We start from the raw sequence: 57,671 nt of genomic DNA, 5'->3' as shown, positions 1-57,671 counted from the left end.
TTTGACCGCTCCAATAATCACACCGGATGAAGCGATAACCTTCAGCATTGGCGGTGTAAGCACCAAAGGGACCAGCAACATAAGCACAGGCGGGTCCGTTATAGTCTTTGATCAATGGATTGATCTGAAAGCACTCAATATTTGTTAGTTCTGCTCCGGCGTGATATGCCATTGAGTAGCCATCGCCTGCATTTGTGGGATTTTCATAGGTGCCGTAGAGGTAGCCAGACAAAGGCAGCCCCAAACGTCCACAGGCTCCAGTACAGAGAATTACTGCCTTTGCTTGAATGACGACAAAATCCCCTGATCGCACGTCAAACCCAACTGCCCCGATCGCACGCCCATTCTGCACAAGCACGCGAGTTGCCATGACGCGATTAGTGACTCTGACTTTATGTCGTTTTACCTGACGGGTCAAAATTGTTTTGAGATCCTTGCCTTCTGGCATCGGTAATACATATTTTCCTACCCGATGCACTTGTTTTAAGTCGTAATTTCCTTGAGTATCTTTTTGAAATTTAACTCCCCAACTTTCCAGTTCTTGGATAACTTCAAAGCCAAGCTTGCCTGTTTGATAGACTGCTTTTTGGTTGACGATGCCATCATTAGCAATTGTCACTTCGCGAACATACTGCTCTGGGGTGGAATTGCCGGGGATAACGGCTGTGTTGACTCCATCCATACCCATCGCGATCGCACCACTGCGACGAATGTTTGCCTTTTCTAAAATCAGTACATCACCATCAGGATGAGCTTGCTTCGCCTTGATCGCTGCCATTGTTCCAGCCGTACCCCCCCCAATGACTAGAACATCTGTTTGTATTCGTTGTGTGTTAATTTGAATATCCACTTCCAAGCTCCTCAGTATTTGTAATAATTTCTGAGAAAATACTCTTTATATTGGTTATTAATCTAACTCCATGCTTTTGAGTGTTTCTTCGCGAATTAATTCAAAAATTTGCCGATTCAGTTTGGCAAATTCAGAGGATAATAAACAATCTATATGACGAGGTCGCTCTAAGCCTATATCTATCTTTGCTTTGATATTACCTGGATAAAAACCCATGACAAAAATTTTGTCACTCAGAAAAATGGCTTCTTCAATATCGTGAGTAACAAAAATTACTGTTAGCTTGAGGTTACTCCAAATAGTTAATAAAAGCTCCCGCATCATTTGACGTGTTTGGGCATCTAAAGCTGCGAAAGGTTCATCCATCAGTAGTACTGAAGGAGAGTTTACCAATGCTCTAACAATACTTGCCCGTTGCTGCATTCCTCCTGAAAGTTGATGAGGGTAAGAATGACGGTGCTTATAGAGACCTACTCTATTTAAGTAATCATTCACCAACTCCTGCCGTTGTAATTTCGGTAATCCCTGAATCTTAAGTCCAAACTCGACATTCTCAAATGTGGTTTTCCAAGGTAACAAAGAATACTGCTGAAAAACAAACCCTCGGTCTGCACCAGGAGTAGTGACTTGTTGCTTGTCAACAAAGACAGAGCCGTTAGTTGGTTTAATGAACCCTGCGATCACATTTAGGATCGTTGATTTACCACAGCCTGAGGGTCCCAACAAACAAGCAAATTCACCAGGATAGATTTGCAGATTGATAGAATCTAAAACCTGCACTGTATGACCCTTTCGCCTAAAAGATACAGATAAATTCTCAATTTCAACAGATCCTTTAAGCGATCGCACCGAACTTATATCTGCCAGCGTAGCCATTTGTGATATATCTCCTGGAGGTACAGCAAAGATTGTTGGTTGATAGTTGATTGTTAACTGATAACTGTTAACTGAATTTATCGACTCTGCTTTTTCGTTACTCGCCAGGGCATGAACAACCGAGTCAGTCGATCAACCGCATAGGTACTGGAAGCACCCATTAAACCAATTAGTAACATCCCCATCACGATCGGGGGATAGTTTGATGTTACATAGGACTCCCAAGTCAGATAGCCTATACCATAACGACCTGCGAGAATTTCAGCCGTTACCAAGCAGAACCAGGCGTTACCCATGCCAATCACAAGACCACTGGCAATACTTGGCATTGCTCCTGGCACTACAATATCTTTGAACAAATGCCATTGCTTTGCCCCCAAGCATTGACCCACTCGCAGCAGTAATAAATCTGTATTCTCGACACCTCGGATTGTACTGATGAGAATTGGGAAGAACGCACCAACGAATGTGATATAAATCATTCCAGATTCAGAAGAGGGAAACATCAGGATCGCTAGCGGAATCCAAGCAACGGCGGGAATTGGTCTTAATAACTCCAAGGGTAGAAATATCAAATCTTCAATCTGTTGGAACCAGCCTATTAAAATGCCCAGGCTGATACCAACCGAAGCAGCGATCGCAAAGCCAGACAGAACCCGAGCTGCACTTGCCCATATGTGCAACATCGGGTTGTTGGAGAAGAACTCGATGGTTGATCCCAGAACTTCTAGGGGTGACGGTATTAACGCGAAATTAATAAAGAAGTTGAATTTGATGGTACATAGAAATTGCCAAACACCAAAAAATAACACTAGAGAAAGAACCCTTCGCAATCCTTTGGGACTAAATAGGAACTCCAAGGGTAATCGCTCACGGCGGTGTAACACATTCAATGAGTGGGCGATTGTGGCGCTGAAGCCTCCAAACACTTTGGTCTTGAGTGAAGAACGCTCAGAAAACGGGCCAGACATTGAATACCTCTAGATATTTAGGTGTCCCCAACTTAGCTTCTCATAAATCTCGCAGCTGTTTTGTAACAATGTTCAAAGCTATTTTTAATTTTTATAACTTTGATGGTTACTGAGTTTGAGCATAAAATTGCTGTAGTCCCTTAAAGTCAACAACTTTGACACCTGATTTTTGAGCAAAGTCTTGAGCATCTTTCTGAGTTAAGAATGCAGAAATTTCATTGCCATTTTGAACATAGAAGGAATTTTCGGCAAGCAGTTTCCAGCCATTGTTGCGATCGTGAACGAAAATTACCCCTTTATCTTGTTTATTTTCAGTCTTCAGCTTTTGTAACATTATCATCATATTTTTGATTGAGGCAAAATTGATCACCTTATCGTTACCTTTGAGCCAAAGTTGGGCTGCCATTTTCGGATCTTTAATCGGTTCTTTAGTTTGGGCATCTTCACCGGAAATCACAAAATCTTTTGCATTTGCAACCTCATCATAATTTAGACCAACTTCTTTCATAGCTTGCCGCAAATATTTATCATCCCCCCACTTTGTCACATCTTCGGGATTGACACTAGCATCTAATCGACCTAATTGCTTTAAGGTGACAACGCTATTTTTTAAAGCATCAAAGTTAACTTGACGAATTGTTGGATTAATCTGTTGTAAGCCGGAAGGACCAAGAAACATATAGACTACTTCACGCTCAACCCCACACCATTTCTCAATTTTAGTGGCCATTGCCTCTGGCTGTTCTCGGAACATCTTATTTGCTTCTAACAATGCTTTAAGATAAGCAACAACAATTTCCGGATTTTCTTGAGCAAAATCTGAGCGGACTAATACTCCATGAAAGGTTGGAACTCCTGTCTGTGCTCCGTCAAAAATTTTACGAGCAAAACCCCGAAAAGGAAATAGTTCGCCGAAAGGAACAAAGTTAGCATGAGCATCAATTTGACCTGTCTTCAAACTGCTTCCTCCGACTTCTGGACTTTGGCTAATCAGAGTTACATCTTTATTCGGATTGATCCCTACATCCCTTAAAGCTTTTAATAACATTCCATGAGCTGCTGAACCAAAAGGTACAGAAACTTGCTTGCCTTTCAACTCAGTTAAAGAATTAATAGGGCTATTTTTGGGAACTACCACAGCATTCCCTGCTCCATTTGGACTATAGGCAAGGCTGCCAATGTAAATAGTTCTTACACCATTTCCCTTCTGCTGGAAAGTTGTCACATTAATGGTCAATGGAAAGTCACCCATCATACCAATATCAATTTGATTGGCCAGCATCTTATTGTTTATCGGAGGTCCTGATGTATAGCTTGTCCATTCGATTTTGTATTCTACATTTTCATACTTTCCAGTTTTGGGTAAGTACTTTTCTAAAAGTTTCTCTTCCCGAATGACTGCACCCCCCGTTACTGTGTTAATCGTTTGATCTTGGGTTCCGATCGCAATGCGAATTACTTTTTTGCTGCCAGCGTTGCTGGTATTGTTGGTCGAATTCTGATTAGAACTCTGATTAGAACAGGCACTTGTCAAAACTAGAGAAACTACTATTAAGCAAGATAGTAAGTTCCTACGAGCCATTGGATGTACACACATAACAGAACAAATCCTTATTTCACCGAATTAATTTAGAGGACGAAATCAACTAGGTTTTGTCAGGTTAACGGACAGTAACAGGGAGAGAGAATTTGGCATAATTTTCCCATGAATAAAACCCAAAATGTGATTTTTTCCGACTTTTGGTGATCTTGGTGGTTCTTCAGTACCTAGTATGCCAAAAATAGGCGTTGCATAATAGCGGTATGAATTGAGGTCAATTAATCATGGAATGTCCACGCTGTGGATCTTGTCATAACCGTAAGAATGGAAAGAAAAGAGGTAAACAGAATCACATTTGCTGTGATTGTGGTCGTCAATTCATTGATGTCTATAAACCACCCAGGGGCTACTCGGATGAAATCAAACAAGAATGCCTAAAAATGTACGTCAATGGTATGGGATTTCGTGGAATTGAAAGGGTGAAAAACGTTCATCATACTACCATTATTCATTGGGTTAAACGAGTGGGTACACAATTGGCGGATACACCAAATTCAAAGGAAATTCCGCAGGTGGGAGAACTAGATGAATTAGAAACATTTATTGGTTCAAAAAAAATAAAATCTGGTTGTGGACGGCGGTAAATCACTTTACTCAAGGTATTCTTGCTTGGGTTTTAGGTGATCGTAGTTCGACTACTTTCCAACAGTTATGGAACATTGTCCAGTGTTGGCAGAGTTATTTTTACGTCACAGATGGATACCCTGTTTACCCTTGTTTTGTTCCTGATGGTGACCAAATTGTGAGTAAGACCTACATGACACGAGTCGAAAATGAAAACACAAGGCTTAGACATTATTTGGCTCGTCTTCATCGTAAAACTTTATGTTATTCCAAAACCGAGGAAATGCTGAGATACTCTGTTCGATTGTTATTGCACTACCTCAAATATCGTTCTGTTCCCTTACCTGCCTAAAACATACCTTTATTCAGCAACGCCCAAAAATAAGGTATTCACTTGCGATGGGATTTCTGCAGGAATGTCAATTCTTGTTGAGTAAATGAACGATTTAGTGTTGTTTTTAGTTATTGTAACCATCAGCTTTACTCTCAAGATGTTGTTACTTAAATAAATAAACTTTTAAAGAAACTCAGTTTTTCACTGAACTTTGCCGTCAATAGGGTGGGTTGTTTGTTGTAATTCTCGTACTTCTCGTTGTGAAAAGAAGTTGAGGAAGGTACGAATTTCAGTAATCGCTGCCAGTTTTGCCACTGCATCCCAAGAGGGAGAAATAGCTGTGCTGACGATATCAGCAGCTAATAAAAATTCCGGTGTTGCTGAATGAAAATATAAATCAGGCGATCGCTGCAATCAGATGGGTGCGATACATCAAAGAGTGGAACTGAGCCATACTTAAAATAATGTATGACTACTCGTATGGATAGTTTCAGCATTTGTAGTGACTTAGAGTAACAAAAAGATTTACGATGTAGTCGAGCCAAATAATGTTTAAAACGACTGTTTTCTGCTAGCCTTCGGCAAGCCGCTTTGTGTCTACGACTCTGGTCATATAAGTTTTACTAACAATATGGTCTTCATTGCTAATAAAACAAGGATAAACCGGGTAACCATCTGTAACATAAAAGAAAGAATGCCAACAACTAATTACCTGCCACAACTGCCTAAATGTCTCTGCACTCCGGTCTCCTAAAACTCAGGCTATAACTCCCGGAGTGTTCTTATTGACTGCTGTCCACAACCAAATTTCGTTTTTTTAGCGATAAAAGTTTCCAATTCATCAACTTGGGTTATTTCCAATAGTGACAGAAGAACTGGTAGATACTCTTACCTCTCCTGCAAGCATCCGTGAGAGGTTAAATTATATCAAGTTCGGTTAATCACTTAGAATAAAAAACCTCACCACCATCCCCTCTCCTTGCTAAGAACAGGGGTGCCGAAGGCGGGGTGAGGTAAAAGGGAATTGTAAGTAATCATGCGAACTTTATATTAGAGTGCATTTTGTCAATCAGCTAAAATACCCAAAATAATTAAATGATAATGATAATAGTGTAGGTAGAGAGGGGGGAAGGATGGGAGCTTCTCTTCTAATCCTTCCTCCTCTATTTAATTATCATTATCAAACAAGTTTTTAATAGCTATTTTGTCTAAAGAAAAAGTATTGTAACGAGAAAATAATACCAATTTGAAAAAAGAATACAACACATGGATATATAAGACCCCACCCCAACCCTCCCCTTGGAAAGGAGAGGGTGCCGTTAGGCGGGTGGGGTTATCTGTCGCAAACATTATTTTAATTGGTATTATTTTCTGGATTGATTTCATCCAGTTTAAGAAACATTCCTGAAATTGCTGTGGATTCAAATGTGCAAATACTCTCGCAAATGTATCGTGTGAGGGTCTCCCATTTGGTAACTCTAAAAATGTTTATAACCACTCATACTTCGTGCAGCCATACAGTTCAATCGCCATCCAACTATCTGCTCCACATATCACTGCACAGATTGCAATTGTCAAAATATCTATCAACTTGTGTCGCTTCGTGCGCTCTATTCTTGCATCTGTCATCTGTGCAAACTGGTCAGCAATGGTGATTTTGGGCTTGAGCTTCACACCTCTGCATTCAGAATGTTTAAATTGGATGGGGGCCGTTATGCTGAGGTCATTTTACAAGAGCAACGCTTCTGGATTGCAGAATTAGAATTAGGTCTAGGTGTGTGGCAAGGACAATATCAAAATATTGATCAACTGTGGTTACGCTGGTATGATACGACAGGTAGCTGGGTGTTAACACCTACAGAACAGGAACAGCAACAAACGCAGAGGTTGATAGTACAGTTGCCATCGCTCGGCGTAGAACCAGATTTAGACTAGTTATTTACAACTCGGCAAAATAGAAATTATCTAATTTCTGAGTAACTCTCATACCTATTAGCGTTGGCATAAGGTTCTGGGTTGGGATCTACATAGGGTTCCACATTGGGATCAGCATAAGGTTCTGGGTTGGGATCTACATAGGGTTCCACATTGGGATCAGCATAAGGTTCTGGATTAGAGTTTGTATAGGGATCTATATTGGGATCTTCGTAAGGTTCTATATTGTAATTACGACCTGAGATATTCATATGCCTTAAATCTGAATCTACGCCGTCTTTGAGTATTAAACCATAAGTCTGCTGACACTAAAACTCAAGAAATTAGGTAAGGGTTCTACTCATACACAATTATTAGATAGTGAGGGTTAATTGGCATCTATCAATAGGCTGTTTTTTTACTGTTTGCAGAAGGCAGATAGCACAAGGAGTACTGCTGTGTGCTTTTTTTGATTAAAATATTATGATATTTAGGCGTTTAGCGATCGCCACAACAAATTTGCATTCTACTTTGCTGAGGCGATCGCTTGATATGCAAGCAAGTATGAGATCCAGCAGTTGGTTATTCTGCTACATCAACCCAGATACTCCCTTCTTCCACACGCACAGGATAAACTGGCAGTGTTTTTTCTCGTGATACTACACTCATTGCCTTACCGATAACAGGCGGCCATGCAATCCAGTCTTTGACTTCACCAGTGCAAAGATCAAAAGCACTACGATGCCAAGGACAAACAATTGCCCCATCTACAATTTTGCCCTTTTTCAAAGACAATTTCAGATGAGGACAAGCATTATCCACTGCATAAAATTGACCTTCATGATTAACCAATAAGATTTTTCGGCTACCAACTGTTACTACTTGTCTCGCACCAGGGGAAAGTGCATCAGATGCTAGAACTTTCGTCCAACTCATAGATTCTCCTCTGTTGAGCATTCTGCTTTTATAGTTTCCCGCAATTGTGACCAAAATTAGTTGGTTGATAGTTGATAGTTGTTGTTTGTTGTTTGTTAGTAGTTAGTGGTTAGTAGTTAATGACTTACTACTCCACCCTTACCTTAAGCCGCTTGCGCGTCTACACACTCCCCACACTCCACCCTACCTTAAGCCGAAGAAGGTGCGTCTACACACTCCCCATTGCCCCTAATCCCCACTCCCTTCCACTCCCCACAAACCCTCAAACAAACATAATATAAAATTTTGTTGGTATCACTTAGACCTTAACAAATGGCACAGGGAAAAATATTACTGCAAGCTCATACATTCTGGACAAGAATCAAACAGCAGACTGAACATGCTCTTGCTACCAATGCTATGGTTTCAATACCGACAGAATCGGAATTTATCGAGCAAAACGGTGTTTGCTTTTTGGTGCGGATTGTGTCTAACCTAGCTCGTAAGGACGAACTCAAGCAGAAACAAGAAAAACAAAACAATTCCTCCCCCAAAGATTTTAATCCTTTTCTTCCCTACGAACAGGATTTATTTGTTGCAGATATTTCTGATACCCATGTGTGTATTTTAAATAAATACAACGTTGCTAAATATCACTTGCTATTGATTACCCGTGCCTTTGAAGAACAAGAAAGTTTACTGACTTTAGCAGATTTTGCTGCTATGTGGGCGTGTATGGCTCAATTTGATGGGTTAGCATTCTACAATGCCGGCAAGATCGCTGGTGCTAGTCAAAGACACAAACACTTGCAACTTGTGCCATTACCACTGACACCTACAGCAGGATTGCAGCTACCAATTGAACCTCTACTTAAATCTGCACAAATTCATAACTCGATCGCAACTCTACCAGGATTTGAATTTGTGGCGTTGCTGAATAAAGGTATGTTTTAGGCAGGTAAGGGAACAGAACGATATTTGAGGTAGTGCAATAACAATCGAACAGAGTATCTCAGCATTTCCTCAGTTTTGGAATAACATAAAGTTTTACGATGAAGACGAGCCAAATAATGTCTAAGCCTTGTGTTTTCATTTTCGACTCGTGTCATGTAGGTCTTACTCACAATTTGGTCACCATCAGGAACAAAACAAGGGTAAACAGGGTATCCATCTGTGACGTAAAAATAACTCTGCCAACACTGGACAATGTTCCATAACTGTTGGAAAGTAGTCGAACTACGATCACCTAAAACCCAAGCAAGAATACCTTGAGTAAAGTGATTTACCGCCGTCCACAACCAGATTTTATTTTTTTTGAACCAATAAATGTTTCTAATTCATCTAGTTCTCCCACCTGCGGAATTTCCTTTGAATTTGGTGTATCCGCCAATTGTGTACCCACTCGTTTAACCCAATGAATAATGGTAGTATGATGAACGTTTTTCACCCTTTCAATTCCACGAAATCCCATACCATTGACGTACATTTTTAGGCATTCTTGTTTGATTTCATCCGAGTAGCCCCTGGGTGGTTTATAGACATCAATGAATTGACGACCACAATCACAGCAAATGTGATTCTGTTTACCTCTTTTCTTTCCATTCTTACGGTTATGACAAGATCCACAGCGTGGACATTCCATGATTAATTGACCTCAATTCATACCGCTATTATGCAACGCCGAATTTGTACATGCTTTCGCACCGCTAGATTCTCTCTGGGAGCAGTCGCCATTTACCGCTGCTCAAGTAACGTTAGAGTATTATCATTCTCTACTACAGGCAGTCGGTTTAAAAGAAAAACAATCTAAAGCTTACAATCTTTTGGTGACACGAGAATGGATGCTGCTCGTACCGCGATCGCAAGAATGTTTTGCATCTATACCAGTCAACTCACTAGGATTTGCTGGGACTTTGTTTGTGCGAAACGAGCAACAAATGCAGACTCTCAAACAACACGGACCAATGAATGTGCTGAAAAATGTCGCTGTACCAATCAACTAGCGATCGCCTATGATGAGAAAGTTCCCCAATTCAGCTTTCCTCCAGTAATTTGAGTTAATTGTTCGTTAACATCAAATTGCTTGGTGCTGATATTTTCAATCCCAAAAGATTTTAAACGTGTTATGTGTTCTGTGAGGAATGTGTCTAGTGAAGATGCATCCTCAAACAAATAAATCCCTCCCGTTTCTCCATCATGAGAATTTTCTATCCATATTTTCCACAACAAACCTGGTGTTTCGGAAAGTTTGTGCGCCAGTTCTGAATATGCTTGCGCCATCTCATTTCCCCACGGCCCATTAAAAGGAAAATTAATCTGCAAAAGCTTTAAACCCATTGTAATCTACCTCTTTTGCTTCATCGGTGTCTATCTGTGTGCATCGGCGGAAAGTTTGTAGATACGGAGTGGCTTCCCCCTAGGGTGCGGAGGTTTCCTCCGATCAAAGCTTTCCAAGACAGTGTTCGTTTTCTCAAATATTTAAGTGCTTATATAAATAATCCATCACAATCGACTCCAACGCTTATTAAGTAGGAAGTTAGGATGAAATTCATTTTGCCAGCTACTTAAATCCAATTGCAAACCACTATAATTTTGCTAAGCAAGAAACTGTAGTCCATACTTAGTGACAGCAACTTCAATCGCCTTTTCAACGTCAGCAGGATTTGGAGGACACAAAAGATTGCGCTTTTCTTCCTCACTCATTGGTTCCACAATTTGCTGTCCTATTTCTGAGAAAAACTGCTCGGCTCCTGATGGTGTAATTACCATTAAAATTTTGGCAGAATTTGAACCAATATTCTTAAAACCGTGAGATTGATTTTTAGGAAAATTAAGAAATGTTCCAGAATTAGCAATCATAGTGCGATCTGCAAGTTGGTACTCAATTTCTCCTTCTAAAATATAGTGTGCTTCATCAGCTTGATCATGACGATGAGGTGGTATTACACTTTGCGGTTGCATCAAAACTTCAGTTATTGAATAGACTCCACCTGTATCTTCCCCCGTAGCCAAAAAAGTGTATAAATCACCCAACACTAAATATGTAGAACCCTTACCCGGCGGAACTAATGTAGTTTTATGATTGAATGTCATGGTAATTCTCCTTTGAGTGCGATCGCATTTTCTAGTTAATTAACTATTGATAAACAGACTTTTACGCAAATCGCTTAGAACAGTAGATGACATCATACTTACTCAAGTTTGACATGATCAGAACTTCCATAGAAAAAATCTATAAAGCAAACGCACTAACCTTCTCTGTTTCTCATACCTTTGTGTTCTCTGCGTTCTCTGCGGTTTATTGTTTGGAATAACTTATTTGTTGAAAATCCCGTGTATTCATAGCTTAACTCTTCTTTACTTAACTCAGTAAACTTTTCTTACACCAACTTGCTAGAGAAGTCAGGGATTTATTTTGAAAATATGCGTAAAGTGGCAAGCAGGTCTTGATTAAGACTATAGAAACAAAAAATTAAACAACCTTAGATAAATACAAATAGTACTAAAAAATAAAAACTATTGATAAAGTTATTGTTGGATTGAGAACAATAACAAAATCTTTATACATTTATCTATAGCAGAAAACTTAATTTTAATAATAATCAAAACAAGGAGAAATAAAAATGAAAACCTATGTAGAAAATGCTAATAAACAATTTTCCCTAGCATCATTATCATTCAAAAATGATTCTGTTAATCAGAATATTATTCATGAAAAACCAAAACTTTCTATGATTTGGGTGAAAGAATACAAAGGAGAACGTGAAATTTTAGTTGCCAAGTGGATTGCTGAGTAACACACAGTCGAATTCCATTGACAAATACAAGCAATAAATCTTGGGAAAAATTAAGTGCGATCGTTCCACTCCCAACCGAGGGACACAAAGCTTTGTGTCCCTTGATTAGTCATTTGGTAGTACATAGATATACAGATAGGAACATGACAAGAAAAATCCTATAAGTCAAAATAATAATAAGCTGTAATCAGGAGGCAGTGCCATGTCTGGTTTAATGCAAATCATGAGAAACTTCTTTATTCGCCTAGAAGGTCTTTTATATCAATTCTTTGGTTTGATCAGAAACATCTTCTCTCAAGTATTTGGTTTTTTGGCTAGAATATTCGGGTTCTCCAATACTGGCTATTTTTTGGAAAGCGATGATGCCAACACTATCAAATCTTCTCAAAACAAGCAAGTTACTGAACCTGAGTCAAAGATGACTCCAGAACCTGCAATCACTGCTCGTCGTCGTCCCGACCCCAAAATGGATTATTTTCGTAAGATGGCCCAAGAGGTGAATAAAGCCCCTTAAGATGGATGTAAGGGTTTAGTTAGGGGTGTAGAGGTATAGAAGAAAAGCAAATTCACGCTTACACCCCTATCCCCTCACACCCCTAGTAATCAAGTAGCCTCCATGAACTGTATACACTAGGGTGAAAAATTTTTGACTCCTCCTACACCCCTACACCCTTATACCCTTATACCCCTTTTTCAAATAACTAATGGATAGTGCAGATATAGTTGTTATTGGTAGCGGTATTGGTGGTCTGAGTTGTGCAGCATTGCTAGCACGATATGGCTTTGATGTAGTCGTTTACGAGAGCCATTCTATCGCTGGTGGTGCTGCTCATGCTTTTGAGCGTCATGGATTTAAATTTGACTCTGGACCATCGCTTTATTCTGGACTATCTTACAAACCTTCTGCCAACCCCCTGCGTCAAGTACTAGATGCGATCGCAGAAGATTTAACATGGGTGACATACGATACATGGGGTTGTTGCCTACCAGAAGGCGATTTTGATACTACCGTCGGTGCTGATCAATTTTGTGAAGTTCTTTCCCAATTGTGTGGTCAGGATGCTGTAGCCGAATGGCGTCATCTTCAACGTGTAATGGCACCCCTAGCTAGGGCAGCTGTAGCAATTCCTCCGGCGGCAGTGCGCTATGATTTGGGTGCAACAATCACAGTGGCTCAATTTGCATTATCTATGGCGCGCTATGCGCCCAATATTACCAAATTGACCGGGGCTTTTAGCCAAATCATAGATGGTGTTGTTCGTGATCCTTTTATTCGTAACTGGCTAGATTTGCTTTGTTTTCTGCTTTCTGGGCTGCCAGCTAATGCAACCAGCGCCGCAGAGATGGCATTTATGTTTGCAGATTGGTATCGACCTGGTGTTGTGCTAGATTATCCCGTTGGTGGTAGTGGTGCGATCGTAGATGCACTGGTACGAGGACTGCAACGACATGGGGGTCAGTTGATACTCAATGCTCATGTGGAACAAGTGCTTGTAGAAAATAACCGCGCCACAGGTGTATGTTTGCGTAATGGCAAGGTGATCCGGGCACGTCGGGCTGTTATATCTAATGCATCGGTATGGGATACGCTGAAATTATTGCCTAAAACAGCTTTGGCAAAATCGTTTCAACGGCGAGCCAACACACCAGAGTGTGATAGCTTTATGCATCTACATCTAGGTATTGATGCCCAAAGACTGTGCCCTGATTTGGCCTGTCATCATATCATAGTCAACGACTGGGAAAGAGGTGTTAGCGCCGAACAAAACGTTGTTTTGGTATCGATTCCATCTATTTTAGACCCATCGCTTGCACCCCCAGGAAAGCATGTGATTCACGTCTATACTCCTGGTAATGAGCCGTATGCATTGTGGCAGGGAATACATAGAAACAGCTACGAGTATCAGCAACAAAAGCAAACACGGTCAGAGGTGATGTGGCAAGCCTTAGAACGAATTATTCCCGATGTGCGATCGCGTTGTGATGTTACTCTTGTGGGTACACCCCTCACTCACGAACGATTTTTACGTCGTCACCGAGGTTCCTATGGCCCAGCAATCCCAGCCGGAAAAGCTTTCTTTCCTGGTTCCACTACACCCCTCAAAGGACTGCTATGCTGTGGAGATTCGACATTTCCTGGTATTGGCCTACCAGCAGTTGCAGCTAGCGGTATGATTACTGCCAATACACTTGCACCTGTTAATAAGCATTTACAAATGCTCAAGGATATAGGTTGTTAGTCTTTTTATTATTTTCAAATAATACCAAATTGGCACGTGGAAGTCTTGTTTCAAAATTCTGGAATGCCTATGAATCAGTAGTTTTAATCCAAAATCTAAAATCCAAAATTGGTATAAAATGCCGTAGGGGCGTACGGCTGTACACCCCTACAAGACATTGTGATCCAAAGTGATGAAATTAGTTGCAGTTATTAACTATTTTGCTACTAGCAAAACAGACCTCTAACTACTTAGCTGCTTTCTGTTGGATTCTTTGCTTAGCAGCTTTGAATTGAGTAGCTAATTGCTCACTTTCATCACTACTCAAGTTGTTACGAATTGCAGCAAACATTGTGCTTTCTTCTTGACGAATGTGGTCGCCGACAGCATCCATTAGCTGTTTAATCTTATCTTTGAATTGAGAAGAAGAGGGATTAATTGCCTTAATTTCCTCTAACATCCGCTTCATTTCAGCTTGTTCGTCATACAATTCTTGAGTATCGCTTTGACCGTAGAAAGGACGTACTCTTGGGTAGACTACTTCTTCCTCAGCTACAGCATGAGCGGTCAAGTCTTTGTAAATTTGACCAAAGTACTCTTGAATTTTTTGAGGGTCATTGCTTGCCAACAATTCAGTAAATAAGGTGTTTACTTTGTTGTGATCCAAGCGAATAACATCTTGGACGTTCATATCGCTTTTATCACTACTTTGGGTAACAGCACTACCTACAACACCGCTTAATGCTGCCATCGCATCTTGTACACGTGCCCAAATACCCTGATCTGCGTCTTGTCCGGTGAGTTCACGAACACCTAAGATTTCCAAGATACCTTTGAGTTGTTCTTGGTGAGCGCGGTTCTCAAAGTTAACAGTATTCAAAGGCCCAATCGCCATCATCACATCCGCACCAACTTTTTGTGCTGCTTTGTGAATTGTCAAGCCGGACATTACTTGTTGATGCTTTAATAATTCATGCTGAAATACTTTTTCATACAAGCTTAATTCAGAGCCTTGCATCAATTGCCGAACCTTATTAATCATTTCTGTAACTGTGTTTTCTGGCTCTGCTTGAATGCCATATTGCACATTAACTGTTTCCAGAACGCCCTTGTTTTTGCGATCATCTTCGAGCATTTTGCGGACGCGATCGGCAATTTCGCTATCGTTAATTTCCTTTAAAAACTGTTCTTCGTTTTGAATGATCAATTCTTGAATTGCTTTCATGTCTGCCAATTTCATGGCAATAGCAGAACGCTTAGCATCATCTAAAGCGACAACCATCTTGTATTCTCCTCTAAAAAATTTGTCTCTTCACTTTTCTCAGGTTACATAACAGTTTCGGAGAGTACCATCTTTCTTTTGAACGATAACCTCAAAACCAAGGAAATAAAAATTTCATTTTTAGGATAATTTTAAAAATAAAAATATATCTATACATTGAGATAGATAACTACGAAAATTATACCTCCATCGCCAGATAGATAAAATTCCTTTTCCACTTTTCTAGATTGACTCAAGGATAGTTGAACTGGAGATTGATTCGTAATGTCTGAAAATCCTGGGCTAGGAGAACAGGCGGTAAATAAAGCCGTAGAAATGGGTTTATCTAATCAGTTAGATGAAGTTGAATATTTAGATATCAATATCAAAGCTGAACCACTCAATCTAGTCCAAGGAGAAGTGGAAGCAGTCTCTATTGACGGCGAAGGTTTGGTAATGCAGCAAGAACTCCGTATGGAGAAAATAGAGATGGAAATTAGTAGCGTTGCTATTAATCCTCTTAGCGCTGCTTTCGGCAAAATTGAATTAACAAAACCAACAGCAGGTCGCGCATTAGTAGTATTAACCGAAGAGGATATTAACCGTGCCTTTAATTCTGAATATATCCGTTCTCAGCTGCAAAGCCAAAAAATTCGAGTTGATGGGCAATTAATGACTGTTGTGCCGCAAAATGTTGAGTTTCGATTGCCTGGAGATGGTAAAGTAGCTTTGAGTGCAACTTTAGTTTTAAAAGAAAGCAACGAAACTCGTAAAATAAGCTTTTCAGCAATTCCACGTGTGAGTGAGAACGGAGAAACAGTGACACTTGAGAATGTCGAGTATGGTGATAGTCAAGAAGTATCACTGGAACTGACAAAAGCTTTAGTAGATGCAACTAGCCAAATTTTGAATTTGAACAACTTTGATTTAGAGGGAATAAACCTAAGAATCAAAAGATTAAAGATGGAAATAGGCAAACTCATCCTTCAAGCAGAAGCAGAAGTTGAGCAAATCCCTTCAGCATAAAGTTACTTCAATTCTTAAAGGTGAGACTATGGAAACTCAAGAAAGAAGCTCTACACCCTATCCTAATATTCCAGCCTTTTTGGAAAGTGACGACAGAGAGTTTCGTGACCCTGGTGTACCTAGTACTGTAGCAGTTGCAGGTCATCCCATCCATCCTATTCTTGTACAATTCCCAATTGCTTTTCTTGTAGGGGCCTTATTAACTGATGCAGTCTTCTGGTTCACAGATGATAGTTTTTGGGCAAGGGGTTCTTTTTGGTTAATAGCTGGTGGATTGGTGGGTGGTGTAGCAGCAGCCTTAACAGGGCTTATGGACTTTTTAAGAATCGGACGAGTCCGTAAGCGTACTGCTGGTTGGGCGCACTTAATCCTGAATGTGAGTGCTTTGGTGCTGACAATTATCAACCTAGTATTACGTTGGAATAACCCTATATCTGCTGTACTACCTTGGGGACTCGTAATCTCGGTACTTGTAGCTACGCTTCTTGGCATTTCCGGTTGGTACGGCGGTGAATTAGTATACCGACATAAAATTTCTGTGATTGGCAACGGGAATCCAAACCAACCTTAGTACGACTTTGCCTAAGACCATAGCGTTTTTAAACGCACCAGGGACGCAGAGTCTACGCAAAGGAACACAGAGTATTTCAATAAACTGATGTTCATCCTCAGGTTTTGATGTAGGGGCATTAGGCATAAGTAGATTAACACTCAATGTTTCTTTGCCTATACCCCTACACCTCTACCCATTTTCATCGAGGGACTAAAGAAAAATTAAAAATTGTAAACTATATATTTTTAATTTTCAATTTTTAATTTTTAATTGACTTGTCCTGTATACTGAAAAAAATGTGTCAAAAAAAACACTAAGCCTTTATATAATAGTTTCTTTGCTCATCGTTACAGGGATGGGCTTTTTATTTAAATACTATACTGGTTTTGCTCATAAATGGTTCAATGATTATGGGGCTGCTGTTTTCTACGAAATATTTTGGTGCTTGTTTGCATTTTTATTTCTCCGGAGTCCAAAATTTATTATAAAAATTCCTTTATGGGTCTTTATTATTACCTGTATATTAGAATTTCTACAACTCTGGCATCCTCCCTTTTTAGAGCAAATTCGCGCTACTTTGGTAGGTAAACTACTACTTGGTACAACCTTTGTTTGGTGGGATTTTCCTCATTACGTATTAGGCTGTTTTTTAGGTTGGTGGTGGCTGCGACAATTACAAATAAAGGGTTATGCAAATAAAGATCAAAGTTAAACCAAACTCAAAGATGCAAAAAATAGAAGAAACTGCCGATGGCAGTTTGATCGTACATTTAAAATCGCTGCCTGTTGATGGTAAAGCAAATGAAGAATTAATAAAAGTTTTATCTGAAAATTTTGACGTCCCACAATCTAAGATTAGAATTAGGTATGGGTTATCATCAAGACAAAAGCTGATTGAAATAGACACTGATTTATAAAGCCGCATAACAGTTAAACAAAGTTAACCAAGAATCAGAATCGGTGAAAAATTTCAATGATATAATGGGAGTAAACCAAAAATTGCTTTATAAACTCGACAATCCCCACTCTGATTAATATTCGCCAGATATGATGTTCATCTAAAAACCGCTATAAACTATTAAAAATACTCTGAAATACAACAAACTCGTTTTCCAGGATCAGCTGAGAAAACGAGTTGGTAGATGCAAATTATATGAACCAATCAATGCTGTAATTCTTCTTTAATTGAGATATATCTTGGCTGTGTTTTTACTCTTTCAATCCATGCTTGGATAGCAGGAAATTGTTTCAAATCATATCCACCTTCATCGGCTACATGAGTGTAAGCAAACAATGCAATATCTGCAATAGTATAACGTTCGCCAACAAAAAAGTTATGACTCTGTAAATGATCTTCCATCAGTTTTAAGGCTGCATAACCAGATTCACGATTTTGCTCTATGGCTTCCTTGTGTTCTTCCGCTTTACCTAGTACAGAAATCCAAAATCTCAATGGCGCAATGTAAGGCTTAAGGCTGCACTGTTCAAAAAACAACCATTGCATTACTTGCGCTCGTAAAAAGCGGTCATAAGGTAAAAATTCTGTGCCTTCACTCAAATAAACTAATATGGCATTTGATTCTGCCAAATATTTATCTGGTTTCACCTCCAATAATGGAATTTTACCATTAGGATTTTTACTTAAAAACTCTGGTGTTCGAGTTTCGCCTTTTAAGATATTCACCTCTACCCTCTCAAATGGCATACCAATTTGTGATAATAAAAGACGTATCTTGTAGCCATTTCCTGAAGGTAAAAAATCGTACAATCTTAGCGTTTCCATGCCAATATATTGTGAGATGAAGGTTTTGATTAATTATGATGCAGCAAAATACAATGGTTTTTCAAAAAAACTAATAAATAGAAGAAAATTTTTATAAATGCCGCAATTCTAGACAAAATAAATTCTCTGAAAAACAAATTTTATTTAAGTATTATTTTTATCATTGAGATGTTTAATTTGAGTCAAATCTAAGGATCAAAAAATGTGTGGAAGATTTACTTTAAGCGTATTTCCAGAAGTTTTAACCCAAATATTTGAGGTCGAAAAAATTCCTGATTTCGAGCCGCAATATAACATCGCACCTACGCAAATGGTTTTGGTGGTTTTGTATAATTCTGAAGGTCACAAGCGCGAAATTGAGCGACTACGTTGGGGTTTAATACCTTCATGGGCGAAAGATCAGAGCATGGGAGCAAGGCTGATCAATGCTAGGGCAGAAACCGTAGCCGAAAAACCAGCGTTTCGTCGTGCTTTCAAGCGCCAACGTTGTTTAGTGGTAGCAGATGGCTTTTACGAATGGCAACAGCAAGACGGTAAAAAACAGCCATATTATTTTCGTCTTTTGGATGGAAAACCTTTTGGTTTTGCAGGGTTATGGGAAGAATGGCAATCTCCACAACAAGAACAGATAAAATCTTGTACAATTTTGACAACCCAAGCTAACGAATTACTGCAAATGGTTCATGATCGTATGCCAGTAATTCTCCAACAGGAAAATTATGATTTATGGTTAGATCCCCAAGTTCATAACGTGGAATTGTTACAACCACTACTGCACCCCTACCCATCAGAGGCGATGACTAGCTATCCTGTAACAACCTTGGTGAACAGCCCCAAAAATAATAGCGCTGAGTGCATTACCCCAATCAACTAAAGGCTAAAGTATGAAGTATGAAATATGAAATTACCTCACCCATAAAGGGATGGGACATGAATCAGGAAAAACTTAATTTTTTTCGCCCACGAAGGGTGAGGCGTGTAGCAATTCTTACTTAATCCTTCATCCTTTGTTCTGCCAACACTTGAATAGTCATACAACCGACAACTGATAACTGATAACTGTTAAATTAGCTAATAGTTAAAAAAAGCCCTGCCAGTAGCCCAACCTCAATAGAGGCGTTATATGCCAAGAACTCAGAAAAACGATAATTTTATCGATAAATCTTTTACAGTCATGGCAGATCTGATCCTGAAGATTCTGCCGACGAACAAAAGAGCCAAAGAAGCCTTTGTTTACTACAGAGATGGGATGTCGGCGCAGTCAGAAGGTGAATACGCCGAAGCTTTAGATAACTATAAACAAGCCTTAGAACTAGAAGATGATTCCCTTGATCGCGGTTACATTCTCTACAACATGGGACTAATCTATGCTAGTAACGGCGAACATGAGAAGGCTTTAGAGTTATATCACCAAGCACTGGAGTACAATCCCCGCTTACCCCAAGCCTTAAACAACATTGCGGTAATTTATCACTATTTGGGTGATAAAGCCAAAGAAGCAGGAGACGAAGACGGTGGCGAAGCACTGTTTGATAAAGCTGCTGACTATTGGATTAGAGCTATTCGCCTTGCTCCTAACAACTACATTGAAGCCCAAAACTGGCTAAAAACCACAGGCAGAATGCAAATTGATGTATTCTTTTAGTCCAGGGTCAATTGTCAATTGTCCAGAGTTTTTACAAATGACCATTGACCAATGACCATTGACCATTGACCAATAACTTTTTATGCTCGATCGCGAACAAGTCCATAAAGTAGCCCATCTCGCTCGTTTAGAATTGACACCAGAAGAGGAAGAGCAATTCACTACTCAATTGGCAAGCATTCTAGACTACTTTGAGCAACTCAGTGAATTAGACGTTAGTGATGTACCACCCACAACACGGGCTATTGATGTCAGCAACGTGACACGCAGCGACGATCTACAACCTTACAGCGATCGCGAAGCTATTCTTCAGAGTGCGCCAGAACAAGAAGGCGAATTTTTCAAAGTGCCGAAAATTCTCAATGAAGAATAGTTAGTAGTTAGTAGGTAGAGACGCGAGGAACATCGCGTCTGTACATTAGTAGTTAGTAGTTAGTAAGTAATTGGTAATGCGTAATTGGTAATTGTTATTAGCCACTAACCACTAACATCCATCAAAGGAGGATAACTATGGGTTTGGGAATTCTCAAGGATGGTAAATGGTTATCTGAACGGGAACAGGAAGACGCAGAAGGTAAATTTATCCGTCCTTCAACCACTTTCCGTAATCAGATTACCACCGATGGTACAAGTGGATTTAAAGCTGAAGCAGGTCGTTATCATCTGTATATTTCCTGGGCTTGTCCTTGGGCGTGCCGCACTGCGATTATGCGCCAACTAAAAGGACTGCAAGATATTATTGGTATGTCTGTGGTTGCTCCCGAAATTCACGACAACGGCTGGGAATTTGCAGATGAACCAGGCTGCATTCCTGATACTGTCAACGGCGCTGATTACCTTTGGCAAATTTATTTGAAAGCTGATCCCAACTATAGCGGGCGTGTCACAGTTCCAGTTTTATGGGATACACAAACCAACACAATTGTCAATAACGAATCCCGCGAAATCATACGGATGTTTGATACTGAGTTTCATCATCTTGCTCAGAATAATATAAATTTTTATCCAGAAAATTTACAAAAGATGATTGAAGAGACGATAGATGCTATTTACCAACCGATTAATAATGGTGTATATCGGGCGGGTTTTGCAACCAAGCAAGCAGCTTATGATCAAGCAGTAACAGAACTATTTAATGCTCTTGATCATTGGGAAAAAGTCTTAGGAGAGCAACGTTATCTGTGTGGGGATCAAATTACTGAAGCAGACTGGTGTATGTTCACAACTTTGTATCGCTTTGACCCAGTCTATTATGTGCATTTCAAATGCAACTTACGCCGGATTGTAGATTATCCTAACTTGTGGAATTATCTCAAAGACTTGTACCAACAGCCTGGTGTCAAACAGACTTGTAACTTAGACCACATTAAGCGACACTATTACCGCAGTCATCCTAAAGTTAACCCGACTCGGATTGTTCCGAAAGGGCCACTGGTTGATTTTGATGCTCCCCATAATCGCGATCGCGTATTTGCAAAATAAATCAAAATTTTCGCTAATTCAGCTAAATTTGCCATATTGCACCAAAAACACTACCGACAACCTCTGAGTTATGGAGTAGACTAATCTCATGGTGTGAGGAGTGGGAATATGGCTAATCCACAACCAGGGGTAAGGTTACTTTCTTTGGCTTTTATCAGTGTATGTTTTTTTGTAGGCATTAGTATAGGATTGGGTATCCGCTCGAAGCGATCGCAAGCCACAGATACAAATAACCTACCCAGTGACATTGTCCCTGATCCGAACTCACCTCCACTGATCAAAGAGCCTAGCTATATAGACACAATTACGATTCAAGCAGTTGGGGATGTGATTCCTGGTACGAATTTTCCTAACTACAGATTGCCACGCGATCGCAACCAATTAATCCCAAAGTCGGTAAGGATGCATCTAAAAAAAGCTGATATCTTGTTTGGTAACTTTGAAACCAGCTTAACAAAGCATCCCTACACTACCAAAGACATCAGTCGTGGACAGGTGTTTGCATTTCGTTCTCCACCTTCCTATGCTCAGTTGTTTGCTGATGTCGGCTTTGATGTATTCAATATAGCTAACAATCATGCTATGGATTTTGGTTTAGTGGGATTTGCAGATACAGTTAAGAATCTCTCTGCTGTTGGTATCAAAACACTAGGCCATAAAAATCAAATACTTTTGCTGCAAGCTAAAAATATTCCAGTTGCAATGATAGGGTTTGCACCCTATGAACGTTACAACTCCATTCACGATTTCCAAACAGCCAAAGCCCTTGTACAACAAGCCAAAAAACGTGCGGATGTAGTAATTGTATCGATGCACGCAGGAGCAGAAGGAACAAAAGCACTACAAGTGAAAAATCGGACAGAGACTTTCTACGGTGAAAATCGAGGTAACGCGGTAAAGTTTGCCAGGACAATGATTGATGCAGGAGCAGATTTAGTGCTTGGCCATGGCCCACATGTTCCTAGAGCCATAGAAGTTTATAAAGGAAAACTGATTGCTTACTCTTTAGGAAATTTTTTAGGATATCGAACTTTATCTACAAGAGCCGAGACTGGTTACTCAATGATTTTAGAAGTTAAGTTAAATTCCCGAGGGGATTTAGTAGCAGGTAAAATTATTCCTATACATATGAATCGGCAGGGAATTCCCCACATTGATCAGCAATTACGGACTGTAAAACTTGTACGCAATTTAGTTGCAAAAGATTTTCCGAATGCGCCAGTTAAGATTAATAAAAAGGGAGAAATTACAGTCACAAATTAAATTCACCCTTCACCCTTTATCCTTCACCCTACTCTACCTTGAAGTCTATGAGCGCGTCTACACCCTTCATCCTTCATACTTTCCCTGAATTTCAGATACCTGAGATTCTGACTCTTCCATTACTAAGCCAGTAGCTTTTTGCCATTCCTCAACAGTGAAGTTATACCCCTGTTGTTGCGCCATTTGTACAAAAGTTTCTAGGTCTGATGCCGAATTTAGTGTTTCTCTTAAATTAGCATTAGTTTGAGCGGCTCTAAATAGTCTAATCACTTCTTGTTTGGACATAGATCTTCTAAGATTTATAAATTTAGTCATTAGTAAATAGGATTTGTAAGTAAAGCGCGAAATTTTGAATAAATATAAATTGGGATAGGTAGTATTGTTTTACATGCTTACTTCAAACTCTAAAATCCAAAATTAGTATAAGTTTTTCATTTGCTCATAGAATTCCTAATTATTTTGTTCTTACACCCAATCAAGGTGTTTATTGGTTTTTTGTATTTTTATCAATAAACATGCTCCTTCGGTACAGCAGCCATGCTTCTGCCATCGTAAAAGCAGCATTTAGAATAATATTGCTACCTGCTTGTAGAGTCAAAGTAGCTTTACGATGAGTTTGGGTTGTTAATTGTGTGCTGTCCACATTCACTTCTACGGTAGATTGTGGAATTATTTGTAGGTTCAGTATCACCTTAAGGACAGATATTATGATTACTCAGTTAACCGTCATTTTACTGAAGATAATCCATAATATATGTCAGAAATATTACTGATAATTATGTGATTTTTTATTGAATATCTCCACTTTACGCCACAATGACTTGATTGTCTATAGTAGCTCTCCATAATAATACTGAGAATAAAGATAGATTTAGGATAAAAATATAACTATTTATTGAGTGCAAGAGTGTAGTTATAGAAATGGCAAGGACAGAGTTTATTCTTTATGTATTAACAAGTCCAAAGGCAAACTCACCCGCCAGTTGCCACGGCCCACCTTTGTAACGCCAAAGTAGCAGCCCTTCCCCGTACCCGTCAAAAGATTCCCAAGTGCCTATGAGTTGGTTGTACAATTGGCGAGCTGCGTCTGGGGTGACTTTGTTCTGAATTGTGACATGGGGACGGTATACTTGCCGATCCTGTGGACTTAGCCATAAATTCCAAGTCTCGGCGAGCAATTTTTGCAGCCGAACTAACTCGGGACAGTCTACCTCCACAGCTACGCCTCTACCCAGAAAACGCAAGTTTGGGAAGCAAACAGATAAAAGTGGAGTATGTAGGCAGATGTCTTGCAGAGTCTGCTGGATGGATGATTCTTGCTCACCAGGTAGCATATGGAAAAGAGTGACGTGTGCAGGAAGGAAGTTCCTCTCTGAGGGAAAATATTGCTGACGCAGCCTGTTAAGGAAGTCGAAAGCAATAGGATCGAGCTTGAGTGTCACAATCAGAGGCGGAGATGGTAACGGCATATCAAGTAATTTAGGGGATGGTTGCGATCGCAATCGCATGACGTTCGTTTATTCAATCTGTTGAAAGAGGGAATTTATTTCACAACTTATAGCGCGAGAACCTCTGTCTAGAGAATGTTTTAGCTGATGAGCTAGATGGAGTAAAAATAGGATGCTAAACCTCATGAATATTGTATTCTATGAAACTAAATTATTTAATGAAACGGCTTTCAACTGTAGGACGTTGGATAGCTATAACTGTGTTTTGTGTATCAGCGATCGCTTTTATTTGGCAAGGTGCATTTTTCTCGAACACCACAGCAATGGCTGATCCTGCTGTCAACTTGATCGCATCATCAGATCTGGGTGATCAGGTTCAAGAGAAAACCAGTAAAGATGCTGGACGAGCCAAGAGTTTCATCCGTGATACAGCAGATAAGGTTGAACAAACAGCCAAGACAAATGCTAAGCGAGTTGAGCAAGCAACAGATGACAACGGTAGTTTTGTTGAGCGCAAAGCAAAAAGAGATGCGGCTCGCATTGAGAAAAGAGCAGAGGAAGATGCAGCTCGGACTCAAACAGCAGTAGATAATACCAAAAATGCTGTTGAACGCGCTGTTGATAACATCAAGGATGCTTTTAGCAACTAGAGAACAGATCCTTGTTTGAAAGATCAATGTATATTGTTTTGTTCATCGCATCTACTTGAATCTTATAGCAGTCCTAACTCATTTGTGAACAACAAGATCCCCGACAACTTTCACGAAGTCGGGGGTCTGCTTGTCTTGATTCTCACAAATTAAATAGGATAGGATTAATCCTGATTTTGGCGGCTTATAGAATAGCGATCGCATTTGTTTAACAGACTAATTTCAACTTACTGGTACTAGGTACTTTATTGTTTGACGCTAAAGCACTTTTGGATTCTAATGCTTTAAAGCAGCATATTGGCTTGGCTATTCTAAACTAAAATGAGTGTAATCAACTTGGTAAAGAGAGTATCATATCTCATTTTCGTGTCAGCGAGGCTCAACATCAGCTATAACTTGAGCTACCTGTTTATGTATCTTCGCCAAAACACTAAATAAAAAATAAAAAATATAGCTACTATGGGTAAAAATTTAATATTCTTCAAGGAATATAGTAAAAGCACACAAAATCCAATGCCACCAAGATAAAATAACCAATCTAAAAATGGTGGTATTCGCAACCTTTGCCGTACAAACTTACGTTTTGCTATTACTAATTGGTCATCAGGTTTAATTGCTAGTGCAGCGTCAAAAGAAGCGATCGCCTCTTTGTACTTTCTTAATTGAGCTAGCGCCAAGCCGCGACTATACCAAATATCAGGATCATCTTCTTTGATTTGAATTGCTTCGTCAAAGGATGCCAGTGCCTCAGAATACTTTCCTAATTTATTTAGCAGTACATTGCCGCGAGTATACCAAGCATCAAAAGTAACACACTTCATTTTGAATGCTTGCTCAAAAGATGTGCGTGCATCAGAGTACTTTCGCCATGCTTCTAGTACGTAACCACGATCAATCCAAGCGTAAAAGTTATCTGGTTTTATTTGAATTGCTTGGTCACAAGACGCAAGCGCCTTCTTGTGTTTTCCTAAACAAGATAGAACCAAACCATGATTTATCCAAGCATAATAGTCATCTGGTTTTATTTGAATTGCTTGCTCAAAACATGCAAGCGCCTTTTTGTATCTTCTTAAAGAATATTGCACTAAACCATGATATATCCAAGCATTAGAGTCATCCGGTTTAATTACAATTGCTTTGTCACAAGATGCAAGCGCCTCATCGTATCTTTTTAAATTACTAAGTGCCCACCCACGAACCATCCAAGCTAGATGATCATCTTGTTTTAATTTAATTGCTTGCTCACAACACGCAAGTGCATCATCATATCTTTTTAACTGATTGAGTGTTTGACCGCGACTAGCCCAAGCTAGAGATTCATTCGGTTTAATTTTAATTGCTTCGTCAAATGATGCCAATGCATCATTATAAATCTCTAACTTATATAGTGTCCAGCCGCGACCAATCCAAGCTAGATGATCATGTTGTTTGAATTTAAGTGCTTGGTCAAAACAATCGAGAGCCTCAGACTCATTTTCCAAGCCGTACAAAGCCCAACCGCGGCCAGTCCAAGCCAGATAGTCATCTGGTTTTATTTCAATTGCTTGCTCACAACACTCAAGTGCCTCGTTATATCTTTTTAACTTACTAAGCGCCCAACCGCGACCAGTCAAAGCTAGATAATCGTTTTGTTGCAATTGCAGTGCTTGGTCAAAACAACCAACAGCCTCAGAGTCTCTTTCCCAGTTGTGTAAAACCCAACCACGACCTATCCAAACTAAGTAGTCATCCGGTTTTATTTCAATTGCTTGCTCACAACAAGCAAGAGCCTCGTCATATCTTTTTAACCTACTAAGCGCCCAACCGCGACCTGCCAAAGCTAGATGGTCATCATGTTTGAATTTAAGTGCTTGGTCAAAACAACCAACAGCCTCGGAGTCATTTCCCAAGTTGTATAAAAAAGCCCAACCACGACCAGTCCAAGCGAGATGGTAATCCGGTTTGATTTTAATTACTTGGTCAAAGGCTGCAATTGCTTCCTTGTAACGTTGCAATTGCAATAACTCCTTCCCTCGGTTGTACCAATCTAGTACTGTAGCTGACAGATTTGTAAGAGCATCTAATGTCTCACCTGCTGACTGGTAGCGTTCGCTAAAGTGGAACTGCACCATCTGATCTAAAACATTTGCCAACTTTTGGCTCACCTCTGCTTTATCGTGCCAGATGTGTTGGAAAGTTTTGGGGTCTGTTGGTAGTTCAGTAGGTTTCCACCCAGTCAGTAATTGAATAGCGAGCATTCCTACAGCATAAATATCGCTGCATAATTGTGCGTTGTTCTCTATTTGTTCCAAGGGCATATACCCTGGTGTACCTACAACGGCAGTTAATTCAGTAGAATCAGAATTAGTTTTAACTTGTTTGACTCCACCAAAATCTATCAGTACGATTTTGCCATCCTTGCGCCGCATGATGTTTGTTGGTTTAATATCACGGTGGATGACCTGATTTTGATGCACAAACGCTAAGATTTCTAAAATTTCTTGCAATAGTTTGATAACCTCTGTTTCATTCCAGCGCTCTCCTGGTTTAATTTCTTGGCTAAGGTCATGACCCTCTATAAACTCTTGCACTAGATAAAATTCTTGATCTTGCTGAAAGTGAGCCAAAAGCTGAGGAATTTGGTCATGAGTTCCCAGTTTGAACAAGACTTGTGCTTCTTTCTCGAATAGACGCAAAGTCGTCGCATTAATAATCTCTGGTCTAAGTTGCTTGACAACACAGCGATTATCACCATCTTGCCACTGGTCTTGAGCAAGATAGGTTTCACCAAATCCACCCCTGCTTAATTTGTTGATAATCAGATAGCGATTATTAAGAATTTGACCAAGCATGAATAATACACTATATATTTTGATTTTTATATAGATACAAAGTAAACAGAGTTAATTCTTATAAATATGTAAAATTTGTAGATAAATAATTGCCGAGAAAAAATAATTTCTGATTATACCATTTGAGGAGAAATTAAATTTATAGTTTGGTAATTAATGAAAACTATTTTGACTTTATGAATTAGTTCATTCAGATAAAGAAGTTAAAAATTTTACAGCCATAGCCAACGTAACAATCTCGGTGTCTGCAATATTCTCTGTGTAATATTGCGTTCTTTTATTGCTAATTGGTAATCAGGGTTAATGGAGAGCGCTTGTTCAAATGATACTAGTGCTTCTGAATACCTTTGCAATTTATTAAGTAAGATACCGTGAGAATACCAAGCCTCAGCATGATAGGATTTAATTTTAATTGCATTGTCATAAGCTGCTAAAGCTTCTTTATATTGATTCAATGCATTTAGTACAACACCGCGTTGATACCAGGCTTCGGCGTAATTTGACTGAATTTTTATTGCAGAGTCATAAAATGTAAGTGCTTCTTTGTACCTTTTCAATTTTTCTAGCGCTAATCCGCAATGATACCAAGCTTGATAGTAATCTGGTTTAATTTTAGTAACTTGCTTAAAAGATGCGATCGCTTCTTCGTACCTACCCAATTCCTCTAATACCAAACCGCGACTATACCAAGCTTGATAGTAATTCGGATTTATTTTAATGGCTTCGTTGTAGGCTGCAATTCCCTGTTGATAACTTTTCAACTCGACTAACTTATCACCCCGTCCAAACCAATATAATGCTGTAATTGATAATCTTTTGATTGCATCTAACGCTTCACTGGCTGACTGATAGCGTTCGCTAAAGTGGAATTGCACCATCTGATCTAAAACATCAGCTAGTCCACCTCTGCGCGATCGCGCCATAAAAGTTGTCCGGTTTTACTATCTCTTAAATGTTGTCGAGGCTGCAATCCTGTCAGCGCTTCGATAGCCATGATTCCGACTGCATAGATATCACTACACAATTGCGCTTTGTTCTTCCATTGTTCATCTGGTGTATACCCCTGTGTACCAACAACAGGAGTTAATAAAGTGGAACCACCACCCTCTGTCTTCACTCTTTTGACTCCGCCAAAGTCAATCAGCATGATTTTGCCATCTTTACGTCGCCGCATGATATTGGCTGGCTTGATATCGCGGTGAATGACTGGCGGGTTTTGCTGATGTACAAACTCTAGAATGGCGAGAATTTCCTCTAGTAACTTAATGACCTCAGTTTCACTCCATTGGTAATTAGTTCTGATTTCTTGCGTCAGGTCATGTCCATCAATAAATTCTTGTACCAAGTAAAACTCTTGGTCTTGTTGAAAGTGCGCTAAAAGCTGGGGAATTTGGTCATGGCTACCCAACTTAGTTAAAACTTGAGCCTCTGTTTCAAATAATCGTAACGTCACAGCATTGATGACATCCGGCTTCAGTCGCTTCACGACACACCGATTGTCACGATCTAACCATTGATCTTCAGCTAAATACGTTTCACCAAATCCACCTTTTCCCAATTGTCGGATTATGTGGTAGCGACCATTTAGTATTTTGCCGATCATGAGATTGGTGTAGTGTTTGGAAAAGTTTACTCAGATGCTTTCAGGAAATATGCCGGAAATCACCCAAGTATTACAGTCGATTTTGCCATAGCTCGCCCAGAGAAACAATAATCTGTAATTTTTGTCAACTGTGTTGGCACGGACAACCTAAACTATTCCTTATCTCTTCTATTTAGATTTCTGTCTATCCAAAATCTTTAAAAAATATTAAAATAGGAAAAAATTGTTTATATTGGGGTATGAAAAATACCAACCCCAAAAATGTAGTTTAACGAACACTGTATTCAAAATCTCATTATTTGGAGTTGCTATCAAACAGTCACAACGAACTCACTCTTAATCCTGGCTCAATCCAACCTCATGGTGTACTACTAGCAGTAAGTACCCAGTTGGAGATACTACAGGTTAGCAGCAATACCCAAGTCTATTTGGGTAGACAGCCAGAGGAGTTACTTGGTCAACCGCTCAGTTATCTGATTGATGCCTCGGATTTAGAAGCGATCACTCAACTGCCCACAGAAGAAATTGATACTCTCAATTACCTGAAGCTATCAGTCCGTACAAACGAAGGTAAGCGAGACTTTAATGCTTTTGTGTATCGCTTAGGTGACAAAATCATTCTGGAATTAGAATCAACACAATCACCAGCCCAAGTAAATTTCTTCAACATCTACGCTTTAATTAAAAGAGCGATCGCTAAACTGAAACGCACAAATAATCTGATAGATTTCTTACAACTTACAGCTCAACAAATCCGTGAAATGACAGGGTTTGATCGAGTTATGGTCTACCAATTTGACCATCAAGGGGCGGGGGAAGTAATTGCTGAAGCAAAAATACAAGAGTTGTCGCCTTATTTGGGACTTCATTATCCAGCCACAGATATCCCAGAACCAGCTAGAGAGTTATACAGACGCAATTCGTTACGACTTATACCCAGAATCAATGCCCAGCCTGTGGAATTGATTTCTAGCATAGATGATACTCCCCTTGATTTAAGTCTATCTGTACTTCGGAGTGTTCATCCTTGTTGTGTAGAATTTCATCAAAATATGGGTGTGGCAGCTTTGATGGTAATTCCCCTGATTAAAAATGGAAATCTGTGGGGATTAATTTCCTGTCATCATCAAACTCCTAAATATGTGCCTTACGAAATCCGCAGTGGCTGTGAATTTTTGGGACAAATTGTCTCATCGGAGTTAGCTAATAAAGTTATTCAGGAAGAAGTGGACTACAAAGCCAGATTAGAATCTCTGCGTTCTGGTGTCGTAGAATCGATTTCCCAAGCAGATAACTTCAAAGATGCATTAATCCAGCCTGAACCCCGTTTACTAGGTCTTGTAGGTGCGACAGGGGCGGCGGTTTGTCTGGATGGTGAAATTTCCTTGGTGGGAGCAACACCAAATTTAGAGGACGTGCGATCGCTAATTACCTGGGCAGATAGTCAGGTGAACGATAATATATTTTTTACTGACTCTCTACCAAAGCTTTACCCAGAGGCTGAGACATTTAAAGATACCGCCAGTGGTTTATTGCTGTTGCGGATTTCTAAATTACGGCACTATTACATTCTGTGGTTTCGTCCCGAAGTTATCCGCACAGTTACCTGGGCTGGTAATCCTCATGAATCAATCCAGGTTAACTCAGATGGTAGTGTCACCCTTTGTCCCAGAGAGTCCTTTGAACAATGGCAAGAAATTGTCAGATTGACGTCTGCACCTTGGCAAGAATGCGAAATTGATAGCGCCTTGAGTTTGCGAAATGCGATCGTGGGGATTGTCCTCAAAAAGGCAGAAGAATTAGCCAAAATTAACCAAGAGTTAGAACGCAGTAACCGCGAATTAGCTTCCTTTGCCTATGCAGCTTCCCACGACCTCAAAGAACCATTACGCGGTATATATAATTACTCAGTTATTCTCCTAGAAGATTATGCATCGGTGCTAGATGAAGATGCTACAGAGTTCTTAGAGACTGTCATTTCCTTGTCGGTACGTATGGAAGCCTTGATTAATGGTCTACTGCGACTGTCGCAATTAGGACAAGCAGCACTGCAATTACAACCGGTTAATTTAAATGAATTGCTTGATCAAGTTATAAACGTCTTTCATGCTAGCCGTCAGCAACATAATTTTGAACTTCGCATTCCCAGACCTCTACCTACAATTCGCTGTGACCCAGTTCTGATAAACGAGGTGTTTAGTAACCTCATCACTAATGCTTTCAAATACAACGATAAAGCAGAACGATGGGTGGAGATTGGGTATTTGGATCAACATTGGGGACAAGAGGGACAAGGAGGACAAGGGGGACAAGGGGGACAGGGAAGTAATTTTTCTACTTTGTCTTCTTTCGATTCCCACTCACCAATCACTTTCTACGTACGAGATAACGGTATTGGCATTCCACCCCATCACCACCAAACCATCTTCAAACTTTTCAAACGGCTGCATACTCAAGAAAAATACGGTGGTGGTACAGGTGCAGGACTTGCTATTGCCAAGAAAATAATTGAACGCCACGGTGGTCAAATTTGGGTAGAGTCTACCCCAGGCGAAGGATCAACGTTTTACTTGACACTGGAATAAGTTAAGATATATTAAAAAAACTTTCATTTTTAATAAACATAGCTATTTAACATAACTTCACTAATGGCAACGAAACTTAACGAACCACTATTGGTTGTTGAGGACAGCAACGAGGATTTTCGGATGCTTCAGCGCTTGATGCGGCGTATGGCTGTCCAAAACCCCATACATCGCTGTAGTAGTGGGGATGAAGTTTTAGACTACCTATATCAAGAAGGAAAAAACCCCGATGGCTCATCCCGACCTTCTGTGATTTTGCTAGACCTGAATCTACCAGGTATTGATGGTCGTGACATTTTAGAGCAACTTAAGCAAGACCAAAGTTTTAAAGAAATTCCCATAGTAATCTTCACTACTTCATCTAACCCCAAAGATATTGAATTTTGTTATCAAAAGGGTGCAAATGGCTATCTCGTCAAGCCAATGGATGTCCAAGAATTGCAAAAGACCATTCAGGCGTTTGTAGATTATTGGTTGCAAGTGAATATTTCGCCGACTTCTGGGTGATGGGGAGATGGGGAGTGGGAGGGTGTATAGACGAGGCAGTGCGGTGGACTCCTTTCCCGGCATAAAGAAAGAGGCGTCACCTGCCGTGCGCCCTGCGCGGCTTAAGGTAAGGGTGGGGTGTGTAGACACGCAAGTGGCTTCCCGTAGGGTGGAGTAAACAACTAACCACCAATATATAGACACGAGGAACATCGCGTCTTTACCCACTAACTACTAACATTGTATTTTTTTTACAATTTTTTTAGTTTTTCTTAATGTTTTCGTAATTTATGACAATGTTGAGGAAGAGTATTAGACCTCTGCCCCATTTTCTTATGCCGAATGCCTGGAAGCTACTCATCGTTGATGATTGTGCAACGGATCGGAAAATCTATCGTCGCTTTCTTTTGAAAGATCCTCACCAGTATTACCAAATTCTGGAGGCAGACTCAGCAGAAGTTGGACTTGGCTTGTGTCAACACACGCCTTGTGATCTGATTTTGCTAGATTTTTGCTTACCAGATATGAGCGGAATCGAATTTTTAGATGAGCTTAGGCAGAAAACCTTTGGTTCTTCCGTACCCGTGATCATGCTTACTGGGCGTGGCGATGAAGAGATTGCTGTACAAGCGATGAAAAGGGGTGTCCAAGATTATCTAGTTAAGCAACACTTGAAAGCGGATGTATTGCAGCTAGCAGTTCGTAACGTAATTAAGCAATTATGTCTGCAAACTCAGTTACAAAAGACTCAGGAACGACAGCGCTTGATTGCTACTATGTTGCTACGAATTCGTCAGTCTATTGATTTGGAGGAAATTTTATACACAGCTGTTAGAGAAGTGCAACAACTGCTCAAGTGCGATCGCGTCATGGTGTGCCAGTCACATCCAAAAATAGATAATCAGCAAACTTGGCTAAATCACACAACAGATCAAAACAATTCTTTATTATGTTACTGGGCTGGCTCAAACGATTGCAATTTAAACCTGTTAGAGCCATTAGAGAGTAAAGCAAATTTGGTGGTTCCCATTACTTTGAGTCATAAAGAAATAGTATCAAAACCTTGGGGCTTTTTGATTGCTCAGCAGTGTACAGGAAAACGAGAGTGGCAATCTGACGAACTAGAGATACTTTATGAAGTATCTGTGCAGTTAGCGATCGCAATTCAACAAGCAGAATTACTAGCACAGACAAAAGCTGCCCTAGAAAAAGAAAAACAACTCAACGCATTTAAATCTCAAATCGTTGCGACGATTTCCCATGAGTACCGTACACCATTGGCTTCAATTTTAGCTGCTGCATCTACACTTAAGCAACATGGCGATTATTTAGATGAATTTAAAAAACAAAAGTTTTTACATATCATTGAGCAAAAATCACGACACATGTCCAAATTGATAGATGACATGCTTGTCATGAATCAATTTGAACTTAATAAAACTAAATTTAAAACTATTCCCCTCGACTTAGAGCAATTTTTCTCTGTTTTGATCAGCGAACAGCAACAATTCTTTAGCGATCGCCACGAATTTATTTTTAAGAGTACTGGAAATCATAAAGGTTTCCGGGGCGATCAAGGACTATTAAGGCTAATTTTTAGTAATTTAATTTCTAATGCAATTAAATATTCTCCGGAGGGAGGTAACATCGAATTGCACTTAATTGGTCAAGAATCTGAAGTTATATTTAGTATTCAAGACCAAGGTATAGGTATACCAATAGAAGATCAAACCAACCTGTTTCAACCATTCTGTCGTGGAAGTAACGTAGACACAATTCCTGGAACAGGTTTAGGATTGGCAATTACAAAAGCTTGCGTAGAATTACATGGTGGTAGTATTACCTTGGAATGCCAACCCGCTCAAGGCACTAAAGTTACAGTTTGCCTACCAAAGCAACATATACAGAATCAGTGAACAGTACCAGCCGCAGTCAATAATAGAATTTGATAACTGATAACTGATAACTGAAATTACGGTTCATATTTAACTACAGCTTGCCGTGCCAAAATAGAGTTCATGCAATCTACGCTGCCTGTAAGTAATTTGCAAGGTTCTCTTGCCTCTGATACCCCAACTACAACCCGAACATATAACCCATCATCTAAGTCAATTTTTGACACTTCATAGAGAAATTTTTTACGAGGATGTACGGCTAATGCAGCCGATAACGCAGGTGTCGCACAGATAATAGCTTTTTTCCCAGCAGGTATGTAATGATCGATAAAATAATCATGGTCTTTCGGATTGTCACTCCAACCACTGTACAAAAATTTTGAAGACCAAGATAGACATCTCAAATCTATTCCTTTGTCACTAGATCCTTGGGAAAAAAGTACTTTAGTAACCCCAAAAGAATTATTTTCTTTTTGTTTTTTTGCTTCTAAAAGTTGATTTGCTTCATCAATATCTATGACTCTTGCTCTAAAAATATCAACTGAAAAGAAAGTTAATCCACTGAGCAAACCGATCAAGAAGAATGTATTTAGTAGCAGTAAACGACCTCTAAAGTTAATAAGTATTTTTTTAATTTTCATGCTTTATTTTATTAATTAAACAACTAATTTAAGTTACAAATGACATCTATCGTGAATTCACTTTCGCTAGGTAATGGGTAACAGAGAATAAAACTAATAATTACCAATTGCCACTGTTTTAATATACCTTAAGCCTAAATGATAGTTGTAAATACCAGGTCTATTGAGAATTTTCGTGATATATTTTGAGTTATTTGAAAATCAAAACTTTTTTCAATTTTAAATAAAAATGCTAAATATCACCAATCTAAAATCCCGTGAGCTAACCATTTATTTTTTGGAACAAAATTCTCAGCAACGTTGGCAAATCCTCAAACAACTAGGAATAGCACGTTATGATTTTTTAACTAAAATGCATTTCAATGAAGCAAATATCATTTGTGTCAGCCGATTTTTTGACCATCCTAATCAACTAAAATTTCCTAATTTGGTGGGAGCAGATTTATCTGGCTTAGATTTAGAAGGAGTAAACTTTATCCGAGGAAATTTATCAGGTGCAAATTTAAAAGGAAGTAGTTTAGTTGATGCAGACCTAATTTTTGCCAATTTTACAGGTGCAGATCTTACACATGCAGATTTGCGAGGAACTACGCTCAACGAGACTATATGGTTAAAAGCTTTAGTTAATAAATGTGAGTTTGGTGAAGGAATTGGTTTAAGCAATCAACAACGCCAGGATTTACTTTCGGGTGGTGCAATGTTTAGCTCTTCAAAATTAGATTAAAATAGTTAACCGCACAAGCGTGGACTATGTAGAGATAGATGATGAATAAATTTATAAATAATTCGATAAAACTGCCACAAAAATTAATGTTGCTAGGTTCTGGAGAACTAGGAAAAGAATTTGTAATTGCTGCTGGGCGTCTTGGCAATTATGTCATTGCTGTTGACCGCTACGACAATGCCCCAGCAATGCAAGTTGCTGATTGTGCAGAAGTAATTTCGATGTTAAGTGCTGATGATTTGGAAAGAATAGTTGATAAATATCAACCAGATTTCATCATACCGGAAATTGAAGCAATTAGAACAGAAAAGTTACTGGAATTTGAAGCAAGGGGAATTACAGTTATCCCCACCGCAGCAGCAACGAACTATACGATGAATCGCGATCGCATCCGGGAACTGGCACACCAAGAATTAGGCATCAGAACTGCAAAATATGGTTATGCTTCTACCCTAGAAGAGTTAATTGCTATATCTGATGAAATTGGTTTTCCCAATGTGATCAAACCTGTAATGTCTTCTTCTGGTAAAGGTCAGTCAGTTGTCAAAGAAAAAGCGGAAGTAGAAAAAGCGTGGAATTGTGCGATCGCAGGTTCTAGAGGCGATACTCAAAAGGTAATCGTAGAAGAATTTATTAATTTTGAAATTGAGATTACTTTACTTACCATTAAACAATGGAATGCACCCACAATTTTCTGTTCTCCTATCGGTCATCGGCAAGAAAGAGGAGATTATCAAGAATCTTGGCAACCAGCAGGAATTTCTGAACAGATGACAGCACAAGCACAGGAAATAGCCAAAAAAGTTACTGATGCTTTAGGGGGTGCGGGAATTTTTGGTGTGGAATTTTTTATTACTAAAGACGAGGTAATCTTTTCAGAACTTTCACCTAGACCGCATGATACGGGAATGGTAACATTAATTTCGCAAAATTTGAATGAGTTTGAACTGCATCTACGAGCAATTTTAGGCTTACCAATTCCTCAGATAGAGCAGTTAGGACCTGCGGCAAGTGCGGTGATTTTAGCTTCAGAAAAATTAGATGCGATCGCTTATACAGGTGTAGCTGAGGCTTTATCAGAAAAAGATGTTGACATCAGACTATTTGGCAAACCAACTGCTCATCCTTATCGTCGCATGGGAGTTGCTTTAGCAAAAGGCAGCAATATTCAACAAGCACGGGAAAAAGCCACAACAGCTGCAAGTAAAGTCAAGTTGACCAAAGAAAAAGGGCAGAAGATTTATTAAAAAGGCAGTCCCAATGAAAAAAATTTCATCACTAAGTATGAAAAAACCTTACTCCGTCCTATCGGACACTCCTCTGGTGAACTCGCAACAGAGGGGAAAGGGGGGTCCCCTCTGGGGAACTCGGGGGCCCCACTCCCCTAAGGGAGTGGGGATTAGGGGTGAAGGGGCTGTTCTTGTGAGGTTACTTTCAAGGCAGAAGATAAAAGAAGGAGGAAATAAAAAAGTAAACAAGTATACCTGCTTAGTGACAGTTATTTACCTATACTGAATTTCTGTCAGAATTCTTGTTCTCAACCTTCTAACCTCTGTGTGCCTTCTGCCTTTCTTCTTCAAATCGAATAATAAAGCGGAAAGGACCTAGCATCCTTCGGCTTCACATACACTTTTTGCTGTGGTTCCAAATTCAATTCATCAAAGCGATCGCGTGTCAAATGTGCTGTTACCACTTGTCCATCATCTAAAGTCAATTCTGCTTGAATTTCCCAACCTAGATGTATTAAGCGGCTTACCCTTGCAGCTACGGTAGTACCGTTAGGGGAAGTTTCGATAATTACATCTTGGGGACGCAGGAACATTTCTGGATGTGCCGAATCAAAACCATTATTTTGGAAAATATTTGAAGTACTCGGCAATACGTTTACAGGCCCGATAAAACTCATCACAAATGCTGTCGCGGGATGATCGTAAATCTCCGCAGGTGTTCCAACTTGTTCTACACGTCCTTTATTCATCACCACGATTTCATCAGAAACTTCCATCGCTTCTTCTTGGTCGTGGGTAACGAAAACAGTTGTGACATGTACCTCATCATGCAAGCGCCGCAACCAAGCGCGTAGGTCTTTACGGACTTTAGCATCCAGCGCTCCAAAAGGTTCATCTAATAATAATACATTCGGTTCTGCTGCTAGCGCTCTAGCTAAGGCTACCCTTTGGCGTTGTCCACCTGATAGTTGCGATGGATAGCGATCGCCTAGTCCACTCAGCTGTACCAATTCTAATAATTGTTCTACCCGCGCTTTCACCTTTGCTTTTGGCAACTTGCGAATCTCCATACCAAAAGCAACATTTTGCCGCACTGTCATGTGCTTAAATAATGCATAATGCTGAAACACAAACCCAATATTGCGTTCCTGCACACTTTGATTGGTGGCATCTTTGCCAGTCAAAATTATTTTCCCACTATCTGGCATTTCCAAACCAGCGATGAGCCTTAGCAATGTTGATTTACCAGAACCTGATGGCCCCAATAAAGCGACCAGAGAGCCACTTTTAATTTCCAGACTCACCCGATCAACCGCTTGGAAACTGCCAAACTGCTTAGATACGTTTTCAACTACTATGCCCACTGCTAGGAACCTCTACAACTAATCTACGGTTGTTTGATAGGGTTTGTGTATTTCATATATATCATAAAAGTGAAACACTTTTATGAATGTAAAAATTTTAATTATCTAGACTAGGATGAAATCAATAACTACATAAGAAAGTAAATTAAAATTTATACAAAACGATTTTTATAACTTCCTGCTTGCTTGTCCTAGTTACCACAGCTACCGCAATCGAGAGAACCACAATCAGCCCCGCTACAATCAAAAGAACCGCACTCAGGCAAATTACAATTGCAATTCCCTAAATCACTAATAGTATTGGCAAAGTAACAGCTAATCTCAGGACACGAACTACAGTCTTGTAAACTGCTATCACAGTCCATGTTATCACATTGGTTGTGTCCATTATAACTGTGCTCATGACTGTGTTTTCCTGTAGAAAAAGATTGATTTTTATATTTGCTAGTATTTTCTAATACTTCTTCGTCTTCTTCGTCTTCTTCCTCAGACTCAGAGTTAATAAATTGCATTTTTGCTCTTGCCGTCTTTACTCTTTGATTAGCAAATTAAATTTATACGTTGCTATATCAAGATATTCAGTCTAATCTACTAGTACTTCGCCACACCAACTTTGATAGGTGTAGGCTTAAGGTAGGACATAACTGCGTCAGCAGAGTCACCTGAAAGCAGGATGACAAGCATCACCTCAAAGAGTGAATATAAAGGCGTTGCATAAAATAGGGATAATTGAAGAAGGCAGAGGGCAGTCCCAATGAAACAAGTCTCACTGCCAAGCATGAAAGTGGAATTTTTCCTGTTAAGAGTTCCCTATTCCCTGTTCCCGACTATAAAAAGGGTAAAGGACAGACAGCAGAAGATTTCAGTTAACGAATTATGTTCATGAGTGACAAAATTAAAAAGCCATGTATAGCGATCGTTTTACTTAGTCTTATGCCTGGAGTTCTGCCAATACTCGTGACAATTGCATTAAGCATCTATGTTTACAGCAGCAAAACCAAGGTTACTAGTGCTGATGCAGCTATTGTTTTAGGAGCAGAAGTGTGGGGAGAAAAACCTTCACCAGTTTTTCGAGAAAGAATTAACCATGCAATTAATCTCTACAAACGTGGTAAGGTTCACAATATCATTTTTACAGGTGGAATTGGCAAAAACAAAGAAATCGCCGAGGCAATTGTTGGCAAACGCTATGCAATGGCACATGGGGTCAAAAAAGCAAATATCTTAACCGAAACTACTTCTCAAAACACTCACCAGAACCTCATGTACGCAAAGAAAATTGCATTGTCTCAGCATTTATCCAAGTTTCTCATTGTTAGTGATCCCTTGCATTTAAAACGAGCAGTATTGATGGCAGAAGACTTAGGAATGGATGCATATCCATCTGCAACACCAACAACTCGTTATCGAAGTTTCATAAGTAAGCTTAAGTTTCTTCTTAGAGAAACGTGTGGTTATTTCATCTATCTTTTACTGAGACTGTAATTATACTTCGTTCTTATACACGCGCTTGTGCTACAACGGAGGTTCCCTCTAAGGTCGCACTGACTCCCCTGTACCCTTTAATAGAGGAAACTAAAAACCTTCTGTGAACGTTATTTGTTGACAAAATCCCTATGGTTAATTTTGTTACCAAAATTACTAAATGCATTTACAACTTAAGAAAGATGCTTTTCTATCTAAAGTCTAGTTAGCTGTTCATAGCTTTATTTTACAAATATTTTCCTGCAACTTATGTCAAAGATTACTGTTATAGTTTTGGCATTTTTTATACCTAAAACATGTAGCCATTTTGGTAATGAGTTAATTTGACAGTAACCTTGAGTTTCATTAAATGAAAACCTTATTGAACACCACTACACAATTTGAGCAAGTAGCCACAATGGTTGCAGAACGTATAGCTCAGCTATTGTGTGCCGAAGTTTTTGTCTTAGACCAAGATGCTTTTGTGATTGCTAGTAGCAACCCTAAGTTAATTAAGTCTTCTTTCAACTATATCTATAAAGATATTGCTTTTAACTACTTGCGAGTACCCTTATCATTTAATACACAAGTTGGTGAAGTCATTGTTTGCAAACCGCACAATGGCGAAGTAATTTCTTCCCGGCTGGTGCAGGAACTAGTAGAACTTGTCATTAGTCAAACTACAGTTATTGATACATTGCTTAATCAACACCAGTTAAAGGATAAGTTTATCTACGACCTACTTCATGGCTTTATTCATGAAGAAACTACAGTTATTCGTCATAGCAAACTTTTAGGAATAGATTTGACTCCGCCCCGTGCAGTTATTCTAATTAGTGCTGCTGATTCCATAAGCAAAAATGACCTTTTCCATCAGATTCAGCCGGAAAAAATTGAGATAGAAATAAGACGATGGGCAAATCAAGTTATTCGTAGTGTTGTAAGCTTTTTCCATCTTCCTAAAGACACAATTTGTGCCTATATTGGTAATGGTGAAGTAGCTGTCTTGAAGGCAAGTGATACAAAAAACTTGGGTAGTTGGGCAAATCACGGAGATATACCAGAGCAGTGTAGTTCTTCTTGGGCAAATCTCACAGCTTTGAAGCGAGCAGCTAGAGCCTTATTGACTTACTTGCAGGATGAAACAGGTATGTCCCTCAATATTGGGATTGGTCGCTATCACCCAGGGATTCGGGGACTTGCCCAATCATATGAAGATGCACGGGCTGCTTTGTCCCTTGGCTGTCGTTTTGGCGATCGCAACCAAGTACATTGTTTAGATGGATTGGGAATTGCTGCCTTTGTCGGTGTTGGGGATGAGCAAACAAAAATAGAATTAGCTGCCTATTTGCTCAGTCCCCTTAACTATGAACCAGAATTGCTTGCTACCCTTGATACTTTCTTTGCTGAAGACTGCTGTCCCTCTTCTACAGCAAATCGGCTTTCTATCCACAGAAATACTTTGAGTTATCGATTAGATAAGGTTAACTTGTTAACCGGGCTTAACCCCCGTCGCTTTGATGATGCGGTACAAATTCGTTTGGCTTTACTGCTGCGGAAATTTAGCATTCCTGCGAGAGGGGGATAGGGGAGGTGGGGAGAAAACAATTCAAAATTCAAAATTCAAAATTCAAAATTTAGGAAGAGGGTGTGAGGAGTGTGTAGACGAGGCAGTGCGGTGGACTCTTCTCCCGGCATAAAGCACGTGGCGTCATCTGCCGTGCGCTCATAAGCTTAAGGTAAGGGTGGAGCAGTGAACAACTACTAACCCTACTTTTGTGAGAAGACGCTTGCGCGTCTACGGGTTCGTCAGTCGCTTATGGGGGCTCGGGGTCCCCTTTGGGGTTGGGGGAGGAACCCCCTGCGTTCCCGTTGCTGACTCACCACTCACTACTAATGTACAGACGCGAGGAACATCGCGTCTGTACCCATCAACAACCAACAACCAACAAATAATTTGAGTATGCGGGTTGTAACATATACAGACTCTGCTGGGATTGGAGGAGCAGAAATTAGCCTTGGACACTTGGTGACAAATGTGTCTAGTGAAATTGATGTAATGGTGGTTGGGACTTGCCAATTGGTTGTAGATACAATAGCTGCTAAAAGACCACAAGTAAAGCGAGTGGTATTGCCTGGGGTTGGAGTGAAATCCCTGATAGCACATTTACAAGTGCTACATTATCTTTCTCCCGACATTGTACACATCAATACCTGCACCCCTTGGCAGTGTGCTACGGGTATATTTACTGCACTTACTTTACCCAAAGTACGGGTGGTGCGTGTTGACCAACTACCACTACGTACTACAGATGCGATCAAGCTATGGCGTACTCGGGTGCTGTCGCTGCGAGTAGATGCCCATGTAGCAGTAGGTGAGGCAAGCGCCAGACAAATGGAGGACTTTTACGCCCTCGGTCGTGGTACATTAATTTCCATCCCCAATTGTGTGCCGAATAATCATTCCGCATCTGTTGTATCTCCTAGCCGTAGAAAGCATTTAGTTATTGGTAGCATTGGTAGGCTTGATGCCATGAAGGGTCACGATCTGTTGCTGCAAGCAATTGCACAACTAGAAGGAGTACAAGTAGTTATCTTAGGCGAAGGTGGGCAACGTACAGCACTGAAAAAACTAGCAGATGACTTAGGAGTAAGCGATCGCATTTCTCTTCCTGGGTGGGTAGATAATCCTCAAGATCATCTAGCGCAATTTGATATTTTTGCCATGCCTTCTAGATCCGAAGGTTTTCCCCTAGCAATTGTAGAAGCAATGCTAGCAAGGCTACCTGTGGTTGCTACTTGTGTGGGTAGTGTTGCGGAAGCAGTGATTGATGGCGAAACAGGGTTCTTAATCAACAAGAATGATTTTACAGGGCTTGTTGTGGCCCTACAAAAGTTGCGAGACAATCCAGCACTTCGTTTGCGCTTTGGTCAGCGTGGGCGAGAGGTAGCACTGCATAATTTTACTGTTGATGTCATGGTTAAGCGTTATGAGCAGTTGTGGTATGAGTTACTATCTTCGCCCCAGCGTCCGAGGTTGCTAATTCCCCAGCCCAAGGAGTAAAACTAGGATACAAAAATTCTGTGCATTCAATTAGGTAATATATAGCCCAGATTCCGTAGGTGCGATGGCAACTGTAAACACTCACCCTATGGCAACTCTGTATAAATCAAGCCACAATAGAGAGTCATCAGCTGTGGTGAAATGGGTATGAAACTAATCAAACGTACAACCCTACACTATCAAGAAGGGACATCCGATAAAATTTACGAAGTGGATCTGTGCCAAATAGATGCAGGGCGATATTTAGTCAACTTTCGCTACGGACGCCGTGGCAATAACCTGAAAGAAGGTACAAAAACCACTCAGGCTGTACCTTTAGAAACAGCACAGCGAGAATTTGACAAGCTGGTAGGGGAAAAGACGAAAAAGGGATATCGTGAAGTCTCCGCCACCCCAAGTAGTGCTACCTCAGTTGAGACAACGCCTCCTCCCAGTAAAGATGCTAAAAAACAAGTAATTCTCAACCATCTTGTAAACAACCAACCCCGCAAATGGAAGTTAGAGCGGGTAATATGGCGGGCAGGAGAACTGAAAATTAGTGAAGCTGCGCCTTTGCTACTAAAACTGATTGGTACAGGCGCACCCATGAGAGATTATTGCATTGCCTGGACCTTGGGTTACTGTGGCGATCAAAATGCGATTCCCGCACTCATCACACTTTATCAAAGTGCTTCCAGTCCAGAATTTGTCAGTCGCATCGCTTTTGAAGCACTCCTCAAGCTTGCAGATGCACAAACCAAAGCGGCTTTGCAGACACAGATGATAGATTTTCTCCCGCCAGAATTGCAAAAGCTAGCACAAAATGGTTCAGCAGCAGCATTTGCCACCGAACTCCGCGCCTATCTCCAACGCAGTGACTATAAAGGTTTTGCAGTACTTGACAGAATATATCAAATCGATAACCAGTACGTGCGTCCAGCTTTAATTGAAATCTTACGCAAAGCACCTTTGAAACCAAACTACTTCCAACGTCTGCGTCACATCTTCAAAATGGCAGAATACCGCCATGATAGTGAAGTATTTGGTATCTTTGCTTATCGCTTAGAAAAAGAACGACATATGTTTCGTCGCCAATGGTGGCAAATGTATAAATGGGACTCTGCCACCAGAAGCTATATTAAAAGACAAGATTATCTCAACAGCCCTGACTCTAATCGTGCCTACAGCGATAAAACTCGTGAATATTTGCGACGGCGGGTGTGGCGGACTCTCAAACAATTGGGTGAGGAGGGAGACTCTCAGTATGTAAACATGGCTGTAGACATTTTACTCCAGTATTCAGACCAGGATGCCCAAAGAGTTTGGCAATCGGCTTCTCATCGCTGGGAATACTTAAACGCAAGCTGGACAAAGATAGAATACAACCATAAATGGTGGGATGCCTACGCTGGTTATTTAACCTTTAACCATATTCTCTACGAAAATAGTCCCCGTTACGAATTAAAACCTAATTCCAAAGCCTGGCGCTGTCGGGAAAATTATAAACCAGGGGATGCAGAACCAACTACAAGAGAAGAAGCATTTCCTCAACTTTGGGAACAACACCCCCAAGCACTGTTACAGTTACTCTTGCAAAGTAAATGTCGCCCTGTTGATCATTTTGCCGTTAAAGCTTTGAGAGTGTGCGATCGCTTTGTGAGTTCTATTAATATAGATACCATCATTGGGCTGGTTAATAAACCTTACGAAGTGACAGCGCAGTTTGGTTTTGAACTTGCACAACTGAACTACAATTGTGCTTCACCCAACAAAGAATTAATTCTGGCTTTAGTTAATTGTCTGTCTGAACAGGCTCGTACTCAAGCTTACCAATGGATCGAACAACAACGCGAGTTCTTTTTAGAAGATAGTAACTTCATCACAACGCTAGTTATTAGTCAACAAAGCGATACTCGTGCTTTTGCGCGTAGACTGTTGGCATCATCAATTTTAAGCGATCGCACATCCAAAACCATCATCGGCTGCATTATTGCTGAGTTATTAGCATTTACACCAGAATCTGCAACTGAGTTAGTCAAAGATATTTGCGAAACCTTACTAGTAAGCTTTGCACCCCAATTGCGGAACTTAGGCTTGAATGTAATTAATGATCTTCTAGCACATCCAATCTTGGAAATTCAAGAACTAGCTGCTCGTATTCTACTCAATCATGAAACTAGAGTCGAAAACTTACCGCCAGAAATCATAGAATCACTTTTAGCATCACCTTACGAATCATTGCGAGTTCTCGGTATTAGATTATTTGGACAATTGCCAGACAAGAAACTCATAGGTGAAGAAAGAACTTTAATAGTGGCGATGGCGGTGAATGCAAATGCAGAAATCCGCAACGCTATCCAACCAATCATCCGTCGTTTAGCCAGTGCCTATCCTGCTTTTGCAATGCAAATTGCATCTGATTTGATCGAAATTCTGCTCATACCAGAACAACATGAAAGCGTTCACAGTTATTTAGTGCGTCTGCTAAGAGAAGATTTGCAGGGATGGATGTCAAACATCAGCAAAGACACAGCTTTAAAATTACTTCAAGCCCAATCTTCAGCAGCCCAAGAATTGGGTGGTTTTATACTAAGTGCAAATTACCAAAATTGGTTGGCAGAATTTTCGACTTCTGAAATCGCCAAACTTGCCAACCACGAGATTTTATCAGTACGGGAAGCAGCACAACAGATGTTTTTACAAATCTTAAATCGTCTGCGTGTAGATTCCCAAGAAATGTTAGCAGCAGTGCGGATACTAGAAGCGAAATGGCAAGATTCCCGAGATTTCGCCTTCAAGATATTTACAACAGAATTCAGCAGCAACGAATTTACACCTCAAGTTTTGGTAAGTATTTGTGATAGCGTGCGAGAAGAAGCGCGTAGACTTGGGCGTGATTTATTAACCCGTAACTTTCAAACAGAAAATGGTGAAGAATATCTCTTGAAATTTAGCGAACATCCATCGGCAGATATGCAGTTATTCGCTACCAACTATCTGGAAAAGTATGCTGCCAACAATCCTGAAAGATTGCAAGAATTAATGCCCTTTTTTATTAGTGTCTTGTGTCGAGTCAATCGCGGTAGCATAGCTAAGAAGCGAATATTTGCCTTTTTAGAAGCTGAAGCCCAAAAAAGCGAAGCCGCTGCCAAAATAGTAGCAGAAATTATGGCTCGGCAATCGGCAACAATGGCAATAGGAGATAAGGCAGCAGCAATGCAAATTATGTTGAAAATTCACAAAATTTATCCAGAAATATCTTTGCCAATTCAGGTAAAAACAGTATCAAAAATAAGGAAATAATTTTGATATAACTTAATGAAAAAGCGTAAGCTGTTGGAAAAAGTTTTATCAGGCTCAAAGAATATCCAGTTTACGGAACTAGTGACACTGATTGAAGCCTTTGGGTTTAGTCTGTCACGAATCAACGGTAGTCATCATATATAATCATCCAGAAGTCCCAGAAATTATTAACATTCAAAATAGGAATGGAAAAGCAGTACCGTATCCAGTCCGTCAATTCCTATCAATAGTCGAGCAGTATAATCTTAGTTTGGAGGATGAAGCATGAAAGACTATCACATCAATATTTTCTACAGCGAAGAAGATGAAGGTTATATTGCTGATATTCCAGACTTGAAATTTTGTTCTGCTTGGGGTGAAACGCCAGAAGAAGCATTACGTGAAGTAATGGTTGCAAAAGCTGCTTGGTTGGAGACAGCTAGCACTGAGGATAAACCTATTCCCCAACCTAAATATCGTCCAATCATTTATCAAGTGGGCTAGTTACAAAAATAAATAGTCAATCATTAATAATAAAAGATATGGAATTTAACTACTCATATAAAGGAAACACAGCAGTAGTAGAAAATGGCGGTAACACCCAGATGTCTTTTTCCCCAGACACCAAGCGTCCGCCTACTTACTTCATTGGTGAACTACAACAAAATATTGCCTTTCGTGAAGCTATTAGTGCTTTGCATGATGTTGTAGTTTCTGATTTACGATACAAACCCAAAGACAAAACCGCTTATAAAGAATGGCGTGCTAAACAAGATGAAATTGACTGGGATTTAGTTGCAGCTATGCGACAAGATGTCGCTGACAAAATCAAACAGTTACAAACAGAAATGACTGCGCTAAATCAGCGTAGTTACGAAAGATGGCGTCCTTATTATCAAGCTAGAGAAAAGTTTCGTCAGTTTGTTTGGCAAAAGCAACTAGATTTTTATTTTGTTTTTGACCCAGTAATTACAGTTCATCCCGATGAAGTCTTTTTTGAATGCTTCAGTGTAGATGAATCAACTTATGGACGTCTTGGTGCTAGTTACGAAGTATTTAGAAACATTAGTGAATTTGCTTGTGGAACAACAAATGTTGATTACTCCGCAGCACTTTATGATGAATTTCAAAAAATCCGCAGTTATAAAACTACTCAATTGCAAGTTGATCCTTCGGGTTTTGAAGTCCAAACAACTAACGAAGCAGCTTATAAAGAAGTCAAAATTGATTTACCAGATAGCTGGGTAAGGGGTTTTTTACAAGTCAGTTCCGCGATGTGTTTACCAGCGACACAGTTTGATTTACACCCGATGGATATTCATAATATATGTTTGGTTCTACGTCGCCATAAAGAGAAGAAAGGACCGCGCAGTCTGTGCTATCATCTTCAACCTGGTGAACCTGTGCGTGTGGTATTTGAACCGTGGGATATTGAAGTAGTTTGTCCGCGATCGCTTTATACTGGTTCTCAAGCTCAAACCATCCGTACCTGGGGACGTCGTCGCCTCCACATCCTCGAACGTCTGATTCCCATTGCCACAAAATTTACTGTTCACTTATTGGGTACGGGTATGCCTTCATTCTACGTCGCTGATTTGGGTGATATGTCTTTTACCCTTGGTTTATCGGGATGGACTGCCAATGACTGGTCGGGTAGTGGTAACTTTGATTTAATGGCGCCTCGTGCTGATGTCGATGAGTGGACACAGAAAATCATTTTCGATGGACTGCGGGAAAACTGGGTAGAAACAGCAGATAGTCTGGCCCAGCGTTTACATTTGAGTCGTACAGCTGTGCTTGGTGCTTTAAATGCTTATACGCAGGCAGGACGTGTGATATATGACTTAAACAAAAAAGTCTATCGCGTTAGGGAACTCAGTCGCGAACCCTTACCAATGGAAAGGTTACGCTTTGCTAATGAACGGGAAGAAAGCGCCACAAGATTTTTGAGTCAAAATGTTGTGCAGGTGACACAGGTGAGTGACCGAGAGGGGATACTCGTCTTAGAAGGTAATGTTCAAGACAAAGAAAAAATTTACAATCCAACTTTGACGATTGATCCAGACGAGCGTATAATCTGTGCAGAATGTACTTGCAATTGGCATCAGCAAAATAAGCTGTATAAAGGTCCTTGTGAGCATATTCTGGCACTACGAATGCAACACGCTCGTCAGTGTAGATAAATCACACGTTTGTCCTTGGTATCTAACCTTGCAACTCGGACGGTGCGATCGCCGTCCATGCGTTCAGCCTAACCACGCATCACTAGCCCACTCTTGACTGTGCGGTCTTACGGTAGCTATCGCTATTCCGGTTTGACTTCCAAAGAAGTGAATGAAGCGATAGCTACCGTGACCGCTTGAGTTGAGTGATCTAGTCCTGAGGGATTTACGAAGGGATAACCAACAATCACAAACGTGTGATTTTTCTAGAAACAGTCCAAGGAATTTTGCAAAAAGGGATTCCGTGGTTGCGAATAATTAAAGCGATCGCTGATCAAACATGAAACTTAAACGATAGACCTCTTCCTGCAAAATATTAGTGTTGACATCTATAATATTTCGATTATTCTAGAAATATGGCTAACGAAGAAACGGCTCGGTATGCAGATATCTTTTCTGCATTAGGGTCGGAACCACGGCTGGAAATAATGCGGTTGCTGTTTGCGGCTTATCCAAACGGGATGACTGTAGGGGAGATTCAGGAGAAACTCAAAATTCCCAACTCGACCCTATCGCATCACTTGGAGAAACTGCGGATTGAAGGTTTAGTTAATAGTCGTAAAGAGAAACAATTTCTGTGGTACTCAGCAAATGCTGAGACTATGGAGGATTTATTAACTTTTTTATCAACAGGAAGAACAAGAAGTGAATTTCTTTGTAGCGATCGCACTTCTCATGCAGTCAATAATACATCAATGCAGGAAGAGTTTATGTTGGAAAAATTTTTTGAATCTATATTTGAAAAACTCTCTGGATTTGTATCAGGTAGATTCCATCTCAAAGGTTTTGAAAGATTTACTCAAAAAGCAGTTATAGCCATAAATATTGCTCAAGGTGAATCTCGCCGCTTAGGACATAATTTTGTGGGAACAGAACAGATTTTACTGGGATTAATTGGTGAAGGTAGTGGTATTGCATCTCAGTTTCTTACCTCCGTAGGTGTGAACTTAGAAAATGCTCAAATTGAGGTTGAAAAAATCATTGGTAGAGGTTTAGGAAACACAGCTGTAGATGTTCCCTTCACCCCCAGAGCTAAGCGAGTATTAGAACTATCAGTAGAAGAATCTCGACAACTTGGTGTAAATTACATTGGTACAGAACATTTGCTATTAGGAATTCTCCGTGAAGGGGGAGGAGCAGCAATTAAGGTATTGCAAAATCTGGGAGTAGATTTAGTTTCATTGGAACAACGTTTACGAAGAACTTTGACATAGTTTCTGGTAATGGGTAATGAGAATAGGTAATTGGTAATAGTAAAAATACCAATTACCACCTAGCCATCAACAGAAAATTTATCTACTTACATCGGTGTACATCTGTGTGCATCGGCGGAAAGTTTGTAGACACGGAGTGGCTTCCCGCTAGGGTGCGGAGGTTTCCTCCGTACTCTTACGAGAAGTCGCTTACGCGCCTACGCGCAGCTTCCCGGAGGGAACTTCAAAGCTTTCCAAGATAGTGTTCGTTTCCCAAAACATAAATTTGGTTGAGGCTTGAATTCACCTCACACATGAACTATGAATTTTTTCATAATTCATAATTCATAATATTCATTCTCCCGTAATTGAAAGCCCATCAACCCAAATGCGTGGACAAACTCCTGTGGGAGTCAACTCTAGTTCTTTTTCCACAAAAATAATTGACTTGAGAACTTGCAGAAAATCACCAGCAACAGTTGCAGATTCAATACTCGTTTTCACACCCTTGTTAACAATCCAACCGTCAAAAGGCAGAGAAAAAGAACCTTGCAAAGATTTTACACCTGCATGGAGAGCTTGTAAATCATCGATAAAAATTACATTTTCAACATTTTCCAAACTCAATTCTTGTTCCGCAGGCGAGTTGCCAAAAACATGATAAAAGTTAGGACTAACAGTAACTTTTGCCCCAATATTAGCATTACCCGTGGGTTTGGCATTCATCCGTTTGGCAGTACCTGCACTGTGTAGAAATCCAGTTAAAACACCATTTTCAATTAAAGAAATTCGGCGAGTTGGAGTTCCTTCACCATCAAAAGATTCTGCCCCAACATTAGCAGGGTGCAATGCATCATCGTACACAGAAAGTAAAGGAGATGCTATTTGCTTACCTAGATCATCAGGAGTAGATAAACTCTGTTTATCCAGAATATTTTGGGCATTAAACAAATTAGAAAAAGCACTCAAAAGACTTAAAAAAGCATCAGGTGAAAAAACCACTGTATGCTTACCAGACTTGACCTTTTCATAGTTCAAGTGGCTGATAGTTTTCTCTGTTGTTTCTTGAATACAACCATTAACATCTAAAGTTCCTAAACTGCGGTTGATTCTAAAAGCACCAGCGCTGCGGGGTTTTTTGCCATCTTCCTCTGTTTTGCTGTAGAGATAAATTGATGCCAAAGAGTGAGACTCGGTTCTGATCGCACCATCGCTATTGAGATAGAATCTATCAATATCTCTTTGGGCTAAATTGTTATAAGGTACTCCTTGAATTGCCGGATGAGCTGCCAAAACTTCTTTTTCAGCCTTGAGCAAAGTTTCTATTAATTGAGAAACTGGAGCTTGTGGTGATTTTTCGTGTTGTTGAACAGCAATATCAACAGTAGCCTCTGGACTAAAATCTGGGACATTTTCTTTGACACCAAAGAAACTGGCTTCATAAGCTGTTTTCAAAGCTAATTCTAGTCCTTTGGGGTCTACATCTGTGGTGCTGGTGACCCCCATTGTATTCTCGTCATTCCAAACCCGGACAGTGACACCAGAAAGGTTCGAGGCTTTGACTTGCTTAGGCTCACCTTGATCAACTTGCACACTAGTTGCATCTGTGCTTGAGCCATAGATATCGAATTTTTTAATGCCAAGTTTATTTGCACTGTCCTTAGCATAATTTGCAATTTCGCTGATATTCGGCATACTCAATTTTAGATTTGACTGCTTTTATGTTTTGCTTAGTGTCTTAGTGTCTTAGTGATTAAGAAAAAATGTATGAATCACAAAGGCATAAAGACACAAAGAATTCTTAGCGTCCACCAACGGTAATTGAATCTACTTTGATATGAGGTTGTCCAACTGTGGTGTAAATACTGCCACTGACGGAGCCACAAAAACCGGGTGCTAAGGATAAATCTTGAGAACACATGGAAATTTTATTCATAATTTCTTTAGCCTCACCAATCAAAATTGCTCCTTTGAGTGGCTTGGTGATTTTGCCGTTTTCTATGAGATAAGCTTCGTCTACACCAAAGTTAAATTGACCTGTAGCACCAACACTACCGCCACCCATTTTTTTACAATAAATGCCTTTATCAACGGAGGCAAATAAATCTTGGGTGGTGTATTCTCCAGGTGCAATGTATGTGTTACGCATCCGGCTAGCAGCTGCAAAGGTGAAGTTTTGGCGACGTCCGCTACCTGTTCTGGGATGTCCGGTGCGCCAGGAACCTGCTCGATCTGCTAAGAAGTTTTTGAGAATGCCTTTTTCAATTAGTAATGTTTTTTGGGCTGGCATACCCTCATCGTCCATATCAATTGTACCGAAGGCTTGTTCGGTACGCCCTTCATCTAAAGCGGTGAGGCTTTCGTGGGCAATTTTTTCGCCTTTTTTATCGGCGAAGGGGGAGGTTTTGCGTTCAATTTGGGTGGTTTCTAGCAGGTGTCCGCAGGCTTCGTGGAAGATTACCCCACCAAAGTGGTTGGCCATGATGATAGGATAAGTGCCTGATTCTACGTAATCTGCGTAGAGCATTTTGCCTGCGGATTCAGAGATATGTTCTGCTGCTTCTTGATAATCCCAGGTTTTGAGGAAGTTGGGATCACTGGTGTTACCAGCACGTTCACCAATGGAAGCACGATGAACTCCGTCAGCACACAGGAGATTAAATCCTACAGATTGGGTGAGGCGAATGTCACGAGCAAAAGTGCCATCGCTAGCAGCAACTAGGACTTCTTGCCAATCTCGGAAATAGGTAGCACGACGGGATTGAATATGACTAGCTTTGCGTTGGAGTTGGGCAGTACCATCAAGGAGGATTTCTCCCATTTCGCGGATGGAACTACACAGAGGTAGCCAGCTATCTTTACCTCTTTTAGTAGCGTAATCTCTTAGTAGTTCTAAATTAATTTCGGGGATGAGAGCGTTAGGTGCAGGTAGCTGCAATCCCAGAATGGAAAGTCCTTTTTCTAAAGCTGCTTTTAAACCTGCAAAAGATAAGTTATTAGTGCTGACGTAGCAATCAGCTTGTCCTTTAAAGACTCTGACTCCCGCACCAGTGGAAAGACGTGGTGTGATGCTGGTGATGGTGTCTTCTTCCGCAAGACAACTGATATAGTTGACACGCTCTAGGAAAAATTCGATAAAATCAGCGCCAGCAGCGCGTCCTAGTCCCAGAAGGGTAGCTAGGGGAGCTTCCCAGGTTTCATCGAATCGTTCTGGCGTGGAGGAGTATTGCAGGGTGGGGAGTTGTTGGGAGAGAAGTAGCGTATTTGTGAACATGAATATTCTCTTTGTGCTGGCTGGTTTGGAGATTTGACTGAAATATGCTGGTGTGTTCTCAGTCTAACAAATCCGTAAATGCCGCACTTGGAGATCAGGTTTCGCGATCGCCCTACAATTGATCAGTGTTAACGCCCAATTCTCGCAGTTTTGCTGCTAAGCGTTCTGCTTTTTGGCGTTCTTGTTCTGCCGGGGTTGGAATCCAGTTACCGTTGACATCATACCAACGCAACCACAAGCGATCGATACCTTGGTAAGTACCCTGCCAAAGTCCCAAGCCTAATTCTAATGTTGGCATCCACAGACGTGGTTCTGCCAAATTTACTTCTGTGTAGCGGTCTGCTTGGAGAATAAATGCTCGCAGTGTATTTGTATAGCGATCAAAAACTATGTAATAGGGAACACGCAGTATTTGTTCATAAACCTGCCATTTTGTTGGCGGCTGATCTACTACCCTAAGATTTTGCCCTAAATCTTCTTTTTCTGTACCAGGGGAAAGTAATTCTACCACAACAAACGGGTTGACTCCTTCTTGCCAAACCACGTAACTTAAACGTAGGTCTTTCCCTTCGTATAACTTGGAGACACCAACCACTGCATACCAATCAGGCCGCTTGTACCATAGAGGATGACGAGAGTCGTAGTAAAGATTTAAATCGCTGGCGACAAAAACTTCATCTGGAGAATAAGTTGGCGGACGAAAGGTTTCCCGTAAAAGTTGGGGTTGATATATATGAAATTCGTCAGGCAAACCAGGCTCCTCTGGATCTTCACTCTTGAGATCATACATGGTTGGTAGAACTTCTTTGGGAGAAAGAGGAGGATCTATTTGGTACATGATACGAATTTGTGACCAACTAGATTTAGGTTAGCCAATGACTGATTTTTTTGCTAGCCTCCCAGACCTACATCTTCCTTTTCTTAACAGGTTGAGCCGGATTTCCTGCGTAAATTGTCATCTCTTCTAAGGAGTGTGCAGTTACAGATCCCAAGGTTAGCACTGCTCCCCGCCCAACACTTACACCAGGGCCTATGACTGCTTTGGCTGCAATCCAACTACTTTCTTGAATGTGAATAGGAGCAGTAATCAGTTTAAAATCGGGATGACTCCAGTCGTGATTGCCAGTGCAGAGATACACACCTTGAGATAAGCATACATGACTTTCGATGGTAACAAGGGCAAGGTTGTCAATCCAAGTGTTTTCTCCTATCCATACGTGATCACCTATACTCAATCGCCAAGGAAACTTCACTCGTACTCCCGGTTTGATACGGACATTTTGACCAATTTGCGCTCCAAACCGCCGCAATGTCCAAACCTTTAAAGCTGAGAAGGGAAGCAAATGACTTTCTACTAAAGGACATCCCAAAAAGTACCACAAAACTTGCTTCCAGTAAGGTGCGCCAGGACTATAAGTACCGACGGTATAAGAATCTAAACGCATATTATGGTAAATCAACAGCAGATTGAAGGCTGGCTCCCGTACGACCTGTAAATATCCAAAGCAGGGAGCGACAGACATCACGAAGAATACGGAGATTGGACTCTTTAGGTTGGTTTGATGGAACAGAAAGAGGAGTAAAAGCGATACCTTGGCTACCAAGAATAATAGTAGCGATCGCTCTGGCTCTGGGCATGTGATAGTCAGAGGTAATCAAAAACAGGTGTTGTAAATGCTGTTTTTTGAAGTCATCAACTAAAGTAGTAAAGTTAGTCACGGTATCGACCGCACGATGATCAATATGTAGTTGTATACTAGGAACATTTGCACTGATAAAAGTTTTCCACGTTTTCTCAGGCTCCGGTGGCGAAGATACCCAAATATCTAAAGAAGGATACCACGGGGCTAGTTCGGCAGTAAAATTTTCCCTGGCAGAATCGCCACCTAATATCAAAAACGCTTGCGGTTGGGGTGCTTGGGTTTTGGCCATTATCAAACGCACTGGAATAACAAACACCAAGGCGAGGATTAATCCTACTAAAGCTAGAATCCAATATTTTTTACAGAAGCAAGAAAATTGTTTCACAACTGAAATTAATTGCTCATTCGCTATCTACATTTTGATAATAATGAGGCTTTTTGATTCCATGTTTGAAAATTTTACGAATTCCATTACGTAAAATTGCATCACCTTGTAAGACTATATCCCTGAATCTTTGTTCTGGGCGTCCTCGAAACGATGTGACGTGAAAATATTCACTTGATTGCACGGGTTTGGGAGAAAAGTAGTAATTAGATACACAGCAACGTTGACCTTGATGATTCACTTTGCTTACAGAATGTAAGGAGCTTTTATTAGTAATCATAATCACAAGACGATTAAACTTACTGTGTATAGTTCTACAGTTTTTCTTTAACCCTTGATCCCAAAGCTCTAGATTACCACCATATTCCTGTTTCCAATCGGGAGTAACATAATATAACAAGTTTAGGACACGATAATTCTTGCGGTCTTTATCATGGGAATTATCAAGATGGGGATTTAAGAAACAACCCTTATTCATTAAACTAATTCCACCCGCATAAAGATGTTTATCTGGTAATAATTCTTCTATAGAAGTAATTTCAGATATAAGTGAAACTACTCTTGGCTCTTGGAATGCATAGATGATTTCTTCTAAAATAGGGCTATATTTATTCATTTGCATTCCTACATATTTGTACTCTCGAATATCTTTTAAAAGTAATAATTCTTCTGTATAAGGAAATGATTGATAAATTTCTTTGGCATAAACTTCATCTAGTATATTGTCAATATAGCAGCTATTAATTTGGTTTTTTTTAAGAAATTCTTGGTGTAACTCATTTTTACATTGTTCTAGTCTATTACAAATATGTACAGCATAATCATGTCTAGTTAAATATTCTCTATGAAACCTCATATTTTTGATTAATCAGGATAAAACTATATTTTACTTCAACAAAATATTTTTTATCTTTAAAAATAATCTTTATAAATGTTTTTATTTGGAAAATATTATACAATTGTTAATTGTCAAGCTGTTGATTGTTCAAGTTTTATGTTAAACCAACCAACAGGAAATCTATCCCAATATTTGCTTAAAGACGTTGAGATTATTCAAGATCAAACAGGTATCCTGAGTTGTAAAATCCAAAACCCTACCCCCGCAATTCAGGCAAATAGTTATTATTTCGGGCATTCAAAATGGGCAAAAAATTATTTTGAAGCTTGTCATCGGGATGAAAAATTTATAGACCTTTGGCAAGCAGTCATTGGTAGTTGGTGTGACAAAATTGTTGTGGATATTGGTTGTGGACCTGGTAATTTATATGCATCTTTGAGAGAAAATTGTGGTGAACCTAGATTACTTTTGGGTGTAGACGTTTCTTATGGTGCTTTACAAATGGCTGAAAAACTTGGATACATGCCAATTCTGGCAGATGCCCAGAATCTGCCATTTGTTTGTGAGTTTGCCGATATGGTTATGCTTAATGCTTGTTTGCACCACTGTGATGATATGGCAAAAGTTTTAAGAGAAGCAGGACGCTTAGTTCGTCCCGGTGGACTTTTAATTACTGATCACGATCCACAACGTAGTGCTTATAATTTTCGAGGTTTAGGTTTTCTTTTGTGGCAAATACGTTTGCCATTCTATCGACTCTTAAAACGGGGTGGACATTCGACACCAGAGGAGCAATTCTGGAGTATAGCTACAGAAGTACATCATCAACCAGGTGACGGTGTTACACCAGAGCTTTACTATGAAATATTAAAACCATTAGGTTTTCAAGTTGAATTATATCCTCATAACCATACTGTAGGAGTAGAAGTCTTACGCGGAAACTATGGTAAATCTTCTTGGAAATGTCGTGTAGCTCAAAGACTATCAGGAATTAATCCAAATACACCAGAAGCAGCATTATCATTAATGTGCGTTGCTAGGCGGAAAATATAAACTCAAAACTATTTAAATTTTAGTATTTCAGTTAATCCATAATGAAAACTTCGGCATGAAAACTTGTATGTTTCCATCCGCGAGGGAGTGGTATTATTTTATCTCGTAAATATGTAGACCCAAATTGAATCTCACCTATGTTCATCCCATGCCGATTCACAAGTTGACGTAATGTTCGGACACAAAGCCAACATGTATGCTCTGGATTATTATTTACTTCTTTATTTAAAGCAGCTTTAATAATATTACGCCAATACCAAGGATTTGGTGTTGATATAAGCAGTCTGCTATCTTTATGCATATGTTTTTTACAACTCTTTAAAAAACCATGAAAGTCCTCAAGATGTTCGATAATATCTCCAGCAACAATGACATCGAATTTTTTTCCTAACTCGAAGCATTGGGCATCTGCTGTTACAACATTAAACCCTAATTTTTGCAGATATTCTACACCATCTTGATATAGGTCAATTCCAATTAAACTCCGAGCAACTTCCTTGATGGCTTTATGTACCCAATATTTGCTTTTGTAACTTTCGGGATTATGGCATACACATCCTATGTCTAAAACATCTTTACCTTGACTATATTTAACAATAAAGCGAATCTTATGATCGTTGAATGCTATTTTATTAGAGAAATCTTTAGAATTCGCAGCTAAGGAATCGCCTTTTATATTCGATGGATCTGTTTTTACTTGCATATTAATCTCCTAGTAATTTTAAAATCGGGGAAGGGGTAAAGGGAAAAGGAAAAGAAGATTTT

Annotated in this window: 54 protein-coding genes and 7 pseudogenes (1 of these 61 running past the window's edge); 31 read left to right on the top strand and 30 right to left on the bottom strand. The window is 40.0% G+C overall.

The window, feature by feature from the left end; all coding sequences use genetic code 11:
- From RS893_RS29710 to RS893_RS29695, 4 genes are all read right to left on the bottom strand, one after another.
- On the bottom strand, positions 1-850 hold the start of the coding sequence (locus RS893_RS29710) for a fumarate reductase/succinate dehydrogenase flavoprotein subunit (protein ID WP_315789138.1). 872 nt of this gene lie to the left of the window's left edge; 850 of the gene's 1,722 nt are visible here — the first part of the coding sequence; its start codon is at positions 848-850; its stop codon lies off the left edge, out of view.
- 57 nt (positions 851-907) lie between these two features.
- Positions 908-1,726, bottom strand: coding sequence for an ABC transporter ATP-binding protein (locus RS893_RS29705; RefSeq protein WP_315789137.1), 819 nt, complete (start codon positions 1,724-1,726; stop codon positions 908-910).
- 77 nt (positions 1,727-1,803) lie between these two features.
- Positions 1,804-2,697 carry an ABC transporter permease gene (locus RS893_RS29700; protein WP_315789136.1) on the bottom strand — a complete coding sequence of 298 codons (894 nt, stop codon included), beginning with the start codon at positions 2,695-2,697 and terminating at the stop codon, positions 1,804-1,806.
- A gap of 106 nt (positions 2,698-2,803) precedes the next feature.
- The gene (locus RS893_RS29695) at positions 2,804-4,279 is read right to left on the bottom strand and encodes an ABC transporter substrate-binding protein (protein WP_315789135.1); all 1,476 of its coding nucleotides are present in this window, start codon (positions 4,277-4,279) and stop codon (positions 2,804-2,806) included.
- A gap of 242 nt (positions 4,280-4,521) precedes the next feature.
- Here RS893_RS29695 and RS893_RS29690 point away from each other — a divergent pair.
- Positions 4,522-5,213, top strand: a protein-coding gene (locus tag RS893_RS29690; RefSeq protein ID WP_315784082.1) for an IS1 family transposase whose coding sequence is annotated in 2 segments (ribosomal slippage) — positions 4,522-4,846 and positions 4,846-5,213 — 693 coding nt in all. Because the reading frame shifts where the segments join, the coding sequence is not laid out codon by codon here.
- Positions 5,214-5,396: 183 nt separating this feature from the next.
- Here RS893_RS29690 and RS893_RS29685 read toward each other — a convergent pair.
- From RS893_RS29685 to RS893_RS29675, 3 genes and pseudogenes are all read right to left on the bottom strand, one after another.
- The gene (locus RS893_RS29685) at positions 5,397-5,609 is read right to left on the bottom strand and encodes a DUF1622 domain-containing protein (protein WP_315789134.1); all 213 of its coding nucleotides are present in this window, start codon (positions 5,607-5,609) and stop codon (positions 5,397-5,399) included.
- Positions 5,555-6,053, bottom strand: a pseudogene (locus tag RS893_RS29680) (IS1 family transposase); the annotation flags it as partial. The gene RS893_RS29685 and the pseudogene RS893_RS29680, both read right to left, overlap by 55 nt.
- 468 nt (positions 6,054-6,521) lie before the next feature.
- Positions 6,522-6,869, bottom strand: a pseudogene (locus RS893_RS29675) (ISAs1 family transposase); the annotation flags it as partial.
- Between RS893_RS29675 and RS893_RS29670 the strand changes: the two are divergent.
- A pseudogene (locus RS893_RS29670) lies at positions 6,867-7,130 on the top strand (hypothetical protein); the annotation flags it as partial. The pseudogenes RS893_RS29675 and RS893_RS29670 sit on opposite strands and share 3 nt — an antisense overlap.
- A gap of 26 nt (positions 7,131-7,156) precedes the next feature.
- Here the strand turns inward: RS893_RS29670 and RS893_RS29665 are convergent.
- Positions 7,157-7,381 carry a hypothetical protein gene (locus tag RS893_RS29665; protein WP_315789133.1) on the bottom strand — a complete coding sequence of 75 codons (225 nt, stop codon included), beginning with the start codon at positions 7,379-7,381 and terminating at the stop codon, positions 7,157-7,159.
- Positions 7,382-7,691: 310 nt separating this feature from the next.
- On the bottom strand, positions 7,692-8,045 hold the full coding sequence (locus RS893_RS29660; protein WP_315789132.1) for a Rieske (2Fe-2S) protein: 354 nt from the start codon (positions 8,043-8,045) through the stop codon (positions 7,692-7,694).
- A 312-nt stretch (positions 8,046-8,357) separates the two neighbouring features.
- On the opposite strand from RS893_RS29660, the pseudogene RS893_RS29655 reads away from it, so the two are divergent.
- Positions 8,358-8,951 (top strand): annotated as a pseudogene (locus tag RS893_RS29655) (phosphorylase); the annotation flags it as partial.
- A gap of 23 nt (positions 8,952-8,974) precedes the next feature.
- Here the strand turns inward: RS893_RS29655 and RS893_RS29650 are convergent.
- Positions 8,975-9,666 (bottom strand): IS1 family transposase gene (locus RS893_RS29650; RefSeq protein ID WP_315784082.1). Its coding sequence is split into 2 segments (ribosomal slippage): positions 8,975-9,342 and positions 9,342-9,666, totalling 693 coding nucleotides; the frame shifts between segments, so codons are not numbered across the junction.
- Positions 9,667-9,703: 37 nt separating this feature from the next.
- Between RS893_RS29650 and RS893_RS29645 the strand changes: the two are divergent.
- Positions 9,704-10,027 (top strand): annotated as a pseudogene (locus tag RS893_RS29645) (phosphorylase); the annotation flags it as partial.
- Between the two features lie 7 nt (positions 10,028-10,034).
- Here RS893_RS29645 and RS893_RS29640 read toward each other — a convergent pair.
- Together RS893_RS29640 and RS893_RS29635 are read right to left on the bottom strand one after the other, a co-directional pair.
- Complete coding sequence (locus RS893_RS29640; RefSeq protein WP_315789131.1) at positions 10,035-10,361, bottom strand: monooxygenase; 327 nt, start codon at positions 10,359-10,361, stop codon at positions 10,035-10,037.
- Between the two features lie 258 nt (positions 10,362-10,619).
- Positions 10,620-11,117 carry a cupin domain-containing protein gene (locus RS893_RS29635; RefSeq protein WP_315789130.1) on the bottom strand — a complete coding sequence of 166 codons (498 nt, stop codon included), beginning with the start codon at positions 11,115-11,117 and terminating at the stop codon, positions 10,620-10,622.
- 530 nt (positions 11,118-11,647) lie between these two features.
- On the opposite strand from RS893_RS29635, the gene RS893_RS29630 reads away from it, so the two are divergent.
- From RS893_RS29630 to RS893_RS29620, 3 genes are all read left to right on the top strand, one after another.
- Positions 11,648-11,821 (top strand): hypothetical protein, encoded by a 174-nt coding sequence (locus RS893_RS29630; RefSeq protein WP_315789129.1) that lies wholly within the window; start codon positions 11,648-11,650, stop codon positions 11,819-11,821.
- A gap of 202 nt (positions 11,822-12,023) precedes the next feature.
- The gene (locus RS893_RS29625) at positions 12,024-12,335 is read left to right on the top strand and encodes a threonine dehydratase (protein WP_315789128.1); all 312 of its coding nucleotides are present in this window, start codon (positions 12,024-12,026) and stop codon (positions 12,333-12,335) included.
- Between the two features lie 190 nt (positions 12,336-12,525).
- Positions 12,526-14,061: an NAD(P)/FAD-dependent oxidoreductase gene (locus RS893_RS29620; RefSeq protein ID WP_315789127.1), complete on the top strand. Its 1,536-nt coding sequence runs from the start codon at positions 12,526-12,528 to the stop codon at positions 14,059-14,061.
- A 226-nt stretch (positions 14,062-14,287) separates the two neighbouring features.
- Here the strand turns inward: RS893_RS29620 and RS893_RS29615 are convergent, their stop codons facing one another.
- Entirely contained in the window at positions 14,288-15,322 is a 1,035-nt protein-coding gene (locus tag RS893_RS29615) for a hemerythrin domain-containing protein (RefSeq protein ID WP_315789126.1), read from the bottom strand.
- A 264-nt stretch (positions 15,323-15,586) separates the two neighbouring features.
- Here RS893_RS29615 and RS893_RS29610 point away from each other — a divergent pair, with 264 nt between their 5' ends.
- From RS893_RS29610 to RS893_RS29595, 4 genes are all read left to right on the top strand, one after another.
- Positions 15,587-16,327 carry a DUF2993 domain-containing protein gene (locus RS893_RS29610; protein ID WP_315789125.1) on the top strand — a complete coding sequence of 247 codons (741 nt, stop codon included), beginning with the start codon at positions 15,587-15,589 and terminating at the stop codon, positions 16,325-16,327.
- Between the two features lie 28 nt (positions 16,328-16,355).
- Entirely contained in the window at positions 16,356-16,898 is a 543-nt protein-coding gene (locus tag RS893_RS29605; protein WP_315789124.1) for a DUF2231 domain-containing protein, read from the top strand.
- Between the two features lie 280 nt (positions 16,899-17,178).
- Complete coding sequence (locus tag RS893_RS29600; RefSeq protein ID WP_315789123.1) at positions 17,179-17,592, top strand: DUF2809 domain-containing protein; 414 nt, start codon at positions 17,179-17,181, stop codon at positions 17,590-17,592.
- Positions 17,570-17,797: a DUF167 domain-containing protein gene (locus RS893_RS29595; RefSeq protein WP_315789122.1), complete on the top strand. Its 228-nt coding sequence runs from the start codon at positions 17,570-17,572 to the stop codon at positions 17,795-17,797. The genes RS893_RS29600 and RS893_RS29595 overlap by 23 nt, the downstream gene beginning before the upstream one ends.
- A gap of 245 nt (positions 17,798-18,042) precedes the next feature.
- Here RS893_RS29595 and RS893_RS29590 read toward each other — a convergent pair whose 3' ends face one another.
- A complete protein-coding gene (locus RS893_RS29590; protein WP_315789121.1) occupies positions 18,043-18,663 on the bottom strand; it encodes a glutathione S-transferase family protein in 621 nt (206 codons plus the stop codon).
- Positions 18,664-18,865: 202 nt separating this feature from the next.
- Between RS893_RS29590 and RS893_RS29585 the strand changes: the two genes are divergently transcribed.
- The 5 genes from RS893_RS29585 to RS893_RS29565 all read left to right on the top strand — a co-directional run bounded on the left by RS893_RS29585 (position 18,866) and on the right by RS893_RS29565 (position 23,053).
- Entirely contained in the window at positions 18,866-19,537 is a 672-nt protein-coding gene (locus tag RS893_RS29585; RefSeq protein WP_315789120.1) for an SOS response-associated peptidase, read from the top strand.
- 249 nt (positions 19,538-19,786) lie between these two features.
- The gene (locus RS893_RS29580; protein WP_315789119.1) at positions 19,787-20,308 is read left to right on the top strand and encodes a photosystem I assembly protein Ycf3; all 522 of its coding nucleotides are present in this window, start codon (positions 19,787-19,789) and stop codon (positions 20,306-20,308) included.
- Between the two features lie 82 nt (positions 20,309-20,390).
- Positions 20,391-20,681, top strand: coding sequence for an Asp-tRNA(Asn)/Glu-tRNA(Gln) amidotransferase subunit GatC (gene gatC / locus RS893_RS29575; RefSeq protein ID WP_315789118.1), 291 nt, complete (start codon positions 20,391-20,393; stop codon positions 20,679-20,681).
- Between the two features lie 137 nt (positions 20,682-20,818).
- The gene (locus tag RS893_RS29570) at positions 20,819-21,790 is read left to right on the top strand and encodes a glutathione S-transferase family protein (RefSeq protein ID WP_315789117.1); all 972 of its coding nucleotides are present in this window, start codon (positions 20,819-20,821) and stop codon (positions 21,788-21,790) included.
- A 108-nt stretch (positions 21,791-21,898) separates the two neighbouring features.
- Entirely contained in the window at positions 21,899-23,053 is a 1,155-nt protein-coding gene (locus RS893_RS29565) for a CapA family protein (protein WP_315789116.1), read from the top strand.
- Between the two features lie 66 nt (positions 23,054-23,119).
- On the opposite strand, the gene RS893_RS29560 is transcribed toward RS893_RS29565, so the two are convergent.
- The 3 genes from RS893_RS29560 to RS893_RS29550 form a co-directional block, all read right to left on the bottom strand.
- Positions 23,120-23,338, bottom strand: a complete 219-nt coding sequence (locus tag RS893_RS29560) for a Nif11-like leader peptide family natural product precursor (RefSeq protein WP_315789115.1) — start codon at positions 23,336-23,338, stop codon at positions 23,120-23,122.
- Between the two features lie 199 nt (positions 23,339-23,537).
- Positions 23,538-23,696 (bottom strand): hypothetical protein, encoded by a 159-nt coding sequence (locus RS893_RS29555; RefSeq protein ID WP_315789114.1) that lies wholly within the window; start codon positions 23,694-23,696, stop codon positions 23,538-23,540.
- A 301-nt stretch (positions 23,697-23,997) separates the two neighbouring features.
- Complete coding sequence (locus RS893_RS29550; protein ID WP_315789113.1) at positions 23,998-24,561, bottom strand: 2'-5' RNA ligase family protein; 564 nt, start codon at positions 24,559-24,561, stop codon at positions 23,998-24,000.
- A gap of 140 nt (positions 24,562-24,701) precedes the next feature.
- Here RS893_RS29550 and RS893_RS29545 point away from each other — a divergent pair, with 140 nt between their 5' ends.
- Positions 24,702-25,151 (top strand): hypothetical protein, encoded by a 450-nt coding sequence (locus RS893_RS29545; RefSeq protein ID WP_315789112.1) that lies wholly within the window; start codon positions 24,702-24,704, stop codon positions 25,149-25,151.
- A gap of 401 nt (positions 25,152-25,552) precedes the next feature.
- Here RS893_RS29545 and RS893_RS29540 read toward each other — a convergent pair whose 3' ends face one another.
- The 3 genes from RS893_RS29540 to RS893_RS29530 form a co-directional block, all read right to left on the bottom strand.
- Complete coding sequence (locus tag RS893_RS29540) at positions 25,553-27,982, bottom strand: tetratricopeptide repeat protein (protein WP_315789111.1); 2,430 nt, start codon at positions 27,980-27,982, stop codon at positions 25,553-25,555.
- A 212-nt stretch (positions 27,983-28,194) separates the two neighbouring features.
- Positions 28,195-28,905: a tetratricopeptide repeat protein gene (locus RS893_RS29535; RefSeq protein WP_315789110.1), complete on the bottom strand. Its 711-nt coding sequence runs from the start codon at positions 28,903-28,905 to the stop codon at positions 28,195-28,197.
- Entirely contained in the window at positions 28,878-29,585 is a 708-nt protein-coding gene (locus RS893_RS29530; RefSeq protein WP_315789109.1) for a serine/threonine-protein kinase, read from the bottom strand. The genes RS893_RS29535 and RS893_RS29530 overlap by 28 nt, the downstream gene beginning before the upstream one ends.
- Before the next feature lie 299 nt (positions 29,586-29,884).
- Here RS893_RS29530 and RS893_RS29525 point away from each other — a divergent pair, with 299 nt between their 5' ends.
- The 3 genes from RS893_RS29525 to RS893_RS29515 all read left to right on the top strand — a co-directional run bounded on the left by RS893_RS29525 (position 29,885) and on the right by RS893_RS29515 (position 34,572).
- Positions 29,885-32,170, top strand: a complete 2,286-nt coding sequence (locus RS893_RS29525) for an ATP-binding protein (RefSeq protein ID WP_315789108.1) — start codon at positions 29,885-29,887, stop codon at positions 32,168-32,170.
- Positions 32,171-32,233: 63 nt separating this feature from the next.
- Positions 32,234-32,677, top strand: coding sequence for a response regulator (locus RS893_RS29520; protein WP_315789107.1), 444 nt, complete (start codon positions 32,234-32,236; stop codon positions 32,675-32,677).
- A 314-nt stretch (positions 32,678-32,991) separates the two neighbouring features.
- Positions 32,992-34,572: a hybrid sensor histidine kinase/response regulator gene (locus RS893_RS29515; RefSeq protein WP_315789106.1), complete on the top strand. Its 1,581-nt coding sequence runs from the start codon at positions 32,992-32,994 to the stop codon at positions 34,570-34,572.
- Between the two features lie 56 nt (positions 34,573-34,628).
- On the opposite strand, the gene RS893_RS29510 is transcribed toward RS893_RS29515, so the two are convergent.
- Complete coding sequence (locus RS893_RS29510) at positions 34,629-35,192, bottom strand: hypothetical protein (protein ID WP_315789105.1); 564 nt, start codon at positions 35,190-35,192, stop codon at positions 34,629-34,631.
- A 229-nt stretch (positions 35,193-35,421) separates the two neighbouring features.
- On the opposite strand from RS893_RS29510, the gene RS893_RS29505 reads away from it, so the two are divergent.
- Both RS893_RS29505 and purT read left to right on the top strand, forming a co-directional pair.
- A complete protein-coding gene (locus tag RS893_RS29505; protein ID WP_315789104.1) occupies positions 35,422-35,916 on the top strand; it encodes a pentapeptide repeat-containing protein in 495 nt (164 codons plus the stop codon).
- A 53-nt stretch (positions 35,917-35,969) separates the two neighbouring features.
- A complete protein-coding gene (gene purT, locus RS893_RS29500) occupies positions 35,970-37,163 on the top strand; it encodes a formate-dependent phosphoribosylglycinamide formyltransferase (RefSeq protein WP_315792137.1) in 1,194 nt (397 codons plus the stop codon).
- Between the two features lie 329 nt (positions 37,164-37,492).
- Here the strand turns inward: purT and RS893_RS29495 are convergent, their stop codons facing one another.
- A complete protein-coding gene (locus RS893_RS29495) occupies positions 37,493-38,509 on the bottom strand; it encodes a sulfate/molybdate ABC transporter ATP-binding protein (protein ID WP_315789103.1) in 1,017 nt (338 codons plus the stop codon).
- A 191-nt stretch (positions 38,510-38,700) separates the two neighbouring features.
- Positions 38,701-39,021: a hypothetical protein gene (locus tag RS893_RS29490; RefSeq protein WP_315789102.1), complete on the bottom strand. Its 321-nt coding sequence runs from the start codon at positions 39,019-39,021 to the stop codon at positions 38,701-38,703.
- Positions 39,022-39,391: 370 nt separating this feature from the next.
- Here RS893_RS29490 and RS893_RS29485 point away from each other — a divergent pair, with 370 nt between their 5' ends.
- The 8 genes and pseudogenes from RS893_RS29485 to RS893_RS29450 all read left to right on the top strand — a co-directional run.
- The gene (locus RS893_RS29485; protein ID WP_315789101.1) at positions 39,392-39,994 is read left to right on the top strand and encodes a YdcF family protein; all 603 of its coding nucleotides are present in this window, start codon (positions 39,392-39,394) and stop codon (positions 39,992-39,994) included.
- A gap of 349 nt (positions 39,995-40,343) precedes the next feature.
- Positions 40,344-41,561 carry a PucR family transcriptional regulator gene (locus tag RS893_RS29480; RefSeq protein WP_315789100.1) on the top strand — a complete coding sequence of 406 codons (1,218 nt, stop codon included), beginning with the start codon at positions 40,344-40,346 and terminating at the stop codon, positions 41,559-41,561.
- Positions 41,562-41,936: 375 nt separating this feature from the next.
- Positions 41,937-43,037: a glycosyltransferase gene (locus tag RS893_RS29475; RefSeq protein ID WP_315789099.1), complete on the top strand. Its 1,101-nt coding sequence runs from the start codon at positions 41,937-41,939 to the stop codon at positions 43,035-43,037.
- A 147-nt stretch (positions 43,038-43,184) separates the two neighbouring features.
- Positions 43,185-46,319, top strand: coding sequence for a WGR domain-containing protein (locus RS893_RS29470; RefSeq protein WP_315789098.1), 3,135 nt, complete (start codon positions 43,185-43,187; stop codon positions 46,317-46,319).
- Positions 46,320-46,583: 264 nt separating this feature from the next.
- Complete coding sequence (locus RS893_RS29465; RefSeq protein WP_315789097.1) at positions 46,584-46,802, top strand: type II toxin-antitoxin system HicB family antitoxin; 219 nt, start codon at positions 46,584-46,586, stop codon at positions 46,800-46,802.
- A gap of 38 nt (positions 46,803-46,840) precedes the next feature.
- Positions 46,841-48,481, top strand: coding sequence for an SWIM zinc finger family protein (locus RS893_RS29460; RefSeq protein WP_315789096.1), 1,641 nt, complete (start codon positions 46,841-46,843; stop codon positions 48,479-48,481).
- A 395-nt stretch (positions 48,482-48,876) separates the two neighbouring features.
- Positions 48,877-49,125 (top strand): annotated as a pseudogene (locus RS893_RS29455) (ArsR/SmtB family transcription factor); the annotation flags it as partial.
- A gap of 129 nt (positions 49,126-49,254) precedes the next feature.
- Positions 49,255-49,728: pseudogene (locus tag RS893_RS29450) on the top strand (Clp protease N-terminal domain-containing protein); the annotation flags it as partial.
- 339 nt (positions 49,729-50,067) lie between these two features.
- Here RS893_RS29450 and RS893_RS29445 read toward each other — a convergent pair.
- The 6 genes from RS893_RS29445 to RS893_RS29420 form a co-directional block, all read right to left on the bottom strand.
- Positions 50,068-51,408 (bottom strand): TldD/PmbA family protein, encoded by a 1,341-nt coding sequence (locus RS893_RS29445; protein ID WP_315789095.1) that lies wholly within the window; start codon positions 51,406-51,408, stop codon positions 50,068-50,070.
- Positions 51,409-51,514: 106 nt separating this feature from the next.
- A complete protein-coding gene (locus RS893_RS29440; protein ID WP_315789094.1) occupies positions 51,515-52,987 on the bottom strand; it encodes a TldD/PmbA family protein in 1,473 nt (490 codons plus the stop codon).
- 112 nt (positions 52,988-53,099) lie between these two features.
- On the bottom strand, positions 53,100-53,825 hold the full coding sequence (locus RS893_RS29435; protein ID WP_315789093.1) for a Uma2 family endonuclease: 726 nt from the start codon (positions 53,823-53,825) through the stop codon (positions 53,100-53,102).
- Positions 53,826-53,892: 67 nt separating this feature from the next.
- Complete coding sequence (locus RS893_RS29430) at positions 53,893-54,432, bottom strand: WcaF family extracellular polysaccharide biosynthesis acetyltransferase (RefSeq protein WP_315789092.1); 540 nt, start codon at positions 54,430-54,432, stop codon at positions 53,893-53,895.
- A 1-nt stretch (position 54,433) separates the two neighbouring features.
- On the bottom strand, positions 54,434-55,015 hold the full coding sequence (locus RS893_RS29425; RefSeq protein ID WP_315789091.1) for a YdcF family protein: 582 nt from the start codon (positions 55,013-55,015) through the stop codon (positions 54,434-54,436).
- Between the two features lie 16 nt (positions 55,016-55,031).
- The gene (locus RS893_RS29420) at positions 55,032-55,871 is read right to left on the bottom strand and encodes a 2OG-Fe(II) oxygenase (RefSeq protein ID WP_315789090.1); all 840 of its coding nucleotides are present in this window, start codon (positions 55,869-55,871) and stop codon (positions 55,032-55,034) included.
- Between the two features lie 138 nt (positions 55,872-56,009).
- Here RS893_RS29420 and RS893_RS29415 point away from each other — a divergent pair, with 138 nt between their 5' ends.
- Entirely contained in the window at positions 56,010-56,906 is an 897-nt protein-coding gene (locus RS893_RS29415) for a class I SAM-dependent methyltransferase (RefSeq protein WP_315789089.1), read from the top strand.
- Positions 56,907-56,937: 31 nt separating this feature from the next.
- Here the strand turns inward: RS893_RS29415 and RS893_RS29410 are convergent, their stop codons facing one another.
- A complete protein-coding gene (locus RS893_RS29410; RefSeq protein WP_315789088.1) occupies positions 56,938-57,609 on the bottom strand; it encodes a class I SAM-dependent methyltransferase in 672 nt (223 codons plus the stop codon).
- Positions 57,610-57,671 lie beyond the last annotated feature (62 nt).

Source organism: Fischerella sp. JS2 (assembly GCF_032393985.1).
Lineage (GTDB): Bacteria > Cyanobacteriota > Cyanobacteriia > Cyanobacteriales > Nostocaceae > Fischerella.
Note: the sequence above shows the minus strand (reverse complement) of the source record. Positions and strands in the feature narration are given on the sequence as shown.

Coding starts and splice junctions, on each gene's coding strand:
- RS893_RS29705 (WP_315789137.1), bottom strand. CDS start 1,726: ATGGCTACGCTGGCAGATATAAGTTCGGTGCGATCGCTTAAAGGATCT.
- RS893_RS29700 (WP_315789136.1), bottom strand. CDS start 2,697: ATGTCTGGCCCGTTTTCTGAGCGTTCTTCACTCAAGACCAAAGTGTTT.
- RS893_RS29695 (WP_315789135.1), bottom strand. CDS start 4,279: ATGGCTCGTAGGAACTTACTATCTTGCTTAATAGTAGTTTCTCTAGTT.
- RS893_RS29665 (WP_315789133.1), bottom strand. CDS start 7,381: ATGAATATCTCAGGTCGTAATTACAATATAGAACCTTACGAAGATCCC.
- RS893_RS29660 (WP_315789132.1), bottom strand. CDS start 8,045: ATGAGTTGGACGAAAGTTCTAGCATCTGATGCACTTTCCCCTGGTGCG.
- RS893_RS29640 (WP_315789131.1), bottom strand. CDS start 10,361: ATGGGTTTAAAGCTTTTGCAGATTAATTTTCCTTTTAATGGGCCGTGG.
- RS893_RS29635 (WP_315789130.1), bottom strand. CDS start 11,117: ATGACATTCAATCATAAAACTACATTAGTTCCGCCGGGTAAGGGTTCT.
- RS893_RS29630 (WP_315789129.1), top strand. CDS start 11,648: ATGAAAACCTATGTAGAAAATGCTAATAAACAATTTTCCCTAGCATCA.
- RS893_RS29625 (WP_315789128.1), top strand. CDS start 12,024: ATGTCTGGTTTAATGCAAATCATGAGAAACTTCTTTATTCGCCTAGAA.
- RS893_RS29620 (WP_315789127.1), top strand. CDS start 12,526: ATGGATAGTGCAGATATAGTTGTTATTGGTAGCGGTATTGGTGGTCTG.
- RS893_RS29615 (WP_315789126.1), bottom strand. CDS start 15,322: ATGGTTGTCGCTTTAGATGATGCTAAGCGTTCTGCTATTGCCATGAAA.
- RS893_RS29610 (WP_315789125.1), top strand. CDS start 15,587: ATGTCTGAAAATCCTGGGCTAGGAGAACAGGCGGTAAATAAAGCCGTA.
- RS893_RS29605 (WP_315789124.1), top strand. CDS start 16,356: ATGGAAACTCAAGAAAGAAGCTCTACACCCTATCCTAATATTCCAGCC.
- RS893_RS29595 (WP_315789122.1), top strand. CDS start 17,570: ATGCAAATAAAGATCAAAGTTAAACCAAACTCAAAGATGCAAAAAATA.
- RS893_RS29590 (WP_315789121.1), bottom strand. CDS start 18,663: ATGGAAACGCTAAGATTGTACGATTTTTTACCTTCAGGAAATGGCTAC.
- RS893_RS29585 (WP_315789120.1), top strand. CDS start 18,866: ATGTGTGGAAGATTTACTTTAAGCGTATTTCCAGAAGTTTTAACCCAA.
- RS893_RS29580 (WP_315789119.1), top strand. CDS start 19,787: ATGCCAAGAACTCAGAAAAACGATAATTTTATCGATAAATCTTTTACA.
- gatC (WP_315789118.1), top strand. CDS start 20,391: ATGCTCGATCGCGAACAAGTCCATAAAGTAGCCCATCTCGCTCGTTTA.
- RS893_RS29570 (WP_315789117.1), top strand. CDS start 20,819: ATGGGTTTGGGAATTCTCAAGGATGGTAAATGGTTATCTGAACGGGAA.
- RS893_RS29565 (WP_315789116.1), top strand. CDS start 21,899: ATGGCTAATCCACAACCAGGGGTAAGGTTACTTTCTTTGGCTTTTATC.
- RS893_RS29560 (WP_315789115.1), bottom strand. CDS start 23,338: ATGTCCAAACAAGAAGTGATTAGACTATTTAGAGCCGCTCAAACTAAT.
- RS893_RS29550 (WP_315789113.1), bottom strand. CDS start 24,561: ATGCGATTGCGATCGCAACCATCCCCTAAATTACTTGATATGCCGTTA.
- RS893_RS29545 (WP_315789112.1), top strand. CDS start 24,702: ATGAAACTAAATTATTTAATGAAACGGCTTTCAACTGTAGGACGTTGG.
- RS893_RS29540 (WP_315789111.1), bottom strand. CDS start 27,982: ATGCTTGGTCAAATTCTTAATAATCGCTATCTGATTATCAACAAATTA.
- RS893_RS29535 (WP_315789110.1), bottom strand. CDS start 28,905: ATGGCGCGATCGCGCAGAGGTGGACTAGCTGATGTTTTAGATCAGATG.
- RS893_RS29530 (WP_315789109.1), bottom strand. CDS start 29,585: ATGATCGGCAAAATACTAAATGGTCGCTACCACATAATCCGACAATTG.
- RS893_RS29520 (WP_315789107.1), top strand. CDS start 32,234: ATGGCAACGAAACTTAACGAACCACTATTGGTTGTTGAGGACAGCAAC.
- RS893_RS29515 (WP_315789106.1), top strand. CDS start 32,992: ATGCCGAATGCCTGGAAGCTACTCATCGTTGATGATTGTGCAACGGAT.
- RS893_RS29510 (WP_315789105.1), bottom strand. CDS start 35,192: ATGAAAATTAAAAAAATACTTATTAACTTTAGAGGTCGTTTACTGCTA.
- RS893_RS29505 (WP_315789104.1), top strand. CDS start 35,422: ATGCTAAATATCACCAATCTAAAATCCCGTGAGCTAACCATTTATTTT.
- RS893_RS29490 (WP_315789102.1), bottom strand. CDS start 39,021: ATGCAATTTATTAACTCTGAGTCTGAGGAAGAAGACGAAGAAGACGAA.
- RS893_RS29485 (WP_315789101.1), top strand. CDS start 39,392: ATGAGTGACAAAATTAAAAAGCCATGTATAGCGATCGTTTTACTTAGT.
- RS893_RS29480 (WP_315789100.1), top strand. CDS start 40,344: ATGAAAACCTTATTGAACACCACTACACAATTTGAGCAAGTAGCCACA.
- RS893_RS29475 (WP_315789099.1), top strand. CDS start 41,937: ATGCGGGTTGTAACATATACAGACTCTGCTGGGATTGGAGGAGCAGAA.
- RS893_RS29470 (WP_315789098.1), top strand. CDS start 43,185: ATGAAACTAATCAAACGTACAACCCTACACTATCAAGAAGGGACATCC.
- RS893_RS29465 (WP_315789097.1), top strand. CDS start 46,584: ATGAAAGACTATCACATCAATATTTTCTACAGCGAAGAAGATGAAGGT.
- RS893_RS29460 (WP_315789096.1), top strand. CDS start 46,841: ATGGAATTTAACTACTCATATAAAGGAAACACAGCAGTAGTAGAAAAT.
- RS893_RS29445 (WP_315789095.1), bottom strand. CDS start 51,408: ATGCCGAATATCAGCGAAATTGCAAATTATGCTAAGGACAGTGCAAAT.
- RS893_RS29440 (WP_315789094.1), bottom strand. CDS start 52,987: ATGTTCACAAATACGCTACTTCTCTCCCAACAACTCCCCACCCTGCAA.
- RS893_RS29435 (WP_315789093.1), bottom strand. CDS start 53,825: ATGTACCAAATAGATCCTCCTCTTTCTCCCAAAGAAGTTCTACCAACC.
- RS893_RS29430 (WP_315789092.1), bottom strand. CDS start 54,432: ATGCGTTTAGATTCTTATACCGTCGGTACTTATAGTCCTGGCGCACCT.
- RS893_RS29420 (WP_315789090.1), bottom strand. CDS start 55,871: ATGAGGTTTCATAGAGAATATTTAACTAGACATGATTATGCTGTACAT.
- RS893_RS29415 (WP_315789089.1), top strand. CDS start 56,010: ATGTTAAACCAACCAACAGGAAATCTATCCCAATATTTGCTTAAAGAC.
- RS893_RS29410 (WP_315789088.1), bottom strand. CDS start 57,609: ATGCAAGTAAAAACAGATCCATCGAATATAAAAGGCGATTCCTTAGCT.